Consider the following 45,574-nt stretch of genomic DNA (forward strand, 5'->3'; position numbering starts at 1 on the left):
CGGAGATTCGTCCTGGAGTTGGCGCGCGATCTCGGCATTCCCGTGCGCGAAGAGAAGCTGCCGCGCGAGCGCCTCGCGGAGGTGGATGCCATCTTCCTGACCGGCACCTTGACGGAGGTGTATCCCATCGGCTCCGTCGCGGAACACCCCGACATCCCCTGCACCCCCGTGTCCGCTGCGCGTCCCGCGGCAAGAACGGTGACGCCGGAGCAGGTTCAGGTCGTGTGGACGGCCCGGGACCTCGAACTCGTGGAGCGCCTCCGGACCGCGTTTGTCGAGCGCGTGCGCGCATGGGTGGGGTCGTTCGCTTGATCCGGCGCCGTGAAGGAGCGTGGAAGGTTGCAGCGCAAGACGATTTCCCTCCCGAAACTTGAACGGCTCACGCCGACGCTCGAGTCGACGATGCTCAAAATCACCGAGGAGGTCGGGGAACTCGCCCAGGCCATCGGCAAGTTCCGCGGCCTCTCGGGCGAAGAGACGAAGCTGCCGGACGAGGAGGTCATCCGCGCCATTGTGACGGAGCTTCTCGATGTCGCGCAGACCGCCACCTCGATGATGTTCGTCATCGAGGATCTCTACGGGATCGACGTGGAGCGCGAAGTGGAGCGGCATATCGAGAAACTCCGCCGCAAGGGCTACCTGTGATGCCTGCGCGCGGGAGTCCTCCCCACGTCACGCCCGACCCAGCAGCATGTCGATCTCGTCCTTGTACTTGCCTTCCGGGGTCTCGAGGATCTGCGGGATGCCCTTGAGCGCGGGATGATGGACAATGCGCCGGAGCGCTTCGAGGCCCAGTGTCCCCTCGCCGATGTTGGCGTGCCGGTCCTTGCGGGACCCGAAGGGGTGTTTGGAGTCGTTGATGTGGACCACCTTCAAGCGGTCCATGCCAAGGACGCGATCGAACGATTCCAGGAAACCGTCGAAATCGTGGACGACGTCGTAGCCGTAGCTGTAGTTGTGGCAGGTGTCGATGCAGACGCCGAGCCGGTCCTCATGCTGGACTCGGCTGATGATGTCTGCGATTTCCTCCAGGCTGTTGCCCACTTTCGAGCCGTCGCCGGCCATGGTCTCCAGGCACAGCCAGAGCGATTCGTCACCCGTCAGGATCTCGTTCAACGCTTCGGCAATCTGTCGAATGGCATACGACGGCCCTTCTCCCACGTGCGATCCCGGATGCATCACGATATAGCGAAACCCGAGATACTCCACCCGCTCGATTTCCTCGCGCAACACGTCGATGCCGTACTGGCGGGTCTCCGGCTTCGGGCTCGCCAGGTTGACGAGGTACGACAGGTGGACCACCGGATCGTGAATGCCGTGCTCTCGCATCAGCGCCAAGCCTTCGTCGCGGTGAAACGTCTCGATGGGGCGCGCCTTGCCGCCTCGGTTGCTGCGGGTGTAGATCATGAACGTATTCGCGCCGTACGAGATGGTCTCCTCGACGGCCGCCAGCAGCCCCGTTCCCGCGATGGAGACGTTCGCGCCCAAAAGGATGCCGTCGTAACGCGTATCTTCGCTCATACTTCGACCTCCGTCTCACGATCTCGACCTATCGTAACACACGGCGTGCCAGCTGGCACGGGCCTGTCCATACATACCTTGCCCCTGATGCGACATACTAGGCTGGCAGCGAGGAGGATGGCCATGCACGCAAAGCCGTTTCGCTTGCCGGCCTTGGCCTGGTGGCTTCTCATCGTCGGCGCCCTGTTCCAGCTGTCCATCAGCCTGTCCAACACGTTCGTCAGCATCTTCCTCTTCAAAGTCGACCGATCGTTCTCGGCCATCGCGTGGTATCACCTGCTCATCTTCGCCACGTTGCCCGTCACGTTTGTCCTGGCGGCGGCCGTCGCGCGGCGCACATCCACGGCCATGTCCCTGCGGATCGGGATCGCGCTTTACGCCCTCTTTTTCGCCGTCGCCCTCGTGGTGGGCGAGGAAGCGGCGCACATGCCCGAGTTGCTCGGCGTGCTCACGGGGCTCGCGGAGGGCTTCTACTGGCTCGCCTTCGACGTGTTGAGCGTCGAATACACGGATCGCGAGGGGCACGAGCCGTTCTTCGGCCTGTTCGGCGTGCTCACGTCCGTCGCCAACGTGATCGCTCCGCCGCTGTCGGGCGCGCTCATCAGCCGGGAGGACGCGTATTTTGGCGGACTGACGGGGTATCACGTGGTGTTTGGGATCTCGTTTGCGCTCTTTGTCGTGGCCACGCTGGTGAGCCTGCGCCTCAAAAGCGCCCGCTTGGCGCAACTCCGGCTCTTGGAGGGTTTTCGGTCCTTGGCGCAGAAGCCGTGGCGGCGCGTCGTCCTCGGTTCCGCCGCCTACGGCGTGCGCGAGGGCGTGTTCATGTTCCTGCTCGGCCTGCTGTTCTACCTGGTCACGGGCAGTGAAATGAAGTTGGGCGAATTTCTCCTTCTGCAGGGCGCGCTTTCGTTTCTTGCGTTTTATGCGGCCGGGCGCTGGTCGGGGCGGTTTCGCTGGCGCCTGCTTTGGGTCGGGGCGCTCGGGATTGTCGGCGCCAGCGTCGCGTTTTTGTGGCCCATGACCCCTTGGACCCTGATCGTCTACGGCGTTTTGGCCGCGGCGGCGTTTCCGCTGTTTCTCGTTCCGCTCCAGGGCTACGTGTTCGACGCCATGCACACGCTGGCCGATGACGACGTACCCTCCATTACGCACATCGTGGTCCGCGAATGGCTGGAAAACGCCGGTCGAATCGTCGGCGTACTCGCGTACTTCGTGGTGGGCTCGTTCGAGAACGCGCGGCACGTAGGGGGCTTTGGCTGGCTCGCGTTTGGCCTCGGCTTCATGCCGCTTGTCACGGTTGTGCTCATTCGGCCGCTTGAGTCGCGCATCTTTGGGCCGCGATCGCGCCACCAACGATTTCGGCTGGGCGACAACGAGGAGAGTCACACGTCTGCCAAGCGGCGCGCCAGGCCGACGCCGTGACGCCGCGGGAACGCGGACTGGCTGTCAATGACCGCCAGTCGGCTGCGGACGATTATAATGGGATCGAGGAGAGCGAAGGAGGGATCGCGTGGAATCCTTTCAAACCTTGGATGCGGGGCGATGCCAGGTGCATGCTCTGGAGCACCCTGCCTTTCGAACGAAGGAAATCGCCCTCAAGCTCCATCTGCGCATGTCGCGCGATCGCGTGACGGAGATGGCCATGCTTCCGGCCGTGTGGATGAACGGCACGCGCAGCCTGCCCAACTACCGTCAGATTGCGCTCGCGGCCGACGACTTGTACGGAACCCACCTGCGTGCATCCATCAGCAAGCGCGGGGGTTATCACATCTTGGAAGTCGGTGCGAGCGTGCCCGATGTGCCGGGGGAGGACGAGGCGCGGCTCGTCGATCGCGCGCTGGACCTCGTCCTGTCGCTCGCGCTGGACCATGCGCTCGGGATCGGGGGATTTTCCGACGCGGCTGTGGAGCGGGAGAAGGAGCTGCACCGCAGGCGAATCCGCGCGATCCGGGACGATAAGGCGGCGTATGCCCTGCAGCGATGCCATCAGATCGCGTGTCGCGGCACGCCGGCAGGATTGCCGCGGCTCGGTTTTCTGGAGGACGTGGATGCGCTGACGGCCACACGCCTGCACGAGGTCTACCGCGAACTCCTCGCTCAGGCCGAGGTGCACGCGTATGTCGTCGGGCAGTCGAGCGACATGGCGGGGCTCGCGGAGCGCGTCGCCGAACGCCTGGCGGACGGCTTGCCTGATGGGCGCGAGGTGCGCGCCGCGGACGCGGATAGCGACGTGGTGGCTCCCGACGACCTTCGTGGAATCGAGGAAGTCACAGAAGCGGAGAACGCTGAACAGACGCAGTTCGATCTCGCCTACGCCACCGGCATCGGTTTTGGCGATGAACAGTACCCGGCGCTCGTCGCGATGAACGGCGTGTTCGGCGGGTTCGCGCATTCCAAGCTGTTTATGAACGTCCGGGAACGCCGCTCACTCGCGTACAGCGTGTGGTCGTTTGTCGACGCCGCGACGGGTCTCCTGACGGTCTATGCCGGCATCGCGGCCGACAAACGCGAAGAGGTTCGCGACATTCTCGAAGCGGAACTCGAATCGGTGAGGCGCGGGGAGATTGCGTCGGGCGAATGGCAAGAGACGCGCGCCAGTCTGCGCAACCAATACAAGCAGATGCTCGATCAGCCGACGATGCTCATCGCTTGGCACCACCACGCCTTGATGGCGGGGAGTCGGCGAACCATCCCGGAGATGATGGAAGCCGTTGAGCGCGTCCGCCCGGAGGATGCGGCGCGGGTTGCAGCAGGGCTTCGGCCCGTGTGCCTGTATGTCCTCGAGGGAAGGGGGAACCGAACGTGAGCAACGCCCGGCATGCCTCACTGCAACTCCCGTTTGAGACGCGCACCTGGAAGCTCGCGAACGGACTCGTCGTCACCCTGATGCCACGTCCGGCGCTTCATCAGACGTACGCCATGTTCGCCACCCGATACGGTTCTGTCGATCGCGCCTTTGTCTTGGACGGCCAACCGCACGAGATGCCCGACGGGATCGCGCACTTCCTGGAGCACAAGATGTTCGAAGATCCCGAGATGGACGTGTTCGCCCGGTTCGCGGCGCACGGGGCGTCCGTCGACGCCTACACGACTTTCGATCACACGGCGTACTATTTCTCGGCGACTGGCGAGATCGCGAGACACGTGCGCACGCTGCTCGACTTCGTGCAATCCATTCACTTGACGGACGAGAACGTGGAGAAGGAGAAGGGCATCATCGCGCAGGAGATTCACATGGTCAACGATCACCCGGATCGCCGCGCCTACATGGAACTCCTGAAGGCGATGTACCACGTTCACCCGGTGCGGATCGATATCGCGGGCACCGTGGAATCCGTGAACGCCATCACCAAGGAGCAGTTGATCCTCTGTTACGAAACGTTCTACCACCCTTCGAACATGGTGCTGGTCATCGCCGGAGGTTTTGATGCGGACGAGATCGCGCACGTGATCGAGGAAAACCAGGCGAAGAAGGCGTTCGGCGAGGCGCCTTCCGTCGAGCGCCTCTATCCGGACGAACCGACGCCGCCGGTGCGATCTCGGCACCGGGTACCGTTTTCGGTGCAGGAACCCCGTCTGCTCATGGGGTGGAAGGAGGCAAACGGGGCCTTCGGGTCGAATTTGATCGAACAGGACATGGCGATGTCGGTCCTCTTGGACGCCCTGTTCAGCCCGACGTCGGCGTTTTATCAGAGCCTGCTGGACGAGGGACTCGTCGACAAGGGCTTTTCGGCCGGCTACCAGTTGTCAAACACGTTTGGGTACACGTTGGTCGGCGGTCGCACGCCCGATCCGGACCGCCTGGCGGAGCGAATTCAGTCGTACGTGTCTCGGGTGCGGGAGCGCGGCATCGACGGCGAATCGCTCGAGCGGTCGCGCAAAAAAATCATGGGCCGCATTCTGATGAGCCTGGATCAGAATGCCTTTCTCGTGCGCAACTGGGTGACCTATTTCCTCCGCGGCGCCGAGGCGTTCGACTTCGACGACGTGATCGCCGTGCTCCAAACATTGACGCTCGAACGTGCGAACGCACGCTTACAGGAACATCTGCGCGAGGACAACTTGGTCGTGAGCGCGGTCGTGTCGTCCTGAGCGGCGCGAAGGATGAGGCGTGTGCACAGGAGGCGAAGAAGGAGTCGGACGTGGATGTGGATCTTGGCGGTCATCGTGCTCGTGGCTGCGCTGGGCGCGCTGTTGTACGCCCTGTATCGGCGCATGACAGCCGACTGGCCGCGGCCGAGGAGGCGTGCGCCTGAGCACAAGCCGAAGCCCAACACCTGGCGGGAGGAGGGACTTTACATCTCCTGGCTGGGGCATTCGACACTGCTGATGCAGTTGGAAGGCATGCGCGTCATCACCGATCCGGTGCTCTTTTCTCGGGTCGGGGTGCGCGCGTTCGGTTGGACGTTCGGCCCAAGGCGACACGTCGAGTGCCCCATCGGCCCTGAGGCGTGCGGCCAGGTCGATCTCGTCCTGCTGTCGCACGCCCATATGGACCATCTCGATCACGCCAGCCTACGGCGGCTCGTGACGCGGGAGACGATCGTCGTGACGCCGCGCGGGACCGGATATCTCACGCGGTGGCATCGGCCCAAGGCCGTGCACGAGTTGCGTCCCGGAGAGATCCTTCAGCTGGAGGATGGAACCGAGATTGCGGCCGTCGAGGTCCGGCACTGGGGCAGCCGATATCCGTGGAACCGGAATATGGGCTATCAAGGGTATGTGATCCGGCGGGGCGGATGGTCGGTCTTTTTCGCCGGCGACACGGCGGCGACAGACCTGTCGCACGTGAGGGCGTTTGAACCGCAGATCGCGTGCATGCCCATCGGCGCATACGCGCCCGAGCCGTTTGAAAACGCGCATTGCACGCCGGAGCAGGCTTGGGACATGTTTCTTCAGACGGGAGCTCAGGTCTTCCTTCCCATTCACCACGACACGTTCGTGCTGTCGCGCGAACCCGTGGACGAGCCGCTTCAACGGCTCTTGGCCGTGGCGGATGACGAGCGGGTCTGGGCCATGCGCCACGGAGAGACGTACTACGTGAAGTCACCCAAGTCTATCGAGAAACCCAAGCAACTCGATTGACGAACCCCCTGATTTGTCAGTACATTCGATCCCAGAGGTTTTGAAGCTGAGCCTGGCGAGGGCGGGCTCGCGCAGCGTCACAAAGGAGAATGGTAGATGGAACATGGCGTCCGCCCGGGCTGGCCGGGCATTCTGGAAGCGTATCGAAGTTTTCTCCCTGTCACCGATGGCACGCCGCGCCTCACCCTGCACGAGGGCAACACGCCGCTCATTCGCGCGGACAAGCTGAGCGAACGGCTCGAGTGCCACGTGTACCTGAAGTTCGAGGGCGCAAATCCCACCGGCTCGTTCAAAGACCGCGGCATGGTGGTCGCGGTCGCCAAGGCAAAGGAAGCGGGCAAGCGCACGGTGATCTGCGCCAGCACGGGCAATACGTCCGCATCGGCGGCCGCCTACGCGGCTCGCGCCGGGCTCGAGGCGGTCATTCTCATTCCACACGGGTATGTCGCGCTCGGCAAGCTGGCGCAGGCCGTGCAGTACGGCGCGCGCATCGTCGCCATCCGCGGCAATTTTGATCAGGCTCTCGCCATCGTCCGCGAGGTCGCGGATCCCCTCGGGATGGAAGTGGTCAATTCCATCAACCCGTATCGCCTGATGGGGCAGCAAACGGCCGCGTTTGAGATCTGCGACGCGCTCGGGCGGGCGCCCGATGCACTCTACATCCCCGTGGGCAATGCGGGCAACATCTCGGCGTATTGGATGGGATTCACGCGTTACTTTGAGGAGAAGCGCGTCCCGTCGCGCCCGAAGATGTTCGGCTTTGAGGCCGAGGGCGCGGCGGCCATCGTCCGCGGAGAGCCCATCCCCAATCCGGAGACGTTTGCCACGGCCATCCGCATCGGCAATCCGGCTTCCTGGGACAAGGCGGTGCGCGCCGCTCAGGAATCCGGTGGCGCCATCGACTGCGTGAGCGACGACGAGATCGCAGAGGCCTATCGGCTCATCGCGCAGGAAGGCGTGTTTGCCGAGCCGGCTTCGGCGGCGAGCGTGGCTGGACTTTTGAAGCGTCACCGGCAGGGGGGCGTGACACGCGGGGAGACGGTGGTGTGCGTGCTGACCGGTAACGGGCTGAAGGACCCGGACAGCGCGATGCGCCTCGCCTCGGACGAGACCCTTGTCGTGGATGGGGATCCCGCCTCGGTTCGGCGCGCGCTGGGTGGAACCTCATGAGCCCCGGCGACATGCGCCGCTCGGTCACCGTCCGGGTCCCGGCGACCACGGCGAATCTGGGCCCCGGCTTTGACTGCCTGGGTATGGCGCTTCAGCTGTTCAACACGTTCACGCTCCACCTTGGCGAGCCGTTTGCCGTCCGGGTGACGGGGGAAGCTGCGGAGGTCCTTCCAAAGGACGAAGAGAACGCCGTGATTCGCGCGATGGATCGCCTCCTGGCCGAGGCGGGGCTTGAGCGCGGCGCATTCCCCGCGTTCGCGCTGGAGGTGGACAATCAGATTCCCGTGTCGTCCGGGCTCGGCTCGAGCGCGTCCGCCATCGTCGCGGGCCTGGTGCTCGGGAATGCGCTCCTCGAGGAGTACGCGCCGGATCGCAAGCTGAGCCGGGATCGCCTGCTCCGCCTGGCCACCGAGCTCGAGGGGCATCCAGACAACGTCGCGCCTGCGCTTCTCGGCGGCGGCGTGCTCGCTTTTCACGATCGCGCCGGACTTCGCACGGCCGAGGTGCCCATCCCGTCCAATCTTCGCTTTGTGGCGGCGACGCCCGAGTTCGCGCTGCCGACGGAGCTCGCTCGCCGCGTCTTGCCGAAGGCGTATCCTCGGGACGAGGCCGTGGAGAACGTGGCGCAGTGCGCGCGGCTGCTCCTGGCTCTGTTGAAGCCCGATCTCGACCTTCTCCGCGGCGGCATGCTGGAGTACTTCCACGAGCCGTATCGCAAACCGCTCGTGCCTGGCGCGGACGAGGTCGAGCGCGCGGCGATGGCCGCAGGCGCGTACGCGGTCACCCTGAGCGGCGCAGGGCCCACGCTTCTCGCGTGGTGCAAGCCGGATGTGGCACTTCGCGTGGCGGACGAGATGACACTTGCTTGGCGAAACGCGGGCACACCGTGCCGCGCGCTCGTGCTTCGCCCCGTGCACGGCGAGACGCGCGCGCATTGGAAGGCGGAACCTAACGGAGACGAGGTGTGAAGATGGATATTCGGCAGACGTTGCCCAACACGTTGATGGCTCATCTGGGGATGGAGATTCTCGAGGCGACCAAGGACCGCGTGGTCATGACGATGCCCGTGGACAGCCGCACGCACCAGCCCATGGGGCTTCTGCACGGCGGGGCGAGCGTGGCGCTCGCGGAATCCGCCGCGAGCCTCGGTGGGGCGCTGAACGTGAGCGATGAGGGGAAGACCGTCGTGGGCATGGAGATCAACGCCAACCACCTGAGGTCGATGCGCGAGGGCGTGGTCAAGGCGATCGCGGAGCCGATTCACCGAGGCTCTACGACGCAGGTGTGGCAAATTCGCATCGTGGACGAGCGCGATCGCCTGGTCTGCATTTCGCGCTGTACCCTCGCCGTTATCCAAAATCGCGGGCGAATGGAGCACGTGACGCCGACGCAAGCGTGACGGCGCGCATCGAGGCGGCGCCTGGCCCTCGGGCTATGCGCCGCCTTTGCCGTGTTCTCCGCCGGAGGGCGGGGCGAGCGGGCCGATGCGAAGCGCCTCCATGGCCTCTTCGACGCTGGGACACGCCGCAAGCGCCCTGAGTACGGCAATGGTTGGGCGGACGGCGGGCAGTTCGCCTGACTCGATCTTGGAGAGCGCATCGCGCGCCCGTGTCCAACCCGCCCACTCGAGCTCGGCGCCGTGGATGCGGGGTTCGCTAAGCTGCCGGCTGGCGCACAGGTAAAATCGAGTGTCGAATCGCACGGGCTGGGTGGGCGGCGTGACGAAGCGGCCGATGCGCCGCAGGCGGCCGAGATCGAAGGCGAGACCGCGCGCGGCAAGCCACTGGGAGAGCGCATCGCCTCCTCTGCACAGTTCCGCCTGCTCGTCCGGGGTGAGTTGCGCGTCGATCACCGTGCCCGCGCCGTCGCGGACGGCCAGCAACCAGCCGATCTCCTCCGCCGTCTCGCGGAGCGCCGTCACGGCAAAGGCCGGATCGTCCTCATCTTCCGCGCACGCGGGCCGCGCCAGCGCCTTAGCGGCCGTTTCGGCGTCCGACGGATCCTGAGCCCCGCCCGGGAACGCCACGAATCCCGGGAGGAATCGCATCGTCTTCGCGCGCCGCACCACCAGCACCTCGATGTCCGCCTCCGCGCCGTCGCGAATCACGACCAAGGTGGCGGCCTTTCGTATCTCCGTCATGGCGATCCCGCCTCCGATCTCAGCATGGGTGCCACGTCCGCCATGCGGAGCGCGGCAAACGCGGCCCTGGCCTCACGTTCAAGCCGGTCGTCGAGTGGCTCAAGTTCATCCGGCAGATGGGCGTACGCCAGCGCATCCCTTAGCACCGCGTCCGCCAGGGCCGGATTCTTCGGCAGGAGCGGGCCGTGCACGTACGTGCCCCAGATGCGCAGATGCCGCAGGCCTTCCTCGCCGCTCACCCCATCGTTGCCGTGTCCGTGAAGCACGCGCCCCAACGGGCGATGGCCGTGGCGGGTGCGTCCGCCGTGGTTTTCGAATCCGACGATCACGCCGACCTCTTCGCTCCAGACCGCGATGTTGCCAATGAGCCGCGGCGCGTCCGGCATCGCTTCGGTCACCATGTCGACGAGCGCGAGCCCGGGCACCTTCTCGCCGCTCGGGAGTTGGTAAAATTCGCCGAGCAGTTGGTAACCGCCGCAGATGGCGAGTACCGGAAGGCCGTCCTGCACCGCGCTCTGAAACTCGGCCTTACAACCTCGAAGCTTGTCCGCCACGATGGCTTGCTCCCGGTCCGATCCGCCGCCCAAGAGCACGAGGTGATAGCGGGAGAAATCCGGGACTTCGCCGTGCGTCACGCGGACCACGTCCACGTCGTAACCGCGCCATTCCAGGCGGCGCCTGAGCACCGTGATATTGCCGCGATCGGCGTAGAGATTCAGCAAATCAGGATACAGATGTGCGATACAAAGCGCCTTGCGGCTCAAGTTGGTCCCTTCTTTCCGAAAGCCAGCGCGCCGCCGGGTGCAAAAGCGTGTACGTCACGAGCGCGTGCATGGCCGCGCCCGCGGCGGCGCTCGACGAAATGCCTTCTTTGAGCGCGGCAATAAGATCGGGCTCCAGGCGGATCCTCGATTCGGGAAACCCCGCGTACTTCAGGCGGAGGGCCATGTCGTACGCGCGAAGCCCCGTCGCGATCACGCAAGTCAAGCGGGCGTCCTCCACCAGCAACTCGAAGTCCGCATCCCAAAGCCAGGATACGTCGCGCCCATCGGCTGCGAGATCGTTAACGCCGATGACCAGCAACTTGGCCCTGGCGTCCGACACCACGGCGTCCAGGACGCTGTCGCAGCCGGTGGGGTTCTTGATGAGATGGAGGGTCACAGGCGCCTCAAGGTCAAACCGCTGCATGCGCCCTTCGGGCGGTCGATAGGCGCGCAGTCCGCCGTGGATGGCGGCGCTCGGAAGTCCCAACGCGCGAGCCGCCGATACCGCCGCGAGAACGTTGTACGCGTTGTACAGACCTGCCGCGGGGAGATCGAGCATCAACGCGGGCAGCCCCTCTTCGGAGAAGCGCAGAAATCCGCCCTGGAGCTCGCCCTGATATAGAGGATGGGGCCGCACAAAGTCGCAGCCTTCGCATCGATACAGGCCGAGCTGCCCGTACCAGAAACCGTCGTAACGAAGCGGCTGCCCGCACATGAGGCAGAATTGGCCGTCGCGCATCTGTTCCCGCCGGGGCGATCTCGCCGTTTCCCGCCGCATGCCGTAATACAGGACTTTGCGCGAGGAGCGGAGGCCGAGGTATCGGCACAGCGGGTCGTCTCCGTTCAACACAAGCGTCGCCTGCGTCTGTCGAATGCCGTCCAACAGCTTCGCCAGGGTGCCGTCCAACTCCCCGTAGCGATCCAGCTGATCCCGGAAGACGTTTGTCACGACGATCACGCCGATGGGCAGGTCGCGCGCGACAACGGGCAGCGTCGCCTCGTCGATCTCCAGGACCGCAGTGTTCGCGCGAAGCCTCCCTGTCCACGAACAGGCCCGCAAAAAGGCCGTGGCGATGCCCTGGGCCAGGTTTGCGCCCTTGTGATTCGTGACGACCGGTTCCGTTTCGGCGACCATGCTCGCCAAGAGCGAGGTGGTCGTCGTCTTGCCGTTGGTCCCGGTCACCGCAATGACGCGCTTCACCCGACCTCCGAAGCGCCGAAGCAGGCCGGGCGCGATGCGGAGCGCCACTTTACCCGGCAAACTGGTGGCGTCTCGGCCGCGCAGCATGAGTATCCACAGGATGAGTTTGCCGATCCAGATGCCGAGCATGAGGGCATGCATCCTTTCGCGAGATGGGCGCCGATCCGGGGATTTGAGCGCCCAATGGTTTTCTTCCGTGGATTATACTATATTTCGATCGCCCGGGCCTCGGCCCGAAGAAGGAGGATGCCGGCTTGTACCATCTGTACGGTTATCGGCGTTGCTCGACATGCCGCAACGCGCTGGCGTTTCTGGAGCGTTTGGGCGTCGACGTGTCGTTCCACGACATCGTCGAACAGCCGCCTGAGCTGCCCACGCTTCGCGCATGGTTCGAAGCCGTGAACGGCGACATCCGTTCGCTCGTCAACACGCGCGGAGAGGTGTATCGACGGCGGGGATTGAAAGAGGTGTCGTGGCCCGTGGACACGTGGCTCGAGGAGATGCACCGGGATGGAAAACTCATCCGCCGGCCGGTGCTCGTGACGCCGTCTGGACGCGTGATCGTCGGATTCGACGAATCCGTGTATCGCGCCGCCGTGAGCGAGGAGAAGACCCCATGAGGCGCCTGTTCTTCGGGCTCGAACTTCCTGTCGCATGGAAGGACGCCATCGCCAATTGGGTCGAGTCGATTCGGCAGGAAGGCCAGGTGGTGGCGCGCAACTGGTCGCGCAGGGATCTGTACCACCTGACCGTGCTGTTTCTCGGCATGGTCGATCCGGCCGACGTCCCGCGCGCCGCGGAGGCCGGGCAACGGGCCGCTGCCGAGCAGGCGCCGTTCCGCCTGACGACGGGATCCTTCGGCCGGTTCGAGACGAGCCGCGTGTTCTGGCTCGGACTGGACGCGCGTCACTCCGATCTCGACGCGCTCACGGCGCTTCACCGCCGCGTGAGAACAGACGTGAGCATCTGTCTGCCGGGCGTGAACACGGAGGATCGGCCGTACCGGCCGCACATCACGCTCGCCCGGGAACTTCGCCAATTCCCGGAACACGCCCCTGCTCCGCCACAGGCTCTGAGCCACGAGTTCACGGAGCTGTGCTTGTTCGAGTCCACCCGCGCAAACGGCCAACTGGTCTATCCCGTCATCCGGCGCTTCCCATTTTGCGGCGCCGCCGCGATTCGTATGCCAGAAGGCCCAGCGCGTTGAGCATCAGGTCAAGGTGAATGGCCTGCGGCCGGAATGCGGCCGGATCGAGCCCCAGTTCGCGCAGGCGTTCCCGGACGATCTCGGCCTGCGCCGCTTCCAGCGCCTCGGGAGACGGATGATCGTCGAAGGTTCGCTCAATGAGCTCTCGGAACCTGTCCGCGTAGTACACCGTCTCTCGCAGGGCTTCCTCTTTGGGCGAAGGGCCAAAGTGCGCCTGGTACACTGTCTCCATCGGCAGCCTCGCGAACATTTCGCAAGTCCGGTGGACGGCATCGGGATCGAAATCGACAGGCGAGGTCGAGGGCATCACAAACTCGTAGGGGAACCCCGTGAAGCCCTTGACGAAGCGCAATCCCGCGCTATCTCCCGTGAAAATGCCGTTGGAGACAGGATCCGCAATGGCGAAATGGTGGCTTGCATGCCCAGGGGCATCCAGGAACACGAGGCGCCGCTCGCCGATGACCAGTTCACTCTCGTGAGGCATGGCCTGCACCTGCTCGGCTGGGACGGGTTCAAGCGGTCCGAACAGCTGATCGAGTTGGTCGCCATACACTTCGCGCGCGCCCTGGTAGAGTCGCGACGGATCGATCATGTGCCGCGCGCCGCGCGGGTGAACGAGCAACTTCGCCTGCGGGGCCAGTTTCATGAACTGGCCTGCGCCGCCGGCGTGATCGAGATGAATGTGCGTGACGGCGACGTAGGCGATGTCCGTCGGTTTGAGGCCCAAGGCGCTGAGCCCCGCCAGCAGGGCTTGGTGCGATCGCGCGGAACCGGTTTCAACGAGCATGGGCTCGCGGTCTCGCACGAGATAAGCGCATGTGCGGTACCGCATGCCGAGTTCCATCAGGTCGATCATCCACACGCCCGGCGCGATTTCCACCGGTTGTGGGTACGTCGGGTGACGTCCTTCCATGAGCTTTCCCCCCTAGCGTTTGTCGCGGCGAAAGGGTCCGCCGGGTTTTCGCGATCGTTCGTCGCGTCGTTTGGTGGCCGCCGCTTCACGGCTTGCCCGCCAGGACAGCGAGATGGGCCGATCCGCGTGCTTCAAGGGCGTCCCTCGATCTCGGCCAACCTCCTCCCGCTTGCGGAAAGGGCTTGTCCGCGCGCGAGGCAGTCGCGCGACGGGCGCGCGTCCCGAGGAACGCCTGGACGTCCCCGCGGCATCCTGGCGGGTCGCGCGGATGTCTTCGACCGAGATGATGTCCGCGAGGGTGTCCTCCTCAGGAAGCTCCAACTCCGTCTCGCGCGAGACGCTCATCAAAATGCCCATGGCGGCCAGATTCATGACGAGATCCGTGCCGCCATAGCTGATGAACGGCAGCGGGATCCCGGTGACCGGCAGGAGCCAGGTCACGGCGCCGAGGTTGATCAGCGTCTGCACGATGATGGACGATGTGAGCCCTATCGCGAGGAGTGACCCAAACCGATCGCGCGCGTACCGGGCGATGTGGAAACCGCGCCAAATGACGACGGCGAAGATCGCCAACAACCCAAGGTCGCCGAGCCATCCCCACTCTTCGGTGAACACCGCGAAGATAAAGTCCGTGTAGGACTCCGGAAGGTAGCCGGTGGCGGAGATGCTCGAGGCAAATCCGCGCCCGGTGAGACCTCCGTTGGCGATAGCCGTGAGACCCTGGATCAGTTGATAACCGGAAGACTTGGGATGTTGAAACGGGTGGAAAAACGCCACCAGGCGGCTGGAGCGGTACTCCGCCATGCGCGCGCCGAGGAAGCCGACGGCCACGGCCGCACCCATGGTGAACCCGAGTGGCTTGCCCGGAACGCCTGCCGCGAACATCAGGATCATGGCTGTGAGAAAGATGCAGAGTGCGGTGCCCATGTCCGGCTCGGCAAATACGAGCAGGATGGTCACAGCCACCATGATCATGGCGGGCCGGAACGTCCGCCGAAGATCGCGCAAGATGGGCAACTTTCTCGTCAATAAATACGCCAGGTAGATGACGAGGGCCATGAGCGCGATCTCGGACGGTTGGACGTGTACGCTTGCGGTGCCAATCCATCGCGTGGCGCCCAGGCTCTTGTGGCCGATGCCCGGCACCATCACGGCGACAAGGAGGAGGAGCGCCGCGAGCATGATTTTCGCAGCGTGTTTGTACCAGAAGTGATAGGGAATGAACGTGCAACCGCCCATGGCGGCAAGACCCAGAATGGCCGCCGCGAGCTGCCGAATGGCGAAGTGATCCGGGGCCAGGCCTTGGTGAATGTCGTACACCATGCTCGCGGAGTAGACCGTGACCACGCCAATGCCCGTCAACATGAGGACCGCGATAAAGAGCACGTAATCCGGTTGATGCCGCTCGGTCCGCACGTCCACACCCCGCTTTGCGCTGTCTAGGCTAAGTCCTCATTCGACAGCTTACGGCCATTCCCTCCTCGAAGGCAAGCTCCCGTTACCACCAGTGAATCCCGATGGCGGTGATGCCGAGGATAGCGGCAAGCGGAATGGCGAGGTGCCAGGGATTCGGAGGACCTCCCGGCGGCCCATACGGATTCTGCGGAGGGCCGGGCGGCATTCCGCTGGGTCCAGGTCCAAAGATGCCGCGCGCATGCCCTAAAGGCGTGTCAGCGTCCAGGCGCACCGCATGTTGAAGAATGAGGTGATGCCGGGTCACGTGGACGACCACGCCTTGAAACCTGCCGAAACGCGTGTGACAGTGAACGTGGCGGCCCAAGTATCCTCGGATGTCGCGAAGCGTAAGCATAGATGAACGCCTCCTTTTCCCTTTACGTTACGGGGCATTCGTCCGCTTTGGCTGGGCGGTTGCACCCATGGCGGAAGGGAGGAACATGGGGGGAGGGCGGATGCGCATGCACGGAGCGCGACGGCGAGTCAGGATTTTTGCGCACAGGGGGGCGAGCTCTGAGGCGCCTCAGAACACCTTGCCGGCGTTCGAAATCGCCTGGCGGCAAGGGGCGGACGTGATCGAGACCGATGTTCACTGGACCAAGGACGAAGAGCTCGTCATCTGTCACGATCCGCGCATCGACGCGGTTTCAAACGGACGCGGCGAGATTGCGGAGATGACCTACCAGCAATTGCTGACCTACGATTTTGGGTACTGGTTCACGAGGGACGGAGGGCGAACGTATCCGTACAGGGGACGTGGCGTTCGCATCGCGGCTTTGCGCGAGGTCCTGCGGGCGTTTCCGGCGGCGCAATTCAACGTCGATCTGAAACCAAAGCGCGCTCGCGTCGGTCTATTTCTTCGGACGCTCGAGGAAGAAGGCGCGCTGGAGCGCGTGACGCTCGCCTCCTTTCACCATGGAACGCTTTCGGAAGCCAGAGCGCGTTGCCCGCGCCTGCGAACGAGCGCATCGCCGCTTGAGGTGGCCCGCCTCTTGGCGCTGTCGCGCACCGGTTGGAAGCCCCGCGGGCGCGCGAGGCTGCCGTTTCAGGCGGTTCAGGTCCCGGTTCGACAATATGGGATTCGGGTGGTCACGCCGCATTTCGTCGCGTTCGCGCACCGGCTCGGACTGGAGGTTGACGTATGGACCGTCGACGAACCCGAGTTGATGCGCGAACTGATTCGGCAAGGCGTGGACGGCATTGTCACAAATTCGCCGCAGATCTTGCAACAGCTCCTGCTGGAACTGGAACAATAATCGTGACATCATGGGGTTGTTTGCACCGGGAGGAGGGTGGCGCGTGGAGTCGGTCCGACGCGAATGGAAGTACTTCGACATCACCGTGGTCGTGGTGCTGGCTCTGCTCGCCGTATACGCGTGTCTCGCCATTCACGCGGCGACTGCGGGCAACCACAGCGCCAACATCCCGTCCCACGTCATGAGCAAACAGATTGCGTACGAGGTGCTCGGATTTGTCGCGCTGTTTGCCGGCGCGTTCATGGATTACCGCTGGCTTCGGAAGGCGCACTGGTGGCTTTGGGGAATCTCCTGTGTGCTGCTCGTGGCCGTATTCGGCTTTCCGGCGACCATGGGCGCGCATTCGTGGATCTCGTTCCACTCGTTTTCCTTTCAGCCCTCCGAGCTGGCGAAAGTCGCCATCATGGTCTGGTTGGCGAAGTACATGGCCGATGTGGAAGAGGCAGAGGTGCCTGATTACCGCCTGCGCAAGCAGTGGATCTTTCTCCCCATCGTGTTGGTGCCGTTCGCCCTTACGTTCAAAGAGCCAGCCCTGGGACAGGCCCTTGTGATGATCGCCATTTTCCTGACGATGTACAGCGTGTTTGCTCGCCGCGGACCGTATGCGGTGCTCATGTTCTTTGTCCTCGGCGTGATCGCGCTCGGCATCCTCGCCACGACCGTGTTCACGAAGCAGACCCTCGCGTTTGTGGACGTGCTGATGAAACATCACATTTTGAAGGGATATCAGGCATACCGCATTTTGACTTGGGTCGATCCGAACTTCAGTCAGGACAAATACGGCTACAATATTCACATGGCGCAAACGGCCATCGGCAGCGGTGAACTGTTCGGCGAGGGATACGGGAAGGGCGTGCTCACGTCGGGCGGCTGGGTGCCCAATCAGTGGACGGACTACATCTTCTCCGCGATTGGGGAGGAGTTCGGTTTCGTCGGATCCGCCATCCTGGTGCTGCTGTTTCTCATCCTGTGCCATCGGCTGATCCGCATCGCGCAGACGACGACCGACCCGTTCGGGATGTACATTGCGGTCGGGATCGTCGGGATGTTCGCGTTTCAGGTATTCGAAAACATCGGTGCAGACATGTACATGAGTCCGTCCACGGGTATCACGTTGCCCTTCATCAGCTACGGAGGAACGTCCTTGTTGGTCAACTACTTCGCCGTGGGCATCGTCTTGAGCGTCGGGCTGAGGCGCAGACGTGCGCGCCTGCAGGCACAATTTGAAGCGAGCAAGGGGCGATTGGCGTGACATTTCGTCTGGCGGATCGTATCGTGCGCTTGCCAGAGCAGTTTTTCTCGGGCCTGACGAGGCGGGTGGCGGCGTTTCAGAGCCAAGGATACGACGTCATCAACCTGGGACAGGGAAACCCCGATCTTCCCACGCCTCCACACATCGTGGAAGCGCTGCGGGAGGCGGTGTTGGATCCGGCCACGCACCGGTATCCACCGTTTCGCGGCCTGCCGGAATTGAAGGAGGCGGCCGCCGATTTCTATCGACGCACCTACGGCGTCAAGCTGGATCCGGAGCGGGAGGTGGCCATCCTCGTCGGCGGCAAGACAGGGCTTGTCGAGGTCGCGGAACTGTACCTCGAACCGGGCGATGTGGCGCTGGTTCCAGACCCGGGCTATCCGGACTATTTGAGCGGCATCGCGCTCGCGGGCGCGAAGCCTTACCCGTTGCCCATCACGGCGAGCAACGGTTATGTACCTGACTTGGAATCGGTGCCCGAGTCCGTGTGGGAGCGGGCGAAGGTCTGGTACATCAACTATCCGAACAACCCCACCGGCGCTGGCGTGACGACGTCGTTTTTTGAACAGGCCATCGCCAAGGCGCACCGTCACGGGGTGCTCATTGTGCACGATTTTGCCTATGGCGCCATTGGCTACGACGATCACCGCCCGCCATCCTTTATGCAGGTCGAGGGGGCGAGGGAAACCGGCATCGAGATTTACACGCTCAGCAAAACCTTCAACATGGCGGGGTGGCGCGTGGCGTTCGCCGTGGGGAATCCGCAGGTCATCGAGCATATCAACCTGATCCAGGATCACTACTACGTATCCATCTTTTCCGCCGTGCAGCGGGCCTCGGTCGCGGCGCTTCGCGGGCCGGATGACGGGATCGAGTCGCTGCGTCAAACGTATCAGCGCCGCCGCGATGCGTTTCTCGGGGCGCTGCGATCCGCCGGGATGGATGTCCCAGCGCCCCTGGGATCGTTCTTCTGCTGGATTCCGCTTCCCTCCGGCGCCTCCTCCGTGGCCTTCGCAGAGGCGCTCTTGGAGGAGGCGCATGTGGCCGTCGCGCCAGGAAGAGGGTTCGGCGAGCATGGGGAAGGCCACGTGCGCGTCGGACTGCTTGCGCCAGAAGACCGCCTCATCGAGGCGGCCGAGCGGATGGCGCGGTTTTGGGCAACTCGGTTCTAGGGCCGTTCGGGGCCTTCGCCGGGTTGGGAGTGGCTGCGGAACTTGTCCGCGAGCTGGATGAGCCACAGGTGGTGGTACGGCTCCTGGTACAGGACGGGCTCAATTCGGCGATCGGCCGGCCCAAGCTTGTACATCCAGATGGTGGTCTGCTGCCGAATCCCTTCGTGCACGCGAATGCCGAGGTGGATGGAGTCGCGGTACCCGTCCTTATATGCGATGGCCCCCAACTGCCCGTGGAGTTCCGCCACCATCGGGCGATACTTGGGATTCCGGATGACTGGGGCGTCGAACCAGGGTGTGTAGCCCTGCGCGTCGGTCTTGAACCGCTGTTCGGTCTCAATCAGGACCACCTCGGCCCCCTGGATGGGCTCCTTCGTTCGGCCGTCGATCACCCGAATCCTGAGCTTGGCCGTCTTGCGGGTGTAACCCCAAGATTCCGGTCCTGCGGGCTGGTCGTTGGACTGCTCCCCAGGGACGGTTGGGGGAGATGGCTTTGGCGTCGTCGGCGCCGTGCCGCTCGCAGCGTTCGGTTTCGTCTGACCGGCGTTCGCGCTGCCCGAGGACGCCTTGGGCTTGCCCGCGTCCTTCGCCTTGGGCTTGCCCGCGTCCTTGTTCGGCCGCGCAGGAGGCTTGGCAGGCGCGAGCTTCTGACGCCCAGCATCGCGAGCGCGCGGGGTTGGCTTGGACGCCGGATTGGGTTGCTGCGCGGCATCGGGACGGGTGTCGGCGCGCTGTTCCACGGGCTCGATTGCCGCCGGTGCCATCGCCGCGACGGCGCCGTGCAAGGCGTGCACGTGCACATGGTGAAAGGCGCCCATCTGCGGCTGGGTCGGTATGGCCATTGCGACAGCGCTGGCAACGAGCGATGCGACAATCACGCTTCGCTTCGACGGATATCGTTTCATGACGTATCCCTCGTTTCTCAAACGATGGTGGTGGGCGTCCGCCTGCGATCACGGCAAACGCATGAGGGCCCTGTTCTGGTAGTAAAATTGCAGGATCTGCAGGTAAGTCTGCCCGCGCCTCGCCCAGTACTCGGAACCCCATTGGGCCATCTTCTGTGCGTTGCGATACTGCCAGTTCGGATCGTTTTCATAGCCGGCCGAATAATTCAGTTCCACGATTTCGCCGTTGGGCTTTGTGTACGCGAGTTTCTGAATGGCCTGAAACGCAGCGTTTGTGGTCGGTTGACTCGACATCTCCTGAAAATGTTGGAAGTTCGTCGTGTTGTCGACGTCGAAGGTGAACCCATCGATGGTGACCGGGTGAAGATGGTGGTACCAGGCGAACATCTTGACCGCCATGGCGCCGGCCTTGAGCGCCTCCGGGTGCCAGCTTGGAAACCATTCGTTCGGCAACACGTCTTCGCAGTACGTCGTGAATGGCACCGCCTCGACGTACATGATTCGCCCGCGGGGATCCGGCTCGCCGCTCGGGTTGTTCTCTCGAATGGCGACGCGGATGACGGCCGGCATGCTGGTGTTGTAGATGGTCTGGGCAGCCTTCACTTGGGGCGCCGGAATGAGGGGCGCAAGCGCTGCCAAGGCGCTGCTCGCGCATACGATGCTGACAGTCCGTTGTAGTCTCGTCATGACCTGTCCCCTCGCGAGATGTGGTCGTTTGTCTTACTTTGCCCCGCCCTGCGCCGAACATGCACGTATGGAAGGTGTGACACGGACAGGTGGAGGGGGTACAATGAGGCTCTAGGATGGGAAGATGAGGAGGGTGTCGGATGCAGAAACTGGGTCTCACCGGCCAGTCGAAGCAACCGCATGCGTCGAACGATCAATTGAAGGGCATTTCGGCTGTCTTGATGGACGGCGATGAGATTTTTATCGACAACAACGCCATCCACGCCAAGAGCCGCGTAGAACTGGGGGTGCAGTTCGTCCATTCGCTCGAACAGGTGCCGAATCCGAGGCGGATTGTCGGGCTGTGGATCAGCCTGAAGCGGTTCGAGAACGGCATGGGCTTTCACGGCGTGCAGGCGTTTGAGATGTGGATTGACAGCGAGGCGAAGCTTGGGTACAAGAAACTCGCGGACCATGTGAACGCCATGGACAAGGCCGTGAAGGGCAAGGCGGACCTCAGCCTGCTGAGTTCGGAACAGGTGCAGAAATTCGCGGCGTTCTTGCGCGGACTTCGCCCAGATCTGTGGGAAAACGCGTCTCAAGCTTTCCGGGAAGCCTTCTCCGCCGCGTGAAGCGGCTTGGCCGCGGTCCCATCTACGGCAAGGAGGGATGTCTCCGTTGAACCAGAATGAGACCCCGTTGTTTGACGCACTTCTGCGGCACGTGGCGCGCAATCCGCGCCAGTTTCACATTCCTGGCCACAAAAAGGGCCGCGGCATGGACAGCCGCTTCCGCGCGTTCGTCGGGGACAACGCCCTTGCGCTCGATCTGATCAACATCGCGCCCCTGGATGATCTTCATCATCCGACGGGCGCCATTAAACACGCGCAGGAGCTTGCCGCCGAGGCGTTTGGAGCGGATTACACGTTTTTTTCGGTTCAAGGGACATCAACGGCCATCATGACCATGGTCATGGCCACGGTCGGCCCCGGGGACAAAATTCTTGTGCCGCGCAACGTGCACAAGTCCGTGCTCACGGCCATCATTCTGGCGGATGCCAAGCCGGTCTTTCTTCATCCCGAGGTCGATCGCGAGTTTGGCATCTCCCACGGACTCTCCGTCGAGACCGTCTCGCGCGCGCTGGAGGAGCATCCCGACGCCCGCGCGCTCGTCGTCATCAACCCGACCTACTTTGGCATTGCGGCCGATCTCGAGCGAATCGTCGAAGTGGCGCACAGCGTCGGCGTTCCGGTGCTCGTGGATGAGGCGCACGGCGTGCACATCGGCTTTCACCCAGATCTGCCCCTGTCCGCCATGCAGGCGGGAGCGGACATGGCCGCGACCAGCGTGCACAAGCTCGGCGGATCGATGACGGGATCGAGCGTGCTCAACGTGCGCGAAGGGATGATCGATCCTCGGCACGTGCAGGTCGTGCTGAGCATGCTGACCACCACGTCGACTTCCTATCTGTTGCTCGCTTCGCTGGACGTGGCGCGCAAGGAGTTGGCGATTCACGGCAGAGAACGCCTGGACTACGCGATTTCCCTGGCCAACAAGGCGCGCCGCGCCATTCAGGCGATTCCGGGCCTGCGCTGTCTCGACGAGCGGCAACTCGTGTCAAGCGCCACGTACGCGCTCGACCCGACCAAGCTGACCATCTCCGTGCGCGATCTCGGCCTCACCGGGTATGACGTCGAGCGGATCCTGCGAGAGGAATACAACATCGAGGTCGAGCTGAGCGATCTGTACAACATCCTCTGCATCATCTCTTGGGGCGACACGGAGGAGGACATTGAAGCGCTGATCCAGGCACTCGAGGCCATCGCGGATCGCTACGGCCAGGGCGCCGTGCGCGAGCACCAGCCTGTCACGCTGCCCTCCATGCCCGAACTGCGAATGACGCCGCGATCCGCGTTCTACGCGCCCACGGAGGTTGTGCCGCTGCAGGAGGCGGTGGGGCGGACGATGGCCGAGATGGTGATGGTGTATCCGCCGGGCATTCCCATCCTCTTGCCTGGCGAAGTGATCACGCAGGATAATATCGACTATATCGAAGCCAACTTGCGCGCCGGACTGCCCGTCCAGGGCCCTGACGATCCGGAAATCCGCATGATCAAGGTCGTCCGCGAATGAGGCGTCCGGCTGCGCGCGGGAGGAGTTCGTATGGCTCTGGAAGTCGGCGTGAAGGCGCCCGAGTTTGCGGCGGAATCCGACTCGGGCGAGGTCGTCAAGCTCTCGGACCTGCGCGGCCAAGTCGTGGTGCTGTATTTCTACCCGAAGGACGAAACGCCCGGCTGCACGCAGGAGGCCTGTGCGTTCCGCGACCTCAAGTCCCGGTTCGACGAGGTGGGGGCCCTCATCTACGGGGTTTCCCGGGACGACGTCCGTTCGCACGCGAAGTTCCGGGACAAGCACGGGTTGAACTTTCCGCTCCTCGCCGATGCGGATGGTCAGATTTGCCAGGCGTATGACGTGTTGAAGGAGAAAAACATGTATGGCCGCAAGACCATCGGCATCGAGCGAACGACGTACGTGATCGATCGCGACGGCGTCATCGCGGCCGTGTTTCCGAAGGTGAAAGTCGACGGCCATGCTGAGGAGGTGCTCGCGAAGGTCCGGGAAATCGCAGGCTGAAACCGGAGGGCGCATGGCGTATAATAGAAGCTGGAAAGGGAGGCGATGACGGTGATCACGCTGACCGAACAAGCCGCAGAGCGCGTTCGCACCCTGCTCGCATCACAGGCGTCAGGGGAGGATGCGCTTCGCATCTATACGAAGCCCGGCGGTTGCACAGGGTTCACGTACGGCCTGGCGCTGGACAACGAGAAGCCGGGCGACGTCGTGACCGTGCAACACGGGGTGAAGCTCGTGGTGGATCCCGAGAGCTTGGAGCTCGTCGACGGCTCCGAGATCGACTATGTCGATGACCTCACGGGACAGGGATTTAAAATCAACAATCCGAATGCCACGCAGATGTGCGGCTGCGGTTCGAGCTTCCGGACCGCGACGCGCGCGGGGCAGCCGGGATCGTGCAACTGAGCCGGGACGGGCTGGCCGGAATGGAGATCCGGTCGGCCCGTTTCCGCGTAGGTCGAGGTTTGGGGGGCGCCAGGTGTTCGAAAAGGTCCTGAAAGATCCGGTTCACGACGAGATCCTGTTTGACGATCCCATCCTGTGGTCGCTCGTCAACGTACCCGCGTTTCAGCGGCTGCGGCGCATTCGCCAGCTCGGCACGTCGTTCCTGACGTTCCACGGCGCCGAGCATTCGCGCTTTGCCCATTCGCTCGGGGCTTATGAAACCATGCGGCGCGTGCTTTACCATCTCCAGCGCGAATGCGGGTGGCCGACGGATCCGCGCGAGATCCGACTGGCGCTCGCGGCGGCCCTCCTGCACGACATTGGACATGGCCCTTTCTCCCATACGTTCGAATCGGTGCTCGGCGTGCAGCACGAGGAGTGGACCTACCGAATCATTCTGGAGGACAGCGCGCTTCGTTCCGTTCTCGACGACGTCGACGACGCGTTCGCAGTCGATCTCGTCGCTGTCCTCCGCCGCGAGGGCCGCTTTCCGGCGCTCGAGTCGCTCATCTCGAGCCAGCTCGATGTGGATCGGATGGATTACATGCTGCGCGACGCGCAGGCGACAGGCGTTTCCTACGGCCTGTTTGAGCTCGCGAGGCTCATCCGTTCGCTCACCTATTGGGACGGACGCATCTACGTGAAGCGGCAAAATTTGCACACCGTGGAGCAATATCTGTTGGCGCGCTACTTCATGTATGTGCAGGTGTACCTGCATCCCGTGACGGTGGGCAGCGACGTCCTTGTGGAGAATATCCTGGTGCGCGCCAGGGATCTCGTCGCCGACGGAGAGCGGTTGAGCATGCCGGAGCCTCTGTTGCGGGTGCTCCAGGGCGACATGGAGGACGTGTCTTGGTACATACGGCTCGATGAGTCGGTGTTGCTGTACGCGTTTCACACGTTTGCAGACAACTCGGATCCTATTCTGCGCGATCTCGCCGCGCGATTTCTGCACCGCCGCCTGTTTGCGCCCGTGGTGCGCCAGGGCTTCACGCCGGTCGACGATCTGGCCCTGCTGCGCACCACGGCCAAGGCGATGGGCTTTCATCCGGACTACTATGTCTCGCTTCGCGCGTGCAAGATCCCTGGATACGACGTGATCGGCCAAGGGCTGCTGATGCGCGATGAGAGCGGGCGCGTCGAGGATGTGAGCCAGGCGTCCAAGCTCATTCGGACGCTGGTGCCGAGCCAGGAGGAGCGCCTGTTTTTGCCCAAGGAGATGTTGGATCCTGCGCACCCGCTGTCCGCGCGCGTCCGCTCCATCGTCTACTCCGCGCGCTGATCTGAGCGCCGGCGAAGCCAGAACCACAGCAGGGCGGCGACGAGAATGGCGGCGCCGACGTAGGTGAATGGCTTGACGTGATCGGCCAGGACCTGCCAGTGTTTGTTCAATTGGTAGCCCCCGTAGACGAGCGCGAGGTTCCAGACAAACGAGCCGAACAGGCTGAAGAGGACAAACCGCGCGAGAGGCATGCGCGCGAAGCCCGCGGGCAGGGAGACGAAGGTGCGGACAGCCGGCACCATGCGCCCAAAGAAGACCGTCGCTTCGCCGAATCGGTCGAACCAGCGCTCCGCGCGGTCCAGGTGGCGGGGCGTCAGACCTACGTATCGTCCGTAGCGAAGCACGAACGCGCGCCCTGCGTAATTGCCGATGGCGTAGGCGATGAGGCTTCCTGCGACGTTGGCCAGCGTGGCCACTGCGACCGCGGGCCAGAAGCCCAGCAGGTGGCGAAAGGCCAGGAATCCGGCGAGTGGCATCACGACCTCGGACGCGATGGGGATACAACAGCTTTCCAGGGCCATGAGCAAGAAGATGGCCAGGAGGCCGTGCTGAATGACAAGCGTGTTGAGATGTGACACGTTCATCCTCCGTTCCTCGAGCGGTCCAGGGATAGGTCCCTCTCCCATGGTACCTGGTTTGCGCCACAACTCAAGGACGAAGCGCGGGCATGTCGAGTTCACGCGGGCTTGTCCAGGCGCAGAACGGATTATCCGTTCTGCGCCGCGGCTCCGAGCTTTGCGAGCGCTTCGCGCATCGGCATGCCGGGATAGATGCCGAGTTCTTCGGCGGCTTGCGTCTGGCTCTCCACGGGTGCCGCAAGCAAGTCGTCGAGCGTGCGAACCCCCGTCGCGCGCATCGCGACGATGTTGCGGTGTCGGAGCTTCGTCCGCAACAGTTCGACGTCCAGTGCACCGCACATCGCGTAACCGATGGAATTTGTAATGGCGAGAAGCGTCGTTTTCGGCAGTTCGACCTGCACCGCCGTAAAGGGGTAACCTTCAATCCACACGGGCTCCACGCGCACCATCCGCATCTCTCCCCTCTCGTGTCTGTGCATCGTATGAGCCAGAAAAGCCAATGGTGCGCGTCCCTTGTCCCCTCGCGGTTGTGCTATCATGGGTGACGGTGTGAAACTCGGCGCAGAAGGGAGAAACGTCCATGCATCCACATGTCGAAGTCCTGCGCGATCTCTGCGACGCACACGGCATCTCGGGTTACGAATCCGGTGTCCGCAAGCTGTTCGAAGAGCGCCTCAAGCCGCTGTCTGAGGAACTGCTGCGCGATCGCACCGGGGGTGTGGTGGGCCGCAAAACCGGAGACCCGAACGGGCCCAAGGTGCTGATCGCCGGTCACCTCGATGAAATCGGCTTCATGGTGACGCACATCACCTCGGAAGGATTCCTGAAGTTTCAGCCCATCGGCGGCTGGTGGTCGCAGGTCGTTTTGGCGCAGCGCGTCGTGGTCCAAACGCGCAAGGGGCCGCTGCTCGGCGTCACGGGCTCCAAGCCTCCGCACATTCTGTCTGCGGACGAGCGCAAGAAGGTGGTGGAGCTGAAGGACGTCTTCGTCGACATCGGGGCCACGAGCAAGGAGCACGCCGAGGAAATGGGCGTGCGCCCCGGGGATGCGATTGTTCCGTACTCGCCGTTTACCCAGCTCGGCAACCCGAAGATGTACGTCTCCAAGGCGCTCGACAACCGGCTCGGTTGCGCCACGGCCCTTTGTGTGTTGAAGGAGTTGCAGGGGCAGGCGCATCCGAACATCGTGTTTGCTGGCGCCACCGCTCAGGAGGAAGTGGGTCTGCGCGGCGCGAAGACACTCGTCCATCTGGTCGATCCGGATATTGCGATCTCCGTCGACGTCGGCATCGCCGGGGACACGCCCGGCATTGACAGCGGGGAGCGCCAGCATCTCGGCGACGCGGGCAAGGGGCCGCTTCTGATGATTTACGATCACTCCATGATTCCAAACAACCGATTCCGCGATTTCGTGCTGGATATCGCCGCTGCCGAAAACATCCCCGTTCAGTTGAGCAGCCTTGCCGGCGGCGGTACGGATGCCGGGTCGTTTCACCTGCACGGCATCGGCGTGCCGAGTGTCAACATCGGTTTCGCCACGCGCTACATCCACAGCCACAACGGTGTCGTGCACGAAGATGACTACCTCCAGGCGATTCAGCTCATCACCGCCATGGTCAAGGCGTTGGACAAGGCTATGGTCACCGAAATTCAGGCGTGGTAAAGTGAAGAATGGACAGTCCGCGAGGCGCCGACCACCGGCGCCGCGCTTCTCGAGGAGGCCCCTGAATGCCCGATCTTCTGCATTTTTTGCAGGGCTTGTGGGGAAATACCGCGCTGATGGCCGCTCTCTGCGCCATCGTGGTGACCCAGATCCTGAAGGTTCCCATTCATTTCGTGACGACGCGCGCCTGGGACTGGAGCCGTGTGTTTGGGGCGGGCGGCATGCCGAGCTCGCATTCCGCGGGCGTCGTGGCCCTCGCCAGCGCGCTCTGGTTTGTCGTCGGGCCGACGTCCCCCATTTTCGCCGTGGCTGTCGTGTTTGCCGCCATCGTGATGTACGACGCGGGAGGCATCCGCCGCCACGCGGGTGAGCACGCCGTCCTGCTGAATCGCATTGCCATGGAGTTCTCCCAGCGTTCGGAGTCGGCCGTCGCCGGACCGCCCGAGGGAGAACGCTTGAAGGAAATTCTAGGGCACGAGCCGGCCGAGATCGTCGTGGGCGGCCTCATCGGGCTTGTCATCGGCATCACGTTTGGCAGGTGGTGGTAACGTGGGGGGCGAGCGGTTTTTGCCGGCCAAAAACTTGATCTTCGATCTCGCCCTGCGCGATCCCGCCCCACATTCCGTGCTCGTCTTCGCGCGGCTGTTTGACGGCTGCGTATGGGTGCGCCACCACGCGCGAGGCTGGGAACTTCCCGGCGGCAAAGTGGAACCGGGGGAGACACCCGAGGACGCGGCGAGGCGGGAGGCCCTGGAGGAAGCAGGCGCGTTGCTGGAGAATGTCACCTGGGTGGCGCAGTATACCATTCTCCTCCGCGACGGCCGCGAAGCGAGCAAATGGGTGTATGTGGCCGATGTCCAGGACGTGAAGGCCCGGCCGGCGGCATCCGAGACGACGGCGGTGCGGCTGGTGTCATGGACGCAAGGTGCGGGAGCCTTTCCAGAAGACGAACGAAGCCCCATCGTGCGAGATGCGGTTTTTACGAGGCTGTTTCGCGAAGTGGCATTGCGCGCGCAAGTGAGGTGATAGGGTGTTTCTGACCAAGGATCATAAGCGCCAAATCGAGGCATGGCTTGAGGCGCTCGGCGCAAGAACCGCATGGCTGCAGGCTTTGGCGGAGCGAGAGGACGCCTGGGAAGAGGATCTCACGTGGCGGCTCGCCGCCGAGCGCGGCATCTGGACGAGCGTCGAGTACGTGACGGACATCGCTTCGCTCATCATCGATGCCCTCGTGATGCGCGATCCCGGCGGCTACGCCGATATCGTCAAAGTCCTTGTCGAGGAAGAGGTCCTCGACGCGCGTTGGTTCGACGCGTTCACCGGCGTGATCGACTTCCGCTCGCGCCTTTTGCGCGATCACGCCCGCATCACGCCGGCCGACGTGCGGGAGGCCGTCTCCCGTTACGCGGACCTGTTCTCTCCTTTCATGGACCAGATTCGCGAGTTTCTCCGCGCGAACTAGACGTCGTCGAGATCGTCCGGGATGTACACGGTGACCCGGCAGTTGCGCTTCACCCCAAACTGCAAGGCATGTTTTCGCGACGGCATCAGCACGTCGATGTGATGGCCTCGAATGGCACCTCCCGTGTCTTCCGCGATTCGCCAGCCCACGCCCTCGATGTAGAGCAGGCTGCCGTAGGGGATGACCGCCGGATCGACGGCGACGGTGCGCCCGATCACGGCTGGCCGCCCGGTGCTCGTCACGCCGAAGCCGGGATCGCCCGGATCTTTTCCGGTGGAGAAACGGTCCAGGTTGTAGGCCGTGACGACGAACGTGTCGGTCAGCTTGCGACAACGGCGAATGTCGTAGCTGCGGCCAAAGACCGTGATGGCCTCCGGCTCGGATCGCCACGAAGCAGGCGCCGCGTGGGCCGGCGCGTGCGTGGATTTCGCCACCGATGTTCCGCGCGCTGGCGTGGCGGTCGAGCACCAACAGGCGGCTGCACAGATGAGTGTGAGGCACATACCTATGCATCGGGAACTGTTCATGGTTGTAAGATGTGCATGGAAGGCCCATTTATGCAACAGGCGAGGGGGTCTATGGAATGGCTTCGCCCGGCCGAGCGCATCGCGCATCCCGGCCGGGCGATAGGTCTGTTTTCAGGTGTACATTTGTCGAACCGCGGACAGATGTCGATACCAGTACGATCCCGGCCGAACGCTGAGGAACCCCACGCGGCCCAATCCGCCGCCGCACTGGATCATCTCGCCGTTGCCAGCGTAGATGCCCACGTGACCGCCGTTGTCGAAAATCAGGAGGTCTCCAGGCTTCAAGTCACTGTATGGGACTCGCCAACCGACTTCTGCATACTGAAGGCGGGACGAGGTCGTGAACACGTAGCCGAGCGCATGGTGGTACACGTATTCCACAAAGTTGGAACAGTCAAACCCATACTGTCCTCGATCTTCGTTGTGACCCCAGATGTACGGCGTCCCAATTTTGCTTTCAGCGACTTCCAAGACGGCCTGCGTCTTCGCCTGATACGACGCACTCTCCGAAGCGAGAGGGTGAATGGACGGATCGAGATGAACGCCTGGAGGAAGCGCGGTCTGCGCAAAGGCGGTGCACCCGCCAAACGTCAGCGCCGCGGCGCAAGCGGCAGATGCGGTGATGGCACGAATCGAGGTTCGTTTCAGCAGCATGCTTCTCCTCCTATAGCCTCCGAGGTTAGTTGACGGGTTCGGGTGGAAGAGTCCCCCTATGCGCCCGTCGGCGCAATTCACCCCTGGGCGATGAGCCCTGGATTCCCCCGTACCTGCTTGACGCAGGATTCGGCGTGATGTTTGGTGTGGCTGGTGCACTGAAAGCGTAACAGGAAGCGCAAGCTCATTCATTACGAGAATCATGGATCAGCCGGAGGAAGGCTGGATCGGGAGGAAATCCGCCGGTTGAAGTCTTGTGAATGGTATCGAGTGACGATGGAACTCAAAGGTGCGTTTTGGCATGACAGAGGATGGCAAGGTCTGGGCACGGCGCGGTTCGCAGAGTTCGCGCCCACGAGAAAGGCCCCGACCCTTGGTCGAGGCCTTCGAGCGTGCGTGCGCTTCAGGCGTTCGTGGTCGCATTCGAAGCCGTGGAGGACGAGGTCGGCTGTGCGCCTGGAAGATGAGCGCCAGACGGACGCGGCAGCGTGCCGTTGACCCAATCCGAAATCCACTGATCGATCCGCGATTCCATTGCCTGCGCCTGGCTCGAGGTAATCTTGCCGGCTGACTCCGCCTTCTGCAGGTCGGCCTGAACCGCACTTTCGAGATCCGAGATGAGCGTCGAAGTGGACACGCCTTGGGCGGTCGCGATTTCGCTCAAGGTCTCACCCTTGTGCAAATCCGCCACGAGTGTCTCCTGCGACACCCCCAGGTCCTTTGCGGCAGTCGCGATCAGCTCCCGGCGCCAGACGCCCACGCCTCGCGGACGTACCTTGTCCCATCCAGAAGGCCATGTGCCGCTTACCCACGCCTGAATGACGCGATCGACCCGCGTTTCGATGGCAGAAGCTTGCTCACTCGTGAGCTTGCCGCTCTGCACGTCGGCCTGAAGGTCGGATGCAGCCTTGTTTTCGAGAGCCGAAACCAACTCGGAAGTCGACACGCCCGCTGAGGACGCGAGTTGAGACAACGTCTTGCCGTCTCGAAGATCCTGTCGAAGTGCAGTCGTTGTCAGATTGAGCTCTTGCGCGGCTTCGGTGAGCAAATCTTCTCTCAGCGATTGCATCAGTTGTCGATCCGGGCGCGCTGCTGAACCGGTCTTCTCATCGGCAAAAACCGCGGACGATCCAGAGTGGACGGCGGCCAAGATCGCGCCACCGCCGACCGCAAACGTGGAGAGCAGAGCGGCCGAGCCTAGAAGGGCCTTTCGTTGAATGGACATTGCCATCATCGCCACCTCCGTACCGAAACTGGAATAGGAACGGTACGGCTTGAACGTAACACAGGATGCTTGAAATCCTCTTGAAGCCGAAGGGAGCGTGGCTTAGCTCACCCACCACGGATCTCGGACGCAGGACTGGAGAACAAGTTCCAACTGTTGCGACGACACGCGGTACGGCACATTCTTCTTTCGCTTGTGACGCACCATCTGGACCATGCCGTCTCCGTACAGGTACGCAGTGAATTCGTACATCTTCTTGCCTTCTTTGACGCGAATAAAGATCGGGTTATAGTTGAGCTCAGGGACCATACCCCGTTCAAACAGGAAATCGGCTTGGTTGAACGCGTGAAGAAATCGGTCGCGATCGCGCCCTCGAAGTTCAGTTCCGTACACGTTCACCGAAGTCACTCGTGAGACGTCGAAGGTCGGATGAATCGAAAGCGACGAAACGAGCCGATTGATCCATATGCTAGGCGGTGTCAGTGCGAACGCCAACATGGGGAACACGACGGCGGCAGCGTAGACAACCCACTGCGGAATAGCTGGCAACCCGGATCTCCCCTCATTCGAGAACTCGCCTTGAGGATATTATAGCGCTCAGGGCGCGGCCATTTGTATCGAATTTGCCGGTCGTGAGATCGCCTTTGTGACGTTTCATGGAGATGTTGTGAGGCAGGCCCTCACGCATCTTTTCCGCGGCTCAAGTGAGGAAGCCAGGTCGTGGGTGGCAAGAGGGATGCAAGCACAAGAGGCGCAAGAATACTTGTTTCGCTGGGAATCGACAGGAGATGGTTGACAAATGTAGAAAGCCTCCTAGGGGGTCAACCCAAGGAGGCGATGCCACTGTGGGCAGACAGTGGGCAAGAGGATGACTCCTTCGATGGATGGCGTGTGGCGGCCATCGATGGCCCTGTATGTCAGCCAACTTCATACACGCCGCGTTGGACGCTGAGCAAGATGTGGAAGTACGGATGAAAGAAACCCGCCGTTCCATCATGAAGGACTCCCAAGGTCTGTCCAAGGCCCGCCAGCCTGACGCATCTCGGGATGAAACGGACAGCAAGGGCCATCAGGTGCATGTTGAGGCCTGGGACGAGGGAGAACTTACAAGCGGACCGTAGGTGCGCGGTGCCGATGCGCATGGTCAAGGTCGTCCAAACCACGACGCGACATGTATCAGAAGGGCGGCGAAAACCCGGTTGAGGAGGAAATCATCGAGCGGTGGATAGCGACCCCATGCAAGAAGACGGCCGTTCCAACGCAGACGATTGCCAAAATGGCATCGGCACGATGGAATATTGAAAACGTTGGGTTCCACGACATGAAAGCGTATTGGTACATCAACCACCCATTTGTGCACCATCCCACGGTCGAGGGGGCGTGGATGGGGATCTTGGTACTGGCGGTGAACCTGCTCTAGACATTTGTGTACGGACCTCTACCGCCATTTTCGGTGGTGGGCAATCCCGTTGAGCGAAGTCGTCTAGGAGCTTCGAGAACAGATACGCTGGTCGCGTCTGGACACGGCTAATCAAGGCTTTGTGGAATACAGGATCACCACAACCAAACTGAACCGGATTCGACCCATTGCGTTACACGAATGATGCCCGTGGAACGCGAAAAATGTCGAATCCAAGAAGTCGCACAACTTTTGAGAGAGGTGTTTGATCACGCGGAGCGCAAAGGAGCGCCACCAGGAAAAAAGATGCGTGGGGGCTGCTGAGGGATCGCGAAGAGTTGACAGCCACGAAGTTGCCGATGTAAATTATATCTGCGTTTGGACTCCTTCATAGGCGTGCGGAAGTAGCTCAGGGGTAGAGCATCGCCTTGCCAAGGCGAGGGTCGCGGGTTCGAATCCCGTCTTCCGCTCCATTTTGAGGGGGAGGGCGACCTCTCCTTCGTTGTCATGTGGAGAGGTGGGCGAGTGGTTGAAGTCAGCGGTCTTGAAAACCGCCGTGTCCGCAAGGGCACCGTGGGTTCGAATCCCACCCTCTCCGCCATTGGATTTTTCGCGCCACAGGCATTTTGGGTGTTGGGTTGATTTCTTCCCCACTTGCCAGCGCGTTTGATGTACTGCAAAACCGTTGATGCTCCATCAACGACAGCGGCTGTCCGAAATGAGGCCGCTTTTCGTCTGTTCACGTGGAAAGGACCTATTCGAGGACTGGTGTGGAGTCAAGTTTGAGGATACCCGCGAACCGAAAACGTTGTTCTATGTGCACCTAGCGGCGTCGATCTCGGCGGTCACGGCTTGACATGGAGCCCCTCCGGACATGACTTCGCGTTTTGTGCAGCCGAGCGACGCTCGCTCTCTTGGCGCCGGCAAGGCTATCTGCTATCTTGCTTGCATCTCCATTCAAGCCTTGCGGTATGAGCGGTGATCTCGTCCACAACCTGCATTCGCAAAATTCGTCCGGGGTATGGTATCCGATGGATGTGCGGATTCGCTTTCGGTTGTACCAGATTTCGATGTACTCGAAGATCCGCTTGATGGCCCCCGCGCGCGTGTTGAATCGCTCCAGATAGATGAGTTCCCGCTTGAGGACGCTGTGAAGGATTCCATGCAGGTATTGTGGAAACCGTTTCCCCTTCAACTCTTGCTTCCCACCATGCCATATGCTTGTCGGTACTTTTGATACTCGCGCGACGCCTATTGGCTAACGCGTCCCACTCGACCATCTTTCCAGCAACTAGTCCTCCAGACTTTCCAGATCAATCCTTCCATCTCGGTTGGAATGCACGTGATATCGGCCGTGTGCATCTGAACCGGGAGCTCGGTCACAAAGCGTTGGTCGAGCACGCTTTTGTGGCCAGGACACGTGTGTCGCGACGCCGAGGTGGCCTTGCACTTGCGCACCGGTCGGATTCGGAGGCCGTGCTCTTTCACCGAATGCGCCACGGTGAGCAATGTTTTCTGCTTCTCCGCGAATAAAGGACTGAATCTTCTTACTTCATGAGAAGTGCTTGGACTCCGCACCGAAATCTCGGAGCGGTGCGCATGGATCCAAGCGAGGGCTGCTTCCAGTCGGCATTGTTTCTTACGATCTCGCTCTCCCCGCGTAAGCGTCGGTTTTCCCGATCCAAATCGCGTGGTGCTTTGTGCACCCGGGCACAGGTATCAACTTCCAAACGGGGGGGTGATCGGGATCCTCGCGATACTTGGCGATCCGCCCGGACAAGCCCTTCGGGGAACTTTGCTGGATGCTTTGTTCCATGTTCAAGACTCTGGGTCTTTCGACTCTCAAGCTTCGTAATCGGAAATCGGAGGTTCAAGATGCGGAAGGATCGACGAATGCGAACGGGACTGCGTCGAGCCATTCGCGCTGATGACTCGACGCACCCGCCGCTCCAAAGTGCAGTGGGGCCGGAAACCCACTGACGAGATCGTAACGTAAGTTTCGCGACTAAACCATGCGAAATGATTGGAGGGCAATCCATGCGATTGGTTTTGCCGCTCCCGCCGTCCGTCAACCACGCCTATCGAACCTACGTCCATCCGCAAACGGGCCAGCGCATGCGGGTTCTCACCTCCCAAGCGCAACGATTCCGGCGGGACGCGGCGTACTTGGCACTTCAGTGGCGGCAGGAGACGGGCTGGGTGGTGCCTCAGCCTGGTGTCAAGGTGGTGCTGAGGCTCTGGTACTTCTGGCCGTCGAACCGGCGCATGGACACGCATAACCGAGAGAAAGTGCTGTTGGACGCGCTGGAAGGCGTGCTCTATCCCGAGGACCGATGGGTTCTGGTGCAGGAGATGGACTTTGAAGTGGATCGAAAACACCCTCGGCTTGAGGTCGAGGTGCTTCTTTACCAAGACCTTTGCGCAACGTAACGATTTGAGCACGTGCATTGCGAACGTGTCAGAATTAGAACATGCGTTCGTTAGGGGTAAGAACCATGGAACGGAGATTGCAGCACGTGTTTCTGATGGGCCCGATGGGCGCGGGGAAGAGCACGGTGGCGCAGTACCTGCGGCAGGAGATGGGCTACGTGCGGTATTCGATGGCGACGCCGGTCGAGGCCGTGCTCGACATTGCCGCGCCGTGGCTCAAAGGCGCGAGCAAGACGGTGCGAAGACCGTATCTGCAGCGAACAGGACGTTTCCTGCGAGGCTTCAAGCCGAATCCGATGCTGCTCGCCGCGGAAGAGGTCTTGCGGCACACGGTGAGCCCGATCGTGATCGATGACGGTCGAACGATGGAAGAGGCGGTGTGGGCGGATCAGCACGGGTTTTTGGTGATCGTACTCACCGCCTCGGAGTTCGTGCGGAGACGTCGGATTTTGGAACGGGACGGAGAATTGCCTGACATGCGAACGCACGAGGATGAAACGGAACAACAATGGCGGTATGCGCGTGGCCTTGTGATTGACACCAGTGACTTGACGGAAGACGAGATGTGTCAGATGGTGCGGGCTGCGATCGAGTTCCGCCGTATGGAGCGATGCAAACGAGAGGAGTGAAGCGCCAATGGCGATGAGGCATGAACACGGCACGGCCTGTGCCGAATCGACGCAAGGAGCGGGCGAGCGGTGCGTCGGAGGTTTCCATCTATCGGATGGACCCGGTGGAGATGGACAGGTACTTGCGGGAGAAGTACGGCGCGCGGGTGTTTTCGATGCCGGCGGGAAAGCCGCCGGTTGGTCGAGATTTAGAGGTGCGAAAACGCAAGCGAAAGAAGGGGACACATTGAGAATCCGTGATGCACGATTCGTGGTGGTGGACACCGAAACAACCGGGTTGCCGCCGGAGGGCCGTGTCGTCGAGCTCGCGCTGGTTGAGGTCGGGCTCGAACGTGAGCCGCAGATCGTCTACTCGGCACTCGTCGATCCGGGTTGTCCGATCCCACCGGAGGCCTCCGCCGTACATCACATCACCGACCGAGACGTGGCGGGAAAGCCGCGGTTGTCGCAGGTATGGCCGAAGGTGCTCGGATACATCGGCGACACGATCCTGGTGGCGCACAACGCGGAGTTCGACCCCGGGATGTTGCCGGAGACGGGGAGACCGTGGGTTTGCTCGAAGCGGCTTGCGCAGCATCTCTGGCCGGACGCGCCGCGACACTCGAATCAGGTGCTGCGGTATTGGCTCGGGATCGACGTCGAGGTGGGGCAACCCCACCGGGCGCTGGGCGACGCGATCGTGACGGCACATGTGTTTCAGCGAGAGCTCCGCGTGTATCTGGAGGCAGGGTATCCCGACGATGTGGACGAGCTGATCACCTTTGCGGAGTCGCCGATTGAGGTGCAGACGATGCCGTTTGGGAAGCACAAGGGCATGCCGCTGAAGGACGTGCCACCGGACTACCTGGACTGGGCGTTGCGCAACCTGCAGGATCTCTCGCCGGACTTGCGTTGGAGCATGCAGCGGGCGTTGGAACAGGGGCTCGGATGGACAGGAAGAGCAATTTAGGTGTTGACAACCAGTATATATGTGCTATTATAGGAACAAAAAAGTTAAACGAGAACGGAACCTGTGGATAAACATGTGGATGAACTGTGGATAACGGAGGGATGAGAGATGACGAAGTTGAACGTGATTGAAAGCCGTATCTGCGATCCGAATGTCATGCTCATCTTGACCTCTGCGGAACAAGCGAAGGATCTCATTGCGTTGCAGAATTGGATGCGCGGGTACGATCAAAGTGACTCGTTGCTGGCAGCCGTTGAGTACTTGAAAGACGAAGATGTAATCGGGTGGCGCGTCTTTTGGCTCGGCTTACTGCTCCATTGTCTTCTGTGCAATGGTTCGACTGAATTGCGCGATTTCGTCAGCCAGCGGATCCCACAGGACTGGACCTCGAGCTTGACGGAGTTCGACGTTCGCAGATGGTATCCCCTGGTGCGCCGCAATCTCGAAAAGGCGAACGAGGTGCTCGATGAACTGGATGAACACCTGACGACCACCGATCAATGGCTGTGCGTTGCATACGACGGGCTTGAGGTGTATGACGCCGTGGGCTCGCACATCGCGATCCGTGCTCTCGTCGGGCTCTGGTTTGACCGCTTGCGCAGGTGGCGGCGCCTTCACGCGAAAATCTTTCTGCGTCCTGATCTATTCGACATTGGACGATTCAACTTCCCTGACGCTTCGAAGCTCTCGGGGCACGCAGTCCGCCTCGACTGACGGAGGCTTGAGACCATGCGCCGCGATCTCGAAGACGTGATCGCACAGTACGAGTCCACCCGCGAGTCCATCCGAGACGCCCGCAACCGCGCAAAGCGAGAGCAGAACGAACACGATGCCGCTCTGTACGACGGCATGGTTCGCACGCTCGACTACGCCTTGGCGGTGATGGAAGGCGACTATCGCGCACCGCGGCGGGAGATCCTCGTTGGCGACCTGGCCGACCTGGACAGACTGGCGGCGCGGCGAAGGCGTTGGGAGGCATGGGACGATGCGGATGGGGCAGACGAAGAGGAGGAGCGCCTGTCCGTGGCGTGGCTGTCGTTCCTGAGCCTGCGGGAAGCGGCGTGCCTGTTCGTATTCGAGTCCGGCATGGCGTACTCGGCGATTGCGCGGGAACTCGGGATTACACGTGGGGCTGTGCAGAACCATATCAAGCGGGCGCGGGAGAAGCTGGCACGAGCGGAGGGGGTGCAGTTGGGGTTGTGGGGATAAGAATTCATTTCTTGAGACGCTCGCTAGTTGTTGAATTTCATGGGTTCGCATCACAAGATACTCCTTGCTCATACATGACATTTTCACGGACGAATCTCACAGTGACAATATCACTGACGGTCAACAAGAGTGATCGCAAACACTTGACGCTGAAAGGTTGGAATTATAAAATCTTGCAATTTTAGAGAGCGAGTGTCGTGCGTCTGCACAAAACGAGAAGTCATGCCCGTAGAGGCTCCATGTCAAGCCCTGACCGCCGAGATCGACGCCGATCCGTGCACATTAAACAACGTCCTCGGTTTTGGGGTGTCTACAAACTTGACTTAACACCACCAGGAAAATAGATGCGTGGGGCCTGGATTGGAACGCGGTTTGCTTTACGTCAGTGGAATAGGCTCCAGACCGGAGCGTCGCTACTTCCAATTGAAAATCATATCGTAGACGAGGTGAAGTACATGGTCGAGGATATCCGCGCGATCACACTCAAAGATCTCGAAAAATTGGAAAGAGACAACCACGGTGCGTTCGCTATGTACGTGGGCGGACGGTTTGTTGGGACCGATAACGCCGAGACGAGAGAACTGTTCGATCCCGCGACGGGACGTGCATTTGGTCGGGTGGTGGAACCCCAGCCATCCGACCTACGCGCCGCAGTCCGAGTTGCTCGTAAGGTTTTTGATGAAAGCGAGTGGCCGTGGCTTTCCGCTCGGGAACGAGCTAACCTACTTCTACGAATTGCAACAAAAGTTGAGGAACTGGGGGAGACGTTCGCACGCTTAGAGACTCTGCAGACAGGCAAGCCGCTACGCGAATCTCGCCTAGACGTCGAAGACTGTGTGCAATGTTTTCGCTATTACGCAGGACTCATCATGCAGCCAAATGGCATGCTCCTTTCCGTCCCAGAATCAGTCCACAGTTACACGTTTCGTCAGCCGATCGGTGTTTGCGGACTGATTGTGCCGTGGAATTTTCCCCTTTTAATCGCGTGTTGGAAGCTTGCACCCGCGCTCGCGACCGGAAACACGTGCATCCTAAAGCCATCTGAGTGGACGCCTGTAACCGCACTCCTTCTCGCAAAAGTCTTGGATGAAGCAGGGCTGCCACCTGGAGTGGTCAATGTCGTCCCTGGCGCAGGCGATCCCATTGGGCGCGCCCTAGTGGAAGATCCCGATGTTAACCGTGTATCTTTCACTGGAGGAACTGCGACAGGGCTGAATATCCTCCAAGCAGCGGCACTTAACATAACACGGGTCTCATTGGAGTTAGGGGGCAAGTCAGCCGTGATAGTGTTTGAAGATGCGGATTGGGAATGCGCCGTGGATCACGCCCTGTTCGCCATCTATTACGGGGCCGGACAGGTCTGCGCTGCAGGTTCTCGGCTTCTTCTGGAATCCACCATCCACGATCGGTTCCTTTCCGAGTTGAAGACCAGGGCTGAACACATTCGCGTAGGGGATGGTTTTGACGAATCGGTGGAAATGGGCCCACTTGTGTCGGAGGCACACATGCGGCGAGTTTTGCAATTCATTGACAAGGGGCGTGAAGAGGGAGCCCAGCTCGTCACAGGTGGTAAGAGGGCGACTTTCCCGCCACCTTTGGCACAGGGATACTTCATGCAGCCCACCATCTTCGCCGGCGTGACGTCTGACATGAGTATAGTACGTGAGGAAATTTTTGGTCCCGTTCTCACGGTTCAACCGTTTGTGAACGAGGAAGATGCAGTTCGCATGGCGAATGATTCTCAATACGGTCTCGCGGCGGGGGTCTTTACCCGTGATGTGGCGCGCGTTCACCGTGTCGTTCGCAGACTGCAAGCTGGCATCACTTGGGTCAACACGTACCACACGGCGTATGTCGAAGCGCCGTGGGGCGGGCTCAAACGCTCGGGTGTCGGGCGAGAACTCGGTATAGAAGCGGTACATGAGTACACCGAAATTCGTCAAGTTCAAATTAGTACCGTGTACGCGAAGTCGGGCTTTTACCCGGCGTGAATCCGTCTGCAGAGGAGGTTTAAATGTGGAGGAAGCTGCCGAGCTCGTCGACGTGATCGACACACTGCTTAATGCCCTCTTTGTCGATGTGCTGATTGCCGACGGGGAGGGTAAAGTCGTGTTCGTATCTCAATCCTTCGAGGACAATTATGGTGTCCCTATTGAAAGCGTTGTTGGCCGCACGGTGACGGAGCTTGAATCGCTTGGCATCTTTACTCCGTCCATTACGCGCTTGGTGATGACGACACGCAACCGACAAAGCGCGGTACAAACGACTCGAAGCGGACAGCGCCTGCTTGTCACCGGAGTTCCCGTGTTCGATCGCGAAAATCGGCTGGTGCGGATTATCTCCTACTCGTATGATTTAACAGAGTTGATTGAGTTACGAGAGCACATGCAAGCTATGGAAGAAGAGATGAGCAGGGTCAAATCAGAACTCGAACGCCTACGTGAGCGAAATGTACGGGTGGACGGCATCGTGGCCCGGAGTCAAGCAATGCAGCGTGTGATTGACACAGCGTTGCAAGTGGCGCGCCACGACGTGCCTATCCTTTTGTTGGGCGAATCCGGCGTAGGAAAGGGCGTGCTGGCGAAAGTCATCCACTCCCACAGTCCCCGTTCCTCAGGACCCTTTGTATCCATAAACTGTGCCGCTATACCGGAAGCACTTCTGGAGTCCGAGCTTTTTGGGTACGAGCAAGGTGCATTCACCGGAGCGGGGCGCGGTGGCAAGCCGGGTCTGATTGAATTGGCGCACGATGGCACATTGTTTCTTGACGAAATCGGTGAATTGCCACTTTCAATGCAAGCCAAACTGCTCAAAGTGATCCAGGAACGACGCTTTTTCAGAATTGGAGGGAAAAATGAACGATTTTCTAACTTTCGACTGTTGACCGCAACCAATCAAAATATTGAGGAGATGGTCTCCAAGGGGACGTTCCGCAAGGATCTCTACTTTCGGTTGAACACCGTTCCGATTGTGATCCCTCCCTTGCGTCATCGACAAGAGGACATTGTAGAACTTGCTCAATATTTCACACGCATCATGTGTGAACGACACCGCGTTGAGCGTACGCTCTCTCCCAAGGTGTTGCGGCGATTCATGGAATACGACTGGCCAGGAAACGTGCGGGAACTCGAAAACACTATTGAGCGATTGACCGTGTTGTCGCTGAATTTGGTGATTGATGAGAATGACCTACCTCCTCACCTGTTAACACACACGCGATCGGAGGAATCGGCCCAAGTTCCAGGTATCTCTCTACCCGATTTGCTGGCACGTTATGAACGAAAAATTCTCGAGGATGCCTGCCTGAGAGCTCGAAGCACGAATGATCTCGCTCGAATGCTCGGCATCAGCCAACCCACGGTCGTTCGTAAGTTGCATAAGCACTTCGGGCGCTCCTTTCAGCTTGCCCACCACACCGAAAGCCGAGGACATAGAGAAACACCTTGACGGCACACGATATAAAGATCAGCCGTGGGAGCGTATAAAGTTTCGGTAGGTGGCTTCCAGGCGAGAGGAGTAGACGTGCAAAAAAGAGAAGAGACCCCACGGACACAAAAAGCTCGCCGCACGGCAATGCGGCAGAAAGGAGTGGGGTCTCCCGTGTTGGACGTTCGCCATCTCACCGACGAAATCCTGCAACAAGCACGCGATTTGCTCCCATCCTGGATTGAACAAGTCGCAAATTTGTTGAGCCAAGGAGACTTCTTGGCGTTTGAGACGTCGCTTTGCACGTTTGCCGATCAGTTCGCATTACGGCTCTTCGAACACATGCTCCACATGACAGACGACGCGCTGATGCAGACGCGCGACCGAGCCCGCTACGAGTTGGTTGGGTCGCGCGAACGGACGCTCGTGACGAGCCGAGGCGAGTTGCATTTGAAGCGCCGGATGTATCGAGACCGTGAGACAGGAACGTACCACATGCCGCTGGATGCCTTGTTGGGACTGGGCGCGAGAGAGCGACTGAGCCCGAAAGTGCGCATGCATCTGGTCGATCTCGCGACCAGGATGTCGTATCACCAAGCGGCCTGGACGTTGGCCCAGTTCATGCCGCATGTGAGTGCGATGCGTGTGTGGCAGGAGGTGCAGCGGCTGGGGGCCACGCTGGATGAAGCCGTGAAGGCCAAACGCGAGGCTCGGTATGCAGGGAAGGATGCACAGACGATCCAGGACCCCAAGCGGAAGGTCTCGAAGCTGTACGTGGAGGCTGACGGCATGTGGGTGCGAGCACGTGGGTCGAAGCGCCATGCGGAAGTGAAAATCGTGCTGGCGTATGAGGGGAAACAGGCCGTTGGGCGAGACCGACGCAAGCTGGTGGGGCGCCAGGTGGTGGCTGGTGTTGTGCCTGGACAGGCGGTGTGGGAAGAGGCTGTAGGCGCCTTTTCGGAGGCGTGGGATCTGGAGCAGGTGTCCTGCTCGGTCGTAGGGACGGACGGCGCAGCGTGGGCGAAGCAGGGCGTGGATGTCCTTCCAGGTGCGGTGCATCGACTGGACCTGTATCACTTGTACAAGCATCTGCGCATGGCGTTCGGCGTCGAAAAGGCAGCGTACGCGGAGATCTGCGAAGCGCTGGAGCGTGGAGATTGGTCACAGGTCGAGGCGGTGCTGCGCCGTGCGGAGCGTGTGCGGCGAGGAAGTGCAAGGGAACGTGTGCGCTCTCTGCGCCAATACCTGCGTGCGAACTGGGAAGGCATTCGGAGAGACGGCGCAGCGGAGTCGTTAGGCGCAATGGAAGGGCAAGTGTTTCACCAGTTTGCACGGCGGATGAAGCGGCATGGGGGCTGGTGGAGCGAAGAAGGCGCACACCGACTGGCGCGTGTATTGGCAGCGCGTGCGAGCGGCCAGAAGCCGACGGTCGTGACGAAACAGGAACAGAACGAACGCGTGGAGCGCCGCGCATTCGTCGAAGAGTCGTGGGTGCAACGGTCAACCTCGTCGACGGGACAGGCGGTCACGAAGACCGCCCACCTGCCGGCGCTGTATGGGCCCCATGCCAGCCGTCTTTGGGTGAAATATGTCCTGCAAGCCCTTGTGCGCGGCCCGCAGTGGTAATACGGGATGTGGGGCTCTTCTCGACCTCGCCTTTGCCCCTACGAAAACTTGACACGGAACAGCCGTGGTTCGACCGTATGAAAGTCTATGCAAAATCGCATAGACTTATTCATTTTTGAATAAAAGAGAACGTTACTGATGATGCGAAACTCAGCATGCGTCATGAAATCTCCATGCGCATTCGCATAACTGTCCGTCGGCTAAATTGCCCTAGGTAATAGCTAATCGCTTAGTCGAGGAACGCACTCTGCCCCTCTGATATGGGTTGGAACAATTCTTGCTTCAGAATGTTCTGTGATGACCATACATTTGGAGGGATATTCGTGCCAAAATACTTGCCTAGAGACTCGTTCTTGACCCCTCGCTTCTGCGGTGTTCGAACATTTATGAGGCTGCCCCTCGTGGAGGATCTTGCCCCGGATATCGACTTCGCGATAATCGGCATTCCATTTGACGGTGGTCAATCCTATCGTTCCGGCGCACGTTTTGGGCCGGAAGCGATTCGTGATGCGTCCATCCTGTTACGACCGTTCAATCAAGAACAAAAAATACCTATATTTGATTATATTTCAGGTGTAGACTATGGCGATTGCCCTGTGGTCCCCGGGTACATCGCGGAAACTTATCAAAAAGTTGAGACCGCACTCCAACCCGTGGTGGATCGTGGCGTTATCCCGGTCGTCCTCGGAGGAGATCACTCCATCACGCTGGCGGAACTGCGCGCCCTTCATCGGTGTCACGGCCCTTTGGGCTTGGTGCACTTCGATTCGCATTCTGACACTTGGGACGCTTACTTCGGACAGAAATATAATCACGGAACCACCTTCCGGCGAGCTGTCGAAGAAGGGCTGCTAGATCCGGGCCGCGTCATTCAGGTAGGCATGCGAGGCCCGCTCTACGGCGCTGAAGACTTAAATGCGGCGCGCGAACTAGGCTTTGAAGTTTGCACCACATCCGATCTACGGCGCATTGGATTTGAGGACATGGTGGAAAAGATCAAAGCGCGTGTCCTACCTGGACCTGTCTTCCTTTCATTTGATATCGACTTTGTCGATCCCGCTTTCGCCCCCGGAACCGGCACGCCTGAGGTGGGAGGAGTAACGTCATGGGAAGCCTTAGAACTTGTCCGTGGGCTCCGAGGCATCCCGTTCATTGGATTTGACCTCGTGGAGGTCTTGCCCTCGTACGATCACGCCCAAGTGACATCTCTTCTAGCTGCCAATATCGTTTACGAATTCCTTACACTGATTGCTATCGCCAAACAAGAAAGGAGCGCATGTGTACCATGTCCTTCAATTCCGTCGGTCTGAGACACGACAGTGTCAATTTTGTGGAGACCGTCGCTCTCTCAGCGGCGGTCATGGCGCCTTCGGCTTCTATGGCGCTGAATGTGTCATTGATCGGGGGGTTGGTAGGAGCTTCTGTGTGCCTTCCGTTCCTCCTGGCCGCGATCATTACGCTTGGCATGTCGATTTCCATCATCCATTTTAACAAGATATATCCAAACAGCGGTTCACTATATTCGTTTACCAAGGTCGGGCTTGGGCGAACTCTGTCCTTGGTATCAGGATGGTCCCTGTATTTGGCGTACTTGACACTTGTGCAGGCGCTATGCAGTTGCTGTATGAAGTTGGATTGTGAACATTTTATGAAATGTTAATGAAACCATCGAAAAACACTTGACTTTTGAAAAACACCCTAACAATCGCCGAGGAGGCACCTAACTGCCTATCTCTCAGCGATTCGGGTGTGAAGTATGGCTCGTTTATGTAAACCAGAGTTCAAGGAGCTTTCGTCTTTCAGCAATGTCGGTGGCGCCCCTGTTCTACGTACACTGTGGGATCGGTTCGACCTTTCGTTGCTCTTGTCCCAGTCGGGGATCTTCAAAGTCCGTGGCGTCGCCACCTGGGTTCTGGCGTTCCTCTACGTCGTTGGGCTCATTAACCGCTGTCCGTCCGTCAATGCACTGGCCACGTTCTTCAACAAAGACGGCCTCTTGCAGCGCATGCTGGGCATCCAAAAGGTGACCCAATCCACCCTCAGCCGCTTCCTGACGGGATTTTCCCAATGGGACACATTCAACGAAAAACGGACCTCTCGCCTTCAGGAAGATCCAGATACGGCTCTGGCAGACGGAGACGTGCTTGCGCTCGACGATACGCATGCCCCACACCCATACGCCAAGGGGATCCCGTTTCTCTACTGGCTCTACGACAGTTCGAACAAAGTGTACACATGGGCGATGAACATCGTGGCGCTGCACGCCGTCCGCAGCAATGGGGTTGAATATCCATGGTCGTACGCCATCTGGACGAAACCCGAAAACGACACCGACAAGAAGCAGTCAAAACTGGACCTCGCATGGAGAATGCTCCTGGCTGTCCGAAAACAGGTGACGTGCCGCTTGTGGGTGGTCATGGATCGCTGGTATTTCAGCAAACCATTCCTGCTCCAGTGTGAATCAGAGAACTTTGATTGGGTCACGAAGGCCAAACGGAACATGCAGCTATTCCGCCGCATGATTGAACCCGGCACCGGACGTGAGCGCTTTGTTCCAATACGTCCTCGAGACCTCATTCGGGAGGTCTATCCGCTGCTCATGGCGCAAGGGAACGTGGATGTCGCCTCTGCCGCCTGTGAAAACATCTACGTGAAGATGCCAAAGACCTCAGTGAATCGACGGGGCGAGCCATGTACGAAAATGAAATACACACCGGTCGCCGCAGTCGT

At 61.1% G+C, this 45,574-nt stretch carries 50 protein-coding genes, 2 tRNA genes and 1 riboswitch (1 of these 53 only partly in view); of the genes, 36 read left to right on the forward strand and 16 right to left on the reverse strand.

Annotated features, from left to right (window positions below; all coding sequences use genetic code 11):
• Together J3481_RS03175 and J3481_RS03180 are read left to right on the forward strand one after the other, a co-directional pair.
• Nucleotides 1-312 carry the 3' end of an aminotransferase class IV gene (locus J3481_RS03175; RefSeq protein WP_206831964.1) on the forward strand. The gene continues 618 nt to the left of window position 1, outside the view, so only the last 312 of its 930 coding nucleotides appear in the window; its start codon lies off the left edge, out of view; it ends in the stop codon at nucleotides 310-312.
• Between the two features lie 27 nt (nucleotides 313-339).
• Complete coding sequence (locus J3481_RS03180; RefSeq protein WP_206831965.1) at nucleotides 340-645, forward strand: MazG-like family protein; 306 nt, start codon at nucleotides 340-342, stop codon at nucleotides 643-645.
• A gap of 27 nt (nucleotides 646-672) precedes the next feature.
• Here the strand turns inward: J3481_RS03180 and J3481_RS03185 are convergent, their stop codons facing one another.
• Nucleotides 673-1,521 carry a deoxyribonuclease IV gene (locus J3481_RS03185; protein ID WP_206831966.1) on the reverse strand — a complete coding sequence of 283 codons (849 nt, stop codon included), beginning with the start codon at nucleotides 1,519-1,521 and terminating at the stop codon, nucleotides 673-675.
• A 123-nt stretch (nucleotides 1,522-1,644) separates the two neighbouring features.
• Here J3481_RS03185 and J3481_RS03190 point away from each other — a divergent pair, with 123 nt between their 5' ends.
• The 7 genes from J3481_RS03190 (at nucleotide 1,645) to J3481_RS03220 (ending at nucleotide 9,175) form a co-directional block, all read left to right on the forward strand.
• A complete protein-coding gene (locus J3481_RS03190) occupies nucleotides 1,645-2,943 on the forward strand; it encodes an MFS transporter (protein ID WP_206831967.1) in 1,299 nt (432 codons plus the stop codon).
• Nucleotides 2,944-3,031: 88 nt separating this feature from the next.
• A complete protein-coding gene (gene yfmF, locus J3481_RS03195; protein WP_206831968.1) occupies nucleotides 3,032-4,327 on the forward strand; it encodes an EF-P 5-aminopentanol modification-associated protein YfmF in 1,296 nt (431 codons plus the stop codon).
• The gene (gene yfmH, locus J3481_RS03200) at nucleotides 4,324-5,613 is read left to right on the forward strand and encodes an EF-P 5-aminopentanol modification-associated protein YfmH (RefSeq protein WP_206831969.1); all 1,290 of its coding nucleotides are present in this window, start codon (nucleotides 4,324-4,326) and stop codon (nucleotides 5,611-5,613) included. The genes yfmF and yfmH overlap by 4 nt, the downstream gene beginning before the upstream one ends.
• A gap of 54 nt (nucleotides 5,614-5,667) precedes the next feature.
• Nucleotides 5,668-6,606: an MBL fold metallo-hydrolase gene (locus J3481_RS03205; RefSeq protein ID WP_206831970.1), complete on the forward strand. Its 939-nt coding sequence runs from the start codon at nucleotides 5,668-5,670 to the stop codon at nucleotides 6,604-6,606.
• Between the two features lie 96 nt (nucleotides 6,607-6,702).
• Complete coding sequence (gene thrC, locus J3481_RS03210) at nucleotides 6,703-7,776, forward strand: threonine synthase (protein WP_206831971.1); 1,074 nt, start codon at nucleotides 6,703-6,705, stop codon at nucleotides 7,774-7,776.
• On the forward strand, nucleotides 7,773-8,744 hold the full coding sequence (gene thrB, locus J3481_RS03215; protein ID WP_206831972.1) for a homoserine kinase: 972 nt from the start codon (nucleotides 7,773-7,775) through the stop codon (nucleotides 8,742-8,744). Before thrC ends, thrB begins: the two co-directional genes overlap by 4 nt.
• 20 nt (nucleotides 8,745-8,764) lie before the next feature.
• Nucleotides 8,765-9,175 (forward strand): hotdog fold thioesterase, encoded by a 411-nt coding sequence (locus J3481_RS03220; RefSeq protein ID WP_206832010.1) that lies wholly within the window; start codon nucleotides 8,765-8,767, stop codon nucleotides 9,173-9,175.
• Nucleotides 9,176-9,208: 33 nt separating this feature from the next.
• Here the strand turns inward: J3481_RS03220 and J3481_RS03225 are convergent, their stop codons facing one another.
• The 3 genes from J3481_RS03225 to J3481_RS03235 are packed head-to-tail and all read right to left on the reverse strand — an operon-like array spanning nucleotide 9,209 to nucleotide 12,010.
• Nucleotides 9,209-9,916: an NUDIX hydrolase gene (locus tag J3481_RS03225; protein ID WP_206831973.1), complete on the reverse strand. Its 708-nt coding sequence runs from the start codon at nucleotides 9,914-9,916 to the stop codon at nucleotides 9,209-9,211.
• Complete coding sequence (locus J3481_RS03230) at nucleotides 9,913-10,680, reverse strand: type 1 glutamine amidotransferase (protein WP_206831974.1); 768 nt, start codon at nucleotides 10,678-10,680, stop codon at nucleotides 9,913-9,915. The genes J3481_RS03225 and J3481_RS03230 overlap by 4 nt, the downstream gene beginning before the upstream one ends.
• Nucleotides 10,640-12,010, reverse strand: coding sequence for a Mur ligase family protein (locus tag J3481_RS03235; protein WP_206831975.1), 1,371 nt, complete (start codon nucleotides 12,008-12,010; stop codon nucleotides 10,640-10,642). Before J3481_RS03235 ends, J3481_RS03230 begins: the two co-directional genes overlap by 41 nt.
• Nucleotides 12,011-12,135: 125 nt before the next feature.
• On the opposite strand from J3481_RS03235, the gene J3481_RS03240 reads away from it, so the two are divergent.
• Nucleotides 12,136-12,501 carry an arsenate reductase family protein gene (locus J3481_RS03240; RefSeq protein WP_206831976.1) on the forward strand — a complete coding sequence of 122 codons (366 nt, stop codon included), beginning with the start codon at nucleotides 12,136-12,138 and terminating at the stop codon, nucleotides 12,499-12,501.
• Nucleotides 12,498-13,088 (forward strand): RNA 2',3'-cyclic phosphodiesterase, encoded by a 591-nt coding sequence (thpR, locus tag J3481_RS03245; protein WP_206831977.1) that lies wholly within the window; start codon nucleotides 12,498-12,500, stop codon nucleotides 13,086-13,088. The genes J3481_RS03240 and thpR overlap by 4 nt, the downstream gene beginning before the upstream one ends.
• Here thpR and J3481_RS03250 read toward each other — a convergent pair.
• The 3 genes from J3481_RS03250 to J3481_RS03260 form a co-directional block, all read right to left on the reverse strand.
• Complete coding sequence (locus tag J3481_RS03250; protein WP_206831978.1) at nucleotides 13,024-14,001, reverse strand: MBL fold metallo-hydrolase; 978 nt, start codon at nucleotides 13,999-14,001, stop codon at nucleotides 13,024-13,026. The genes thpR and J3481_RS03250 overlap by 65 nt on opposite strands.
• A 12-nt stretch (nucleotides 14,002-14,013) precedes the next feature.
• A complete protein-coding gene (ftsW, locus tag J3481_RS03255) occupies nucleotides 14,014-15,417 on the reverse strand; it encodes a putative lipid II flippase FtsW (RefSeq protein ID WP_328702102.1) in 1,404 nt (467 codons plus the stop codon).
• Between the two features lie 82 nt (nucleotides 15,418-15,499).
• Nucleotides 15,500-15,811, reverse strand: coding sequence for a hypothetical protein (locus J3481_RS03260; RefSeq protein WP_206831980.1), 312 nt, complete (start codon nucleotides 15,809-15,811; stop codon nucleotides 15,500-15,502).
• 106 nt (nucleotides 15,812-15,917) lie between these two features.
• On the opposite strand from J3481_RS03260, the gene J3481_RS03265 reads away from it, so the two are divergent.
• From J3481_RS03265 to J3481_RS03275, 3 genes are read left to right on the forward strand one after another with little or no spacing between them, the layout of a single operon-like run.
• Entirely contained in the window at nucleotides 15,918-16,712 is a 795-nt protein-coding gene (locus J3481_RS03265) for a glycerophosphodiester phosphodiesterase (protein ID WP_236011054.1), read from the forward strand.
• Nucleotides 16,713-16,755: 43 nt separating this feature from the next.
• Nucleotides 16,756-17,964: an FtsW/RodA/SpoVE family cell cycle protein gene (locus J3481_RS03270; protein ID WP_206831982.1), complete on the forward strand. Its 1,209-nt coding sequence runs from the start codon at nucleotides 16,756-16,758 to the stop codon at nucleotides 17,962-17,964.
• Entirely contained in the window at nucleotides 17,961-19,136 is a 1,176-nt protein-coding gene (locus J3481_RS03275) for a pyridoxal phosphate-dependent aminotransferase (protein WP_206831983.1), read from the forward strand. Before J3481_RS03270 ends, J3481_RS03275 begins: the two co-directional genes overlap by 4 nt.
• Here J3481_RS03275 and J3481_RS03280 read toward each other — a convergent pair.
• Both J3481_RS03280 and J3481_RS03285 read right to left on the reverse strand, forming a co-directional pair.
• Complete coding sequence (locus J3481_RS03280; protein ID WP_206831984.1) at nucleotides 19,133-20,041, reverse strand: peptidase associated/transthyretin-like domain-containing protein; 909 nt, start codon at nucleotides 20,039-20,041, stop codon at nucleotides 19,133-19,135. The two genes, J3481_RS03275 and J3481_RS03280, sit on opposite strands and share 4 nt — an antisense overlap.
• Nucleotides 20,042-20,089: 48 nt before the next feature.
• A complete protein-coding gene (locus J3481_RS03285) occupies nucleotides 20,090-20,728 on the reverse strand; it encodes a SpoIID/LytB domain-containing protein (RefSeq protein WP_206831985.1) in 639 nt (212 codons plus the stop codon).
• Between the two features lie 140 nt (nucleotides 20,729-20,868).
• Here J3481_RS03285 and J3481_RS03290 point away from each other — a divergent pair, with 140 nt between their 5' ends.
• The 5 genes from J3481_RS03290 (at nucleotide 20,869) to J3481_RS03310 (ending at nucleotide 25,067) form a co-directional block, all read left to right on the forward strand.
• The gene (locus tag J3481_RS03290; protein WP_206831986.1) at nucleotides 20,869-21,339 is read left to right on the forward strand and encodes a YwhD family protein; all 471 of its coding nucleotides are present in this window, start codon (nucleotides 20,869-20,871) and stop codon (nucleotides 21,337-21,339) included.
• Nucleotides 21,340-21,385: 46 nt separating this feature from the next.
• Nucleotides 21,386-22,840 (forward strand): aminotransferase class I/II-fold pyridoxal phosphate-dependent enzyme, encoded by a 1,455-nt coding sequence (locus tag J3481_RS03295; protein ID WP_328702103.1) that lies wholly within the window; start codon nucleotides 21,386-21,388, stop codon nucleotides 22,838-22,840.
• A 30-nt stretch (nucleotides 22,841-22,870) separates the two neighbouring features.
• Nucleotides 22,871-23,341: a thioredoxin-dependent thiol peroxidase gene (gene bcp / locus J3481_RS03300; RefSeq protein ID WP_206831988.1), complete on the forward strand. Its 471-nt coding sequence runs from the start codon at nucleotides 22,871-22,873 to the stop codon at nucleotides 23,339-23,341.
• A 51-nt stretch (nucleotides 23,342-23,392) separates the two neighbouring features.
• On the forward strand, nucleotides 23,393-23,746 hold the full coding sequence (locus J3481_RS03305) for a HesB/IscA family protein (RefSeq protein ID WP_206831989.1): 354 nt from the start codon (nucleotides 23,393-23,395) through the stop codon (nucleotides 23,744-23,746).
• A gap of 73 nt (nucleotides 23,747-23,819) precedes the next feature.
• The gene (locus J3481_RS03310) at nucleotides 23,820-25,067 is read left to right on the forward strand and encodes an HD domain-containing protein (protein ID WP_206831990.1); all 1,248 of its coding nucleotides are present in this window, start codon (nucleotides 23,820-23,822) and stop codon (nucleotides 25,065-25,067) included.
• Here J3481_RS03310 and J3481_RS03315 read toward each other — a convergent pair.
• Nucleotides 25,052-25,651: a DedA family protein gene (locus J3481_RS03315; RefSeq protein ID WP_236011057.1), complete on the reverse strand. Its 600-nt coding sequence runs from the start codon at nucleotides 25,649-25,651 to the stop codon at nucleotides 25,052-25,054. The genes J3481_RS03310 and J3481_RS03315 overlap by 16 nt on opposite strands.
• Nucleotides 25,652-25,773: 122 nt before the next feature.
• The gene (locus J3481_RS03320) at nucleotides 25,774-26,094 is read right to left on the reverse strand and encodes a YunC family protein (protein WP_206831991.1); all 321 of its coding nucleotides are present in this window, start codon (nucleotides 26,092-26,094) and stop codon (nucleotides 25,774-25,776) included.
• Between the two features lie 131 nt (nucleotides 26,095-26,225).
• Between J3481_RS03320 and J3481_RS03325 the strand changes: the two genes are divergently transcribed.
• The 4 genes from J3481_RS03325 (at nucleotide 26,226) to J3481_RS03340 (ending at nucleotide 28,770) form a co-directional block, all read left to right on the forward strand.
• Nucleotides 26,226-27,308 carry a M42 family metallopeptidase gene (locus tag J3481_RS03325; protein ID WP_206831992.1) on the forward strand — a complete coding sequence of 361 codons (1,083 nt, stop codon included), beginning with the start codon at nucleotides 26,226-26,228 and terminating at the stop codon, nucleotides 27,306-27,308.
• 65 nt (nucleotides 27,309-27,373) lie between these two features.
• Entirely contained in the window at nucleotides 27,374-27,856 is a 483-nt protein-coding gene (locus J3481_RS03330; protein ID WP_206831993.1) for a divergent PAP2 family protein, read from the forward strand.
• Between the two features lies 1 nt (nucleotide 27,857).
• The gene (locus J3481_RS03335) at nucleotides 27,858-28,334 is read left to right on the forward strand and encodes an NUDIX domain-containing protein (RefSeq protein WP_206831994.1); all 477 of its coding nucleotides are present in this window, start codon (nucleotides 27,858-27,860) and stop codon (nucleotides 28,332-28,334) included.
• A 4-nt stretch (nucleotides 28,335-28,338) separates the two neighbouring features.
• A complete protein-coding gene (locus J3481_RS03340; RefSeq protein WP_206831995.1) occupies nucleotides 28,339-28,770 on the forward strand; it encodes a DUF86 domain-containing protein in 432 nt (143 codons plus the stop codon).
• Here the strand turns inward: J3481_RS03340 and J3481_RS03345 are convergent.
• From J3481_RS03345 to J3481_RS03360, 4 genes are all read right to left on the reverse strand, one after another.
• Nucleotides 28,767-29,204 (reverse strand): 3D domain-containing protein, encoded by a 438-nt coding sequence (locus J3481_RS03345; protein WP_206831996.1) that lies wholly within the window; start codon nucleotides 29,202-29,204, stop codon nucleotides 28,767-28,769. The two genes, J3481_RS03340 and J3481_RS03345, sit on opposite strands and share 4 nt — an antisense overlap.
• A 204-nt stretch (nucleotides 29,205-29,408) precedes the next feature.
• On the reverse strand, nucleotides 29,409-29,951 hold the full coding sequence (locus J3481_RS03350; RefSeq protein WP_206831997.1) for a C40 family peptidase: 543 nt from the start codon (nucleotides 29,949-29,951) through the stop codon (nucleotides 29,409-29,411).
• Nucleotides 29,951-30,096: riboswitch (cyclic di-AMP (ydaO/yuaA leader) on the reverse strand. It overlaps the preceding gene by 1 nt.
• 258 nt (nucleotides 30,097-30,354) lie before the next feature.
• On the reverse strand, nucleotides 30,355-31,182 hold the full coding sequence (locus J3481_RS03355) for a LysM peptidoglycan-binding domain-containing protein (RefSeq protein WP_206831998.1): 828 nt from the start codon (nucleotides 31,180-31,182) through the stop codon (nucleotides 30,355-30,357).
• Nucleotides 31,183-31,278: 96 nt separating this feature from the next.
• Entirely contained in the window at nucleotides 31,279-31,725 is a 447-nt protein-coding gene (locus tag J3481_RS03360; protein WP_206831999.1) for a YfmQ family protein, read from the reverse strand.
• Between the two features lie 1,248 nt (nucleotides 31,726-32,973).
• Between J3481_RS03360 and J3481_RS03365 the strand changes: the two genes are divergently transcribed.
• Together J3481_RS03365 and J3481_RS03370 are read left to right on the forward strand one after the other, a co-directional pair.
• A tRNA-Gly gene (locus tag J3481_RS03365) sits at nucleotides 32,974-33,048 on the forward strand.
• Between the two features lie 38 nt (nucleotides 33,049-33,086).
• Nucleotides 33,087-33,176 (forward strand) — tRNA-Ser (locus J3481_RS03370).
• Nucleotides 33,177-33,398: 222 nt separating this feature from the next.
• On the opposite strand, the gene J3481_RS15040 is transcribed toward J3481_RS03370, so the two are convergent.
• Complete coding sequence (locus J3481_RS15040) at nucleotides 33,399-33,770, reverse strand: IS3 family transposase (protein ID WP_206832000.1); 372 nt, start codon at nucleotides 33,768-33,770, stop codon at nucleotides 33,399-33,401.
• A gap of 842 nt (nucleotides 33,771-34,612) precedes the next feature.
• On the opposite strand from J3481_RS15040, the gene J3481_RS03380 reads away from it, so the two are divergent.
• The 11 genes from J3481_RS03380 to J3481_RS03430 form a co-directional block, all read left to right on the forward strand.
• On the forward strand, nucleotides 34,613-35,005 hold the full coding sequence (locus J3481_RS03380; RefSeq protein WP_236011059.1) for a RusA family crossover junction endodeoxyribonuclease: 393 nt from the start codon (nucleotides 34,613-34,615) through the stop codon (nucleotides 35,003-35,005).
• Between the two features lie 65 nt (nucleotides 35,006-35,070).
• The gene (locus tag J3481_RS03385) at nucleotides 35,071-35,634 is read left to right on the forward strand and encodes an AAA family ATPase (RefSeq protein WP_206832002.1); all 564 of its coding nucleotides are present in this window, start codon (nucleotides 35,071-35,073) and stop codon (nucleotides 35,632-35,634) included.
• Between the two features lie 20 nt (nucleotides 35,635-35,654).
• Complete coding sequence (locus J3481_RS03390; protein WP_236011060.1) at nucleotides 35,655-35,864, forward strand: hypothetical protein; 210 nt, start codon at nucleotides 35,655-35,657, stop codon at nucleotides 35,862-35,864.
• Nucleotides 35,861-36,583, forward strand: coding sequence for a putative quorum-sensing-regulated virulence factor (locus tag J3481_RS03395; RefSeq protein ID WP_206832003.1), 723 nt, complete (start codon nucleotides 35,861-35,863; stop codon nucleotides 36,581-36,583). The genes J3481_RS03390 and J3481_RS03395 overlap by 4 nt, the downstream gene beginning before the upstream one ends.
• A 108-nt stretch (nucleotides 36,584-36,691) precedes the next feature.
• Nucleotides 36,692-37,297 carry a hypothetical protein gene (locus J3481_RS03400; protein ID WP_206832004.1) on the forward strand — a complete coding sequence of 202 codons (606 nt, stop codon included), beginning with the start codon at nucleotides 36,692-36,694 and terminating at the stop codon, nucleotides 37,295-37,297.
• Between the two features lie 15 nt (nucleotides 37,298-37,312).
• Nucleotides 37,313-37,792: a sigma factor-like helix-turn-helix DNA-binding protein gene (locus J3481_RS03405; RefSeq protein ID WP_206832005.1), complete on the forward strand. Its 480-nt coding sequence runs from the start codon at nucleotides 37,313-37,315 to the stop codon at nucleotides 37,790-37,792.
• 530 nt (nucleotides 37,793-38,322) lie between these two features.
• Nucleotides 38,323-39,783, forward strand: coding sequence for an aldehyde dehydrogenase family protein (locus tag J3481_RS03410; protein ID WP_206832012.1), 1,461 nt, complete (start codon nucleotides 38,323-38,325; stop codon nucleotides 39,781-39,783).
• A 25-nt stretch (nucleotides 39,784-39,808) separates the two neighbouring features.
• A complete protein-coding gene (locus J3481_RS03415; protein ID WP_206832006.1) occupies nucleotides 39,809-41,239 on the forward strand; it encodes a sigma-54 interaction domain-containing protein in 1,431 nt (476 codons plus the stop codon).
• 153 nt (nucleotides 41,240-41,392) lie between these two features.
• On the forward strand, nucleotides 41,393-42,844 hold the full coding sequence (locus tag J3481_RS03420; RefSeq protein ID WP_206832007.1) for an ISLre2 family transposase: 1,452 nt from the start codon (nucleotides 41,393-41,395) through the stop codon (nucleotides 42,842-42,844).
• Nucleotides 42,845-43,131: 287 nt separating this feature from the next.
• Entirely contained in the window at nucleotides 43,132-44,154 is a 1,023-nt protein-coding gene (gene speB, locus J3481_RS03425) for an agmatinase (protein WP_206832008.1), read from the forward strand.
• Between the two features lie 446 nt (nucleotides 44,155-44,600).
• Nucleotides 44,601-45,574: transposase (locus tag J3481_RS03430; protein WP_206882430.1), on the forward strand; the 974-nt coding region annotated here is incomplete at its 3' end.

This window comes from Alicyclobacillus fructus, from assembly GCF_017329605.1.
GTDB classification, from domain to species: Bacteria; Bacillota; Bacilli; order Alicyclobacillales; family Alicyclobacillaceae; genus Alicyclobacillus; species Alicyclobacillus fructus.

Excerpts from the sequence above, each read along its gene's own strand:
- J3481_RS03185 (WP_206831966.1), bottom strand. The coding sequence starts at position 1,521 with ATGAGCGAAGATACGCGTTACGACGGCATCCTTTTGGGCGCGAACGTC.
- J3481_RS03190 (WP_206831967.1), top strand. The coding sequence starts at position 1,645 with ATGCACGCAAAGCCGTTTCGCTTGCCGGCCTTGGCCTGGTGGCTTCTC.
- J3481_RS03205 (WP_206831970.1), top strand. The coding sequence starts at position 5,668 with ATGTGGATCTTGGCGGTCATCGTGCTCGTGGCTGCGCTGGGCGCGCTG.
- thrC (WP_206831971.1), top strand. The coding sequence starts at position 6,703 with ATGGAACATGGCGTCCGCCCGGGCTGGCCGGGCATTCTGGAAGCGTAT.
- thrB (WP_206831972.1), top strand. The coding sequence starts at position 7,773 with ATGAGCCCCGGCGACATGCGCCGCTCGGTCACCGTCCGGGTCCCGGCG.
- J3481_RS03225 (WP_206831973.1), bottom strand. The coding sequence starts at position 9,916 with ATGACGGAGATACGAAAGGCCGCCACCTTGGTCGTGATTCGCGACGGC.
- J3481_RS03235 (WP_206831975.1), bottom strand. The coding sequence starts at position 12,010 with ATGCTCGGCATCTGGATCGGCAAACTCATCCTGTGGATACTCATGCTG.
- thpR (WP_206831977.1), top strand. The coding sequence starts at position 12,498 with ATGAGGCGCCTGTTCTTCGGGCTCGAACTTCCTGTCGCATGGAAGGAC.
- J3481_RS03250 (WP_206831978.1), bottom strand. The coding sequence starts at position 14,001 with ATGGAAGGACGTCACCCGACGTACCCACAACCGGTGGAAATCGCGCCG.
- J3481_RS03260 (WP_206831980.1), bottom strand. The coding sequence starts at position 15,811 with ATGCTTACGCTTCGCGACATCCGAGGATACTTGGGCCGCCACGTTCAC.
- J3481_RS03265 (WP_236011054.1), top strand. The coding sequence starts at position 15,918 with ATGCACGGAGCGCGACGGCGAGTCAGGATTTTTGCGCACAGGGGGGCG.
- J3481_RS03280 (WP_206831984.1), bottom strand. The coding sequence starts at position 20,041 with ATGAAACGATATCCGTCGAAGCGAAGCGTGATTGTCGCATCGCTCGTT.
- J3481_RS03285 (WP_206831985.1), bottom strand. The coding sequence starts at position 20,728 with ATGACGAGACTACAACGGACTGTCAGCATCGTATGCGCGAGCAGCGCC.
- J3481_RS03290 (WP_206831986.1), top strand. The coding sequence starts at position 20,869 with ATGCAGAAACTGGGTCTCACCGGCCAGTCGAAGCAACCGCATGCGTCG.
- bcp (WP_206831988.1), top strand. The coding sequence starts at position 22,871 with ATGGCTCTGGAAGTCGGCGTGAAGGCGCCCGAGTTTGCGGCGGAATCC.
- J3481_RS03315 (WP_236011057.1), bottom strand. The coding sequence starts at position 25,651 with ATGAACGTGTCACATCTCAACACGCTTGTCATTCAGCACGGCCTCCTG.
- J3481_RS03320 (WP_206831991.1), bottom strand. The coding sequence starts at position 26,094 with ATGGTGCGCGTGGAGCCCGTGTGGATTGAAGGTTACCCCTTTACGGCG.
- J3481_RS03325 (WP_206831992.1), top strand. The coding sequence starts at position 26,226 with ATGCATCCACATGTCGAAGTCCTGCGCGATCTCTGCGACGCACACGGC.
- J3481_RS03330 (WP_206831993.1), top strand. The coding sequence starts at position 27,374 with ATGCCCGATCTTCTGCATTTTTTGCAGGGCTTGTGGGGAAATACCGCG.
- J3481_RS03350 (WP_206831997.1), bottom strand. The coding sequence starts at position 29,951 with ATGCTGCTGAAACGAACCTCGATTCGTGCCATCACCGCATCTGCCGCT.
- J3481_RS03355 (WP_206831998.1), bottom strand. The coding sequence starts at position 31,182 with ATGGCAATGTCCATTCAACGAAAGGCCCTTCTAGGCTCGGCCGCTCTG.
- J3481_RS03380 (WP_236011059.1), top strand. The coding sequence starts at position 34,613 with ATGCGATTGGTTTTGCCGCTCCCGCCGTCCGTCAACCACGCCTATCGA.
- J3481_RS03385 (WP_206832002.1), top strand. The coding sequence starts at position 35,071 with ATGGAACGGAGATTGCAGCACGTGTTTCTGATGGGCCCGATGGGCGCG.
- J3481_RS03390 (WP_236011060.1), top strand. The coding sequence starts at position 35,655 with ATGAACACGGCACGGCCTGTGCCGAATCGACGCAAGGAGCGGGCGAGC.
- J3481_RS03400 (WP_206832004.1), top strand. The coding sequence starts at position 36,692 with ATGACGAAGTTGAACGTGATTGAAAGCCGTATCTGCGATCCGAATGTC.
- J3481_RS03405 (WP_206832005.1), top strand. The coding sequence starts at position 37,313 with ATGCGCCGCGATCTCGAAGACGTGATCGCACAGTACGAGTCCACCCGC.
- J3481_RS03410 (WP_206832012.1), top strand. The coding sequence starts at position 38,323 with ATGTACGTGGGCGGACGGTTTGTTGGGACCGATAACGCCGAGACGAGA.
- speB (WP_206832008.1), top strand. The coding sequence starts at position 43,132 with ATGTTCTGTGATGACCATACATTTGGAGGGATATTCGTGCCAAAATAC.